Here is a 54,219-nt window from a genome sequence, read left to right as displayed (position 1 = left end):
CGCAGGCTGGTTCCCCCCTCCGGCGCCACCGCCTATATCCAGAGGCATGCAGACGAGATTTCGCGCCCGAGCAGTTGGCCGACCCGGACACCCGGGAGAGCAACACGATCCTGCGGACCTGCGTCCATTGCGGCTTCTGCACCGCGACCTGCCCGACCTTCGTGCTGCTGGGCGACGAGCTGGATAGCCCGCGCGGCCGCATCTACCTGATCAAGGACATGCTCGAGAGCGGCCGGCCGGCGACCGCCGAGGTGGTGAAACACGTGGACCGGTGCCTGTCCTGCCTGTCCTGCATGACGACCTGCCCCTCCGGCGTGAACTACATGCACCTGGTCGACCACGCCCGGAAGTACATCGAGGAGACCTACGACCGGCCCTGGCACGAGAAGGCGCTGCGCCGGGTGCTGTCCGCCGTGCTGCCCTATCCCGCGCGGTTCCGCGCGGCGGTCGCCGGCGCCCGGCTTGGCCGGCCACTGGCCGGGCTGGTGCCGGGCGGGCATGTGCTGGGCCAGCGGCTGCGGGCCATGCTGACCTTGGCGCCGGGCGTGCTGCCGCCGGCCAGCCCGATGCAGGCGCCGCAGGTGCACAAGGCGCAGGGGCCACGCCGCGGCCGCGTCGGGCTGCTGACCGGCTGCGCCCAGCAGGTCCTCGCACCCTCGATCAACGAGGCGACGATCCGCCTGCTGACCCGCATGGGCGTCGAGGTGGTGATCACCCGCGAGCAGGGCTGCTGCGGCGCGCTGAACCACCACATGGGCGACCACGACCCGGCGATGCGCCTGGCCCGCGCCAACATCACGGCCTGGGGCCGCGAGATCGCGGGGGAGGGGCTGGACGGCATCGTCATCAACACCTCGGGCTGCGGCACGACGGTGAAGGATTACGGCTTCATGTTCCGCGAGGAGCCGGATGCCGCGGCGGCGGCGCAGGTCGCGGCGCTGGCGATGGACGTCTCGGAAGCCCTGCAGAAATTCGCCTATGCGCCCAGCCGCGAGAAGCCCGGGCTGACGGTCGCCTACCATTCGGCCTGCAGCCTGCAGCACGGCCAGAAGATCACCACCCTGCCGAAGCAGTTGCTGGCGCGGGCCGGCTTCGCGGTGCGCGACCCGGCCGAGCCGCATCTCTGCTGCGGCAGCGCCAGCACCTACAACCTGCTGCAGCCGGAGATCGCCGGGAAGCTCAAGGCGCGCAAGCTGCACAACCTGAACCGGACGGGGGCCGACCTGATCGCCGCCGGCAATATCGGCTGCCTGACGCAGCTCGGCGGCGACGCGCTGCCGGTGGTGCATACGGTCGAGCTGCTGGACTGGATGGCGGGCGGGCCGGAACCGGCGGCGGTCGGGGCCGCACGGCGGGCGAAGGCGGCGTGATCCCGGCGCGCTTCACGCCGGTGCTGGTGCCGCTGGTGATGACCTTCTTCATGGCCTTCTGCGTCTCCTTCCTGATCACCGCGAACAGCATCGGCTTCCCCGCGGGCTTCGTGCCGCTCTGGCTGAAGAACTGGATGCTGGCCTGGGCCTTCGCCTTTCCCTCGGCGGTCTTCGCCCTGCCGCTGGCGCGCCGCATCGTCGGGCGGCTGACGGCCTGACTCGGGCGCGATAGCCTCCCCGGCAGAGCGGGAGGCGCGCATGGACCAGGACCCGGTGGCCGAGAGCCTCGCGCTTTTCGCCGCCCGCTGCACCGACCCGGCGACAGCCGTCTACGCCCGGCTCTTCGCCCTGCACCCCGAGGCCGAGTCGCTGTTCCTGATGGATCCGGGCGGCCATGTCCGCGGCCAGATGCTGGCCGTGGCGGTGGAGGCGCTGCTCGACGGCGGCGAGCGCCTGGCCGGGCTGGTCGGGATCGAGCGCATGAACCACGTCAACATCGGCGTGCCGCCGGCGCTCTTCGACGGCTTCTTCGGCCTGCTGCAGGGGTGGTCAGCGAGGCGCTGGGTGGCGATTGGACTACCGCGATGGCGGCCGGCTGGCGGCGCGGCTGGACATCCTTGCTGGAGAGGACGTTGCGATATAGGTTTAATTATTAGCGAATAGATTGTTTTTGACTGCAGCCTCCTTGCCCTTTGGTTAACAAATCGGTAGCGTTATCTCAGATTTTGGATGGATCCCGCCGTGCGCCGGCTTTGGAACACTCCGCTCTATGTCTTCGCGCTGGGGGCTACTTCCGGCGTCCTCGGCATGCTGGCCGTGCCGCGGGTAAGCCTGCCCGACCGCATCTTCCCGGTGTGGCGGGCCGAGGCGCCGGCGCCGGCCGCCGACCGTGCCCCGGATGCGCTCGGCGCCTCTCTCGCCCGCAGCGTCGCCGAGGCCGGGCAGCGCGCATTGGGCAATGCCGTCAATCCGGCCGCCCGCGCCGGCTGCGAGGCGGCGATCGCCGAGGCGGACACCGCCGCCTACCGCGCCGCCGAAGATGCCCGCGGCAAGCAGCGCAACACCCAGAACGTCCCGATGGTGCTCTCGGCCGAGGACCTCTACCTCGCCGCCGCCCGGCTCTGCTTGCGGGAGGCGCGGCCGGTCTGCCAGGCCACCCCGCGCCGCACCGATGGCTGCGACAAGGTCCTGGCGGTGAGCGAGGCCGAACTGGCCAGCACCCGCGCACTCCGGGCCAGCCGCGGCAACTGAGGCCGGCCGGCCCATCGCGGCCGGCGGCTACGGTGGACGGTTGTTCTCAGGGCAGATTCAAGCGTCCGGGCGTTCACGCCCCTGTCGCGATCTCCTCTAGCCCGCCACCGTATCCGCCATCATTGCGCCGCGGGTGCCCATCGGCCGCTCCGGCCCCGTGGTGGTGTCGCGCGCCGTCTGGTGCTCCATCTCCGCATCCAGCTCCGCCCCACGAGCACCACGGTGGAGGAGAGCCAGATCCAGGTCATGAAGCCGATCGCCGCGCCGAGCGAGCCGTAGGTCTCGTTGTAGTTGCCGAATTGCGTGACGTACCAGGAGAAGCCGAGCGAGAAGGCGATCCAGGAGACGGAGGCGAAGGCGCTGCCCCAGCTCACCCAGCGCCATTGTGCCCGCTCCCGGCTCGGACCGTAGCGGTAGAGGCAGGCGAGGAAGAGGCCGACCGCCAGCAGCATCACCGGCCAGCGCGCCAGCCGAAGCACCGTGTCCAGCGTGCCGCCGAGGCCGACGAAGTTCAGCACCACCGGGATTGCCACCACGCCGACCATCGCCAGCACGATGAAAAGGATGCCCGCCACGGTGAAGGCCAGGGTCACGGCCAGACGCTTGAAGAAGCCACGCTTCTCCTTCTCGCCGTAAACGATGTTCAGCAGATCGACCATTGCCTTCATCGCCTGGTTGGCGGACCAGAGCGAGGTCGCGAGGCCGATCAGCGCGCCGAAGCCGAGCGTGCCGCTGCCCTTGGCGGTGATGCGCTTCACCTGGTCGGTGATGATCTCCATGCCGCCGCCGGGGATGATGCCGGACAGCGCCGCCAGATGGTCGTTGATCGTCGCGGGGTCGGCGAACAGCCCGTAGATCGAGATCAGCGCGCCGAGCGCCGGGAACAGCGCGAGCAGGGCGTAGAAGGTGATGCCGGCGGCTTCCGACATTACCCGGTCGTCCGAGACCTCGGAGGCGGTACGCTTGGCGATGTCCCACCAGCCCCGGGCGGGGATCTCCGTCGGGCTCGCCGCGCCGCGGCCGCGCGGATCGGCTGCCGGCGACGATCCGGATCGGGCCGCGGGACGCGTGGCGCTTGGACGCGAGCCGGGGCGTGCCCTCGCATGCGCCGGGGGCGCGCCGCCACCGCGTCCGGTCAGCAGCAGGGCGAGCCCGCCGGCGGCGGCGAGGGTGGCGAGGACGGGGTACGGGCTGCGTTCAGTCGGCATCGGCGTCTCCGGAACGCGAGGGGCAACGGCCCGCCAACGCCGCAGGGGCGGCCCGGGTGCCCCGCGCCACTGCGATTTGCCGCAAGGCCGTTTTCGCGTCATGCCGGCGCCGAGAATGTCCGGGGAGATCATCGCATGACGCTGCCGCGCCGCCTGTTGCTGTCAGCCGTGCTCGCCGCGCCCGCCATCCGCCCGGCCCGGGCGCAGGCCTGGCCGGATCGGCCGATCTCCATCGTGGTGCCCTTCCTCGCCGGCGGGTCGACGGATATCGCGGCGCGCATCATGGCGGAGCGGCTGGCGCCGCAGCTCGGGCCCCAGGCGCGGCTGATCGTCGAGAACCGGGCGGGGGCGGGCGGCTCGGTCGGGGCCGAATGGGTGCGGCACCGGCCGGCGGATGGCTACACGCTGCTGCTGGCCTCGGCCTCCGCGCTCGGCACCAACCCGGCGGCCTTCCCGCAGACCACGCCATACGACCCGGTCGAGGACTTCACCCAGATCGCCGTGGTCGGCGGCGGGCCGATCGTCCTCGTCGTGCCCGCCGCGTCCCGTTTCGGGACGGCGCAGGAACTGCTGGCGGCAGTGAAGGCGTCGCCCGGCCGCTATACCTGGGCGACCAGCGGCGCGGGCGGGATCGGCCACCTGACCGGCGAGTACCTGAAGATGCGCGCCGGCGGGCTGAAGGCCGAGCATGTGCCCTATCGGGGCGGCTCGGCGGTCATGGAGGCGCTGGCCAAGGGCGAGGTGGACTACTCGCTCGAGGTGCTGGCCTCGGTGGCCAGCCATGTGCGGGACGGCTTGTCGCGCGGCCTCGCGGTCAGTTCGCTGCAGCGCCACCCGCTCTTCCCGGATATCCCGACCCTCGACGAGGTCGGGCTGAAGGGCTTCGAGATCACCACCTGGAACATCCTGGCGGGGCCGCGTGGCCTGCCGCCGGAGATCGCCGCCACCCTGTCGCGGGCGGTGGGGGCGGCGCTGGCCGAGGGCGACACCGCGCAGCGCCTGGCCCAGGCCGGGGTGGACCCGGCCCGGCCGGGCACGCCGGCCGAGACCCGCGCCTTCCTGGCCGCTGAGGTCGCCAAGTTCCGCGCCATCGTGCAGGATTCGGGCCTGACGCTCGGGCGGGGCTGAGGACGCGGCGGCCTCCGTCCAGGTGCCTTGCCGCCGGATCGCCGCAGGACCCTTGCCAGCCGTGTCGGGGCGCCCGACCTTTCAGGGATGCGCCGGCTCCTCGCCCTGATGCTCCTGCTGCCGCCCGCCGCCCTGGCGCAGGCGCCCATGCCGGCCGGCCCGGTGCCGCAAAGCCCGCTGCGCGCGCGGCGGAGGCGCGGAAGGCCGAGCTCGACCGCGCCTTCGAGGCGCTGCGCACCGCGCCGGACGAGAGCGGCGCCGCCCTGGTCGAGGGGCGCATCCGCACGCTCTGGGCGCAATCCGCCTCGCCCGCCACCACGCTGCTGCTCCGCCGCGGTGCCCGCAACGTGGAGGCCCAGCTGCCGGCCGAGGCGCTGGAGGATTTCGACGCCGCCATCACCCTGCAGCCCGACTTCCCCGATGCCTGGTACCTGCGCGCCCAGGCCTACGCCCGGGCCGGCGACAGCGCCGCCGCCGCGCGCGACCTGCAGGAAGTGCTGCGGCTCGAGCCCCGGCACTGGGCGGCGCTGATGAGCCTGGCCGCGCTGCAGGACGAAGCCGGGAATGCGATGGGTGCGCTGCGCAGCCTGGAAGCGGCGCTGGCGATCAACCCGCGCATGCCGGGCGGGGCGGAGCGGCTGAAGGAGCAACGCCGGAAGGCCGAGGGCGACACCACCTGACGCTGGGCACGATTGCGGGTTGATCCGCGATCATTCGTTCGGTGCATGGCAGCAATCCGGAAACATGATTGGCCTGTAATCTTTCGGCGCTCCAGATAGGGCGGGACGAAGGCAGGCCCATGCGGCCCTGCCGATCAAGGACGATGACCGTGAACGAGTTGATCAACGTGCTTCCCTGGGTGTTCGGCCTGGTGGCCGCCGCCGCGGCGGTGCAGGCCTCCAAGTAGCCCGGTTCGGCCGGGGCGGATCGGGGCGGGGCGTGAACGCCCGGCCGGCCCGATCTGCCTCGGGAACCATGGGCTGCGGTGGTGCGGCATCCGCCTCCGGCCGAGGCCGTCTGGCTGGTGGGCGGCCCCGGCCCGCGCATGCCGGGGCAATGTCCGGATGGCCCCTGCCAGGGGCCGGAGGCAGAGTGGCGCCATGACGCACATGGCCCCCATTCCCGACCCCGAAGCCGCCCGCTGGGATGCCCTGCTGGCGCGCGACCCGTCCCCCGCCTGCGGGGACTTCCTCTATGCGGTGACGACCCAGGGGTTTTTTGCCGCCCCGGCTGCCCGTCCCGCCCGCCGCTCCGGCGCAACGTCCGCTTCTACGCCGATGCCGCCGCGGCCGAGGCGGCGGGCTTCCGCGCCTGCAAGCGCTGCGACCCCCGCGGCGAGCGCGCCGCCATCCATGCCGCCGCCATCCGCGCCGCCTGCGACCTGGTCGAGGCCAGCGAGACCATTCCGAGCCTGGCGACCTTGGCCGACCGCGCCGGCTATGCGCGGCACCATTTCCTGCGGCTGTTCAAGGAGATCACCGGGGTGACGCCGCGCAGCTATGCCGGATCGGTCCGGGCCCGCAGGCTGCAGGCCGCGCTTGCCGCCGGCGACCGGGTGGCGGAAGCCGTTGCCGGCGCCGGCTACGGCTCCGAGAGCCGGGTCTATGAGGCGCCGGGACGTGTCCTTGGCATGACTCCCGGCACCGCCCGCCGGGGCGGGGAGGGCGAGACGATCCGCACCGCCACCGCGATGAGCGCGCTGGGGCCCCTGATGGTCGGCGCGACGGAGAGCGGCGTTCGCTTCATCGGCTTCGCCGAGGATTACGCGGCGCTGGAAGGCGACCTGCGGCACCGCTTCCCCAAGGCGCGGGTCGAGCCAGCGCCCGAGGCCCTGGCGGCCACGGTGCGGGACGTCGTGGAGTTCCTCGAAGAGCCGAAGGCGGCGCTCGCCCTGCCGCTGGATCTTCGCGGCACCGCCTTCCAGCGGCGGGTCTGGGAGGCGCTGGTGGCAATTCCCTTCGGCGAGACCCGGACCTATGGCCAGATGGCCGAGGCGATCGGCGCGCCAAGGGCGATCCGCGCCGTGGCCCGGGCCTGCGCGCAGAACCATGTCTCGCTGGCGGTGCCCTGCCACCGCGTGGTCGGCAAGGATGGCGACCTGACCGGCTATCGCTGGGGCGTGCCGCGCAAGCGCGCGCTGTTGGCGAAGGAGCGTGCCGGCAAGTAAAAGACCGGGAGAGAAGGTATTCTCCACCGGGCCCCCTCATCTGTTTTTCTGCGTCCGGCAGCCGTAGCGCGGCGAGTGCCGAGCCCACAGAAAGGAAGGGCGGGGTTCGGGGAGGGCATACTTTTCCTCCCCGACCTTCCTTGTCGTCAGCGGTTGCCGGCCGGCCCGCCACCTTCCGGCGCCGCGGCCGGGATCGCCTGGCCGCCTCCGCCCGCTCCCGCGCCAGCCGGGCGGTGACGTCGGCCAGGTCGCGCCGCTGCGCCTCCAGCCTGGCCTGGGCGGTGGCGATCTCGCCGTTCAGCGCCTCGCGCCGGCGCTCCAGCCCGCCCACCTCGCCACGCAGCGCTTCGAGGTCGCGGCGCAGCGCCGCCTGTTCCTGACGCGCCGCATCCGAGGCCGAGCTGGCCTGCCGCGTCTCGGCTTCCAGGCTGCGGGCGCGGGTGTCGAGCTCGGCCAGCGCGTTGCGCCGCTGCGCCAGCGCCTGGTCGGCGGCGGCGGCCTCGGCGCGGGCGGTCTGCAGCCGCCGCTCCTCGGTCGCGGTGCCGTCGCGCAGCTCGGCCAGCCGCTTCTCGGCGGTGCCGATCTCGCCGCGCAGCGCGGCGCTGCGCTCCTCGAGCCCGCGCAGGGTGGCCTGGGCCTGGTCGCGCGCGGTGCCGAGCCGGGCCAGCTCGGCTTCCGCCTGGCCGACCGCGTTGCGACGTTCCGCCAGGGTCGCCTCGGCCGCGGTCACGCCTTCGCGCAGCCCGGCCAGGCGCTGCTCCGCGCTCCGCGCCGCGGGCCTCGAGTCCCTTGACGCGTTGGTCGGCGGCCTCGGCCGCCTGGGTGCTGCGGGTCACCCGGCCATTGGTCTCCGCCAGGCTGCGTTCCGCCGCGGCGGTCTGCTCGCGCAGCGTCGCCAGCCGGCGCTCCGCCTCGGTGCCCGCGGTGCGGCGCTCGGCGACGGTCCGCTCGGCCTCGGCGATGGTGCTGCGGAGCGATTGCAGCCGGGCTTCCTCCTGCGCCACCCGGTCGCGCTGGCCGGCCAGGGTGCGGTCCTCCGCCGTTGCCTGCTGGCGCAGCCCGGCGAGGCGCTGGTCGGTCGCCATGGCCTCGCTGCGCAGGGCGGACAGCCGCCGGTCCTCTGCGGCGATGCGTTCGGTCAGGGCGACGAGGCGGCCATCCTGGCCGGCGACCTGGTCGCGCAATCCCGCCAGCCGCCGCTCTGTCGTCGCGGTCTCCTCGCGCAGCCCGCTGAGCCGGCGGTCCTCGCCGCCGGCCTGCTCCTGCAGCAGGCCGAGCCGCCGCTCGGTCTCGGCCAAGCTGCCGGTGCGCTCGGAGCGGCTCCGCTCGAGCTGGCCGGCCTCGGTCTGCAGGCCACCGAGCCGCGCTTCCTCGGCGGCGAGCTGCGCCCGCTGCCGCTTCACCTCGGCCTCGGCGGCCGAGCGGCCGCGCTGGGCGGCGCCGAGGGCGCCGCGCGCCTGGGCCAGCTTCGCCTCCAGCGCCGCGAGGTCGCCGGCCGCCTGGCGTTCCTGCTCGAGCGTCCGCTCCAGCTCGGCGACGCGCAGGCGCAGCGCGCCGCCCTCGGCCTGGGAGGTGGCGAGGCCGCGCTGCAGGCTGTCGACGCGATCGGCGCGCTCGACCGTCAGGCCGCAGCCGGCGAGCGGCACCAGGAAGGTCGAGCACAGCACGAGCATGGCCGGTCCCGGCCGGCGTGACGCCCCAAGCATACGTATCTCCCCCAAGCCCCCGAGTGTGTCGGGCATGGCGCCTGCTCGGGCTGCCGGGGTCAATCGCCGGCGGGTCGCGGTGGCGCTCCGGGCCGGTCACGATCCTGTTTCCACGCCCGGGTTCCGCGCCCATGCCCGGCCGGCGAACCGCGATGCCGCCGCAGCTTTAGGCCGGCATGGCGGCTCGCAGGCGGCGATGCGCCCGGGAGGAGAGCAGGCGATGGCGCGCAGCCGGCGGCGTGGGACGCAGACCCTGATCGGGCGGATCGAAGCGGCTGAGGCGCTCGACCCGCCGGGCTACGCCATCGGCAATGCCCTGGCCCGCCCGGCCCAGGTCATCGGCCGGCCGGCCCGGCGGCTGGGAAATGCGCTGCACGGCACCGGCTATGGCCATCCGGTTCACCCGATGCTGGTGACGCTGCCGATCGGCAGCTGGACCCTCGCGCTCGGACTCGACCTGCTGGCGGCCTTCGGCCTGGTGCGCGGCCGCCAGGCGGCCGAGGTGGCGGACACCGCACTGCGGGCCGGTGCGCTGGGCGCGGTCGCCGCCGCGGCAACGGGGATGGCCGACTGGCAATACACCGATGGCCGCGACCGCCGACTGGGCCTGGTGCATGCGCTGGCGAATGGCACTGCGCTCGGGCTCAACCTGCTTTCGCTCGTGCTGCGCGGCCGCGGCCGGCGCGGGGAGGAGCGGCTCGCCTCGGCCGCGGCCTTCGGCTGCATGGCGGCGGGCGGGTATCTCGGCGGGCACCTCGTCTATCGCCGCCGCGTCGGGGTGGACCATGCCGATCGCAGCCCGGAGCCGCGCGAATGGCAGGCGGTGCTGCCCCTGGCCGAGCTGGCGGAGGACCGGCCGCGCCGGGTCGAGGTGGCGGATGCCGACACGCGGCAGGCGATCGGCATCGCCCTGGTGCTGCATGGCGGCAAGGTCCATGCAATGGGCGCCCGGTGTTCCCATGCCGGCGGGCCGCTGGACCAGGGCTGGGTGCTGGAGGGGCGGCTGGTCTGCCCTTGGCACGGCTCCCGCTACTGCCTGGAGACCGGCCGGCCGACCGATGGACCCTCCACCACGCCGCAACCGCGCTACGCTCTGCGCATCCGCGACGGCATGGTCGAGCTGCGGCGGGAGCAGGAGCCGGGCGACGAGGTGGTGACCGAGGCAAGGGTGGCCCGCGCCGCGGGTCCGCAAGGCGGGCCGCGCGGCCGCAAGGCGGACGAGGTGCTGGTCGAGCACCACACCCTGTTGCGGCGGATGTTCGCCCGCATCCTGGCAATGCCGCGCGAGGACCCGGAACGGCGGGACCTGATGCGGGCGCTGGCAGAGGAGCTGGAGATCCACGAGATGATCGAGGACCGCTTGTTCTACCCCGCGGTCCAGCCGGTCAGCGAGGATGTTGCGGTGGCCCATGCCGAGCACCGCCAACTCGCCGACCTCCTCGCCATGACGCTGAAGCTCGGCACCGCGAGCCCGGAATTCGAGGAACACCTGCGCGCCCTGCAGGCGGCGGTGGACCACCATGCCGGCTCCGAGGAGCGGTCGATGTTCGTCGAGGCGCAGCGGCTCGGCGAGACGCGGCTGCGCGAGATCGGCCATGCACTGGAGGCGCTGCTGGAGGAAGCCCGGACCTCCCGTGCCCGGCACGCCTTCCGGGCACTGAAGATCCGGCTGTTGGAGAGCGCCCTGACCCGCGCGATGCCACTGGGGCGGCGCCCCGGGGGCGTCAGCGCGGCGCGGTGCCACCCGGCGGAGGGGCGCCGCCGCCGGCGCGCTGCACCTCGGCGTTGCTGATCCCGCCCATGATCCGTCCGGTGCCCGGCACGATCGGCGCCTCCACGCCGGTGCCGGCGGGCATGGTGCGCTGCACCTCGGCATTGCTGATCCCGCCCATGATCCTTCCGGTGCCCGGCACGATCGGCGCCTGGGCGCCGCTGCCCTGCTGCACCCGCTGGATGTCGGCATTGCTCGACCCGCCCATGATCCGGGCTGTGCCGGGGACGACCGGCATGGCGGCGCTGGCGCCCGGCTGCGGCGTAGTAGGCCGGCGTCTGGCTCTGGCAGGCGGCGAGGAGGCCAAGGCCGGCCGCCATCGCGGCGGCCCCGGCAAGTCGGGTGATGCTCATGTCGGTGTTCCCCTGTCTGGCGGCAGGAGGGCGGACCCAGAGGCCCGCCAGCCCTGTCGCCAGCGGCAACGCGCAAGCCGGCGTATCTTTCCATCGTGTAATGCCGCAAGCGGCTTATTTCACCGTTGCGACCCGCAGCGCGCGTTGGTCGTGCCGGGCGTGCCGAAGGGGACGCCGGCGGTGACCACCACTTCCTGGCCCGCATTGGCGAAGCCCTCCTGCTGCGCCGCCCGCAGCGCCTTGGCCACCATGTCGCCCATGCTGTGCGGTTCCTGGGTCAGCAGCGGATGGACGCCCCAGACCACGGCCAGGCGCCGCGCGCTTTCCATGCTGGCGGTCAGGCCTAGGATCGGGCAGTCCGGCCGCTCCCGCGCCACGCGGAGAGTGGTGCTGCCGGTCGAGGTGAAGGTGGCGATCACCTGGGCCTGGATGGTATGCGCCACCTGCCGCGCCGCGGCGGCGATGGCGCCGGCGCTGTTCGGCTCGGGGTCCGGCCGGGCGGTGTCGGTCTGCCGGCGCCAGTCGGGGTCCTGCTCCACCCTGGCGACGATGCGGTCCATCATGTTGACGGCTTCGTAGGGGTATTGGCCGGCGGCGGTCTCGGCCGAGAGCATCACCGCATCGGCCCCGTCGAACACCGCGGTGGCGACGTCCGAGGCCTCGGCCCGGGTCGGGGAGGGCGAGGCGATCATGCTTTCCAGCATCTGCGTCGCCACCACGACGGGCTTGCCCGCCGAGCGGGCGGCGCGGACGATCCGCTTCTGGATCAGCGGCACTTCCTCGGGCGGGCATTCGACGCCGAGGTCGCCGCGGGCGACCATGACGCAATCGGTCAGCGCCATGATGGCGTCGAGGTTCTCGACCGCCTGCGGCTTCTCCATCTTGACCATGATGAGCGCCCGGCCGGCGGCGATCGCCTTGGCCTCGGCCACGTCCTCCGGCCGCTGGACGAAGCTCAGGCCGATATAGTCGATGCCGAGGGGCAGGACGAAGTCGAGGTCCTCGCGATCCTTCTCGGTCAGCGCCGGGATCGGCAGGGCCACGTCGGGGACGTTGACGCCCTTGCGGTCCGACAGCGCGCCGCCGACCACCACCTCGGTCTCTAGGTGGTCGCCGCGGACGCGGGTGACGCGCAGCCGCAGCTTGCCGTCGTCGAGCAGCAGGGAGGTGCCGATCTGCGCCGCCTGGATGATCTCGATGTGCGGCAAGCTGGACGCGGCCGACATTGCCAGGCGTCGGGTTGAGGTCGAGCCGGAAGGGCTGGCCGGTCTGCAGTTGCACCCGGCCGCCCTGGAAGCGGCCGACCCGCAGCTTCGGGCCCTGGACATCGGCCAGGATGCCGATGGGACGGCCGGTCTTCTCCTCAAGCGCGCGGATGGTGGCGATGCGCTCGGCATGGTCGGCATGGGTGCCATGGCTGAAATCCAGCCGGAAGACATCGGCGCCGGTGCGGAACAGCCGCTCGATCACCTCCGGGCTCGTCGAGGCCGGGCCGAGGGTGGCGACGATCTTGGTGCGGCGGCGGCGGCGCAGCGGGATGCGGGGAGCCATGCGGAGCTTGCCTTCCGGCGCGGGGAAGAGGTCGGGCCGGAGCTGCCAGGCGGGCATCTCCAGCAGCCGGGCCAGCTCGGTGACCCGGTCGGCCGGAATGCGCTGCCATTGCGAGACGGCGGCAGGGGTGATGCCGAGCGCGGTGGCGATCTTCGCCCCGGTGCCGCGGCGGTTCAGCAGGTCGTCGAGGATGGCGTCTCTCATGGCGCGAGCTTATGCGGGAGTTAAGCCGGGCCGGGTAGACTTAATATACAGCTTAACACTTAAGCTTAAGCCGGTCGGAGACCGTGTCCTTCAGCTCGGTGTCCGTCAGAGCGCGCTTGCGGCGCCATAACGCAGTGGGCGGGTTAAGGTCTCACGGAAAAATGCGCGGAGCCAGCCCGGCGCAACGCGTCGGCCGATCAGCACCACGCGGACATCGTTGACGTTGGTCAGGGTCGGCCCGGTCACCACCAGGTCGCCCAGCGCGCGGAACAGGCCGGTGCTGTCATGGCCGGCCAAGGCTGCCCGTGGGTCGCGCCCCAGCGCCTGGGCCCGGGCCAGGGTGTCCGGGGTGGCGATCGCCCCGGCGGCGTCGGATTTGCCGTCGATGCCGTCAGTGTCGCAGCAGAGCGCCCAGACCCCGGGCGCTCCGCCGAGGGCCAGGGCGAGGCCGAGCAGCGTCTCGGTGCCTCTGCCGCCCTCGCCGGCCGTACCCTCGATGGTCACCGTGGTCTCGCCGCCCGAGAGCAGCACCGCCGGCCGCCCCACCGGCAGCCCGTGCGTCGCGGCCGAGCGGGCGATGCCGCCGAGCGTCCGGCCGAGCTCGCGCGCCTCTCCCTCCAGCGCGTCGCCAAGGATGAGCGGGGTGAGGCCGAGCGCCCGCGCTTCCTCGGCCATCGCCCGCAGCGCCATCAGCGGCGTGGCGATCATCCGCAGCTCGGTCCCGGCCAGCCGCGGGTCGCCGGGCTTCGGCGTCTCCTCGGCCGCCGCGGCCAGGTGGCGCACCGCCGCCTCGGGCAGCCGCATCCGGTAGTGGGCGACTAGGGCCCGGGCCTCGGCGAAGGTCGTCGGGTCGGCGATGGTGGGGCCGGACGCGATCACCGCCGGGTCGTCGCCCGGCACGTCGGAGATCGCCAGGGTCACCACCCGCGCCGGATGCGCCGCCACCGCCAGCCGCCCACCGGAGAATCCGGACAGGTGCTTGCGGATGCAGTTCATGTGGTCGATCGGCGCGCCGCAGCGCAGCAGCTCGCGGTTGACCGCAACAAGGTCGTCGAGCGTCAGCCCAGGGGCGGGCAGGGTGGAGAGCGAGGAGCCGCCGCCGGAGACGAGGAAGAGCACGAGGTCATCGGGCGCGAGCCCCCGCACCGCCGCCAGGATCTCGGCCGCTGCGGCGGTCCCATGCGCGTCCGGCACCGGGTGGTTGGCGAAGCGGACGGGGATGCGCCGGTTCGGCGGCGGGTCGGGCAGGTCGGCACCGTGGGTGGTGACGACCAGGCCCGACAGCGGCACCGCCGGCCAGGCCTGCTCCACCGCGAGCGCCATCTTCGCCGCCGCCTTGCCGACGCCGACGACCACGACGCGGCCGGAGGTCGGCGGGGCGGGCAGGTGGGGCGCCAGGACCGAGAGCGGGTCGGCGGCGCGCACGCCGGCCTCGAACAGCCGCAGCAGGGCGGCGCGGGCCGTCGCATCGTCCCAGTGCCCGGTTCCGGTTCCGCTCGCCATGCCGTCCTCCCGATCCGGGGCGTTTGTCCCTTCCCGCGGCATGCCGCGCCAGGGGCAGCTTGTAAAGTTTCTCGTGGTATGGAAGAAGCGGCGCATGGGCGGCAGCAAACCAGGCACCATGCGGTCAGCCGAGCGGAAGGGCCCCGAGCACCCGGAGGATTTCCTCGCTGGCGCGGCGCCGATGCGCGGCGACCGCCAGCCGGGCGGCCTCGGGCTGGGCGTCGCGCAGCGCGGCCAGGATCGCCGCGTGCTCGGTGGTCGAGGTGGCCGGGTAGGGCCGCCGCGCGGCCGTGGCGCTGCGGGCGCGTTGCGCCTGGTCCGCCGCGGTCAGCGCCAGCCGGGCCAGCTTGGCATTGCCGCCGCCCTCCAGCAGGGTGCGATGGAAGCGGTCGTCGGCCGCCGCCCAGCCGTGGCGGTCGCCTGCCGCCAGGGCCGCCTCCATGGCCGTGGTTGCCGCCGTCATCCCGTCCAGTGCCGCCGCGCCGGCCGCGCCACGCCCGGCCAGCAGCGCCGCCGCCGCGCCTTCAAGCGCGACCAGCACGTCGTAGGTCTCCCGCAGGTCGGTCGGGTCGATCGGCAGCACGCGCACGCCACGGCGGGGCAGGACCTGCAGGAAGCCCTCGTGCTGCAGGCGCAGCACCGCCTCGTGTACCGGGGTGCGGCTCATGCCGAGCTGGTCGGCGATCGCCTGCTCCACCGCCTCGTGCCCCGGGGGCAGCAGCCCCTCGAGGATGCTGGCCTTCAGCGCCGCATAGGCGGCCTGGGCCAGGCTCTCGTGCGGCCGGCCGGGTCGTGCCGCGGGGCGGACCCGCAGGCCTGTCTCGTCTTCCATGCCAGCTAGCATGCCACCACAACCCCGGAGTCCCAGGAGTCCCCATGCGCACCCACAGGATCGCCGCCATCCCCGCCGACGGCATCGGCAAGGAAGTCATCCCCGCCGGCCTCCGCGTGCTGCATGCGCTCGCCGAGCGGAGCGGCGACTTCCGTCTCGACGTCACCGACTTCCCCTGGGGCACCGACTACTACCGGGAGACGGGGGAGATGATGGCCGAGGACGGGCTCGAGACCCTGAAGGGGTTCGACGCCATCTTCTTCGGCGCGGTCGGCGACCAGCACGTGCCGGACGACATCACGCTCTGGGCCTGCGGCTGCGGATCTGCCAGGGCTTCGACCAGTATGCCAATATCCGCCCGACCCGCGTGCTGCCCGGCCTGACCAGCCCGCTGCGCGCCGTGCAGCCCGGCGACATCGACTGGGTGATCGTGCGGGAGAACTCCGAGGGCGAGTATGCCGGCCATGGCGGCCGCGCGCATCGCGGCCACCCCGAGGAGATCGCCACCGAGACGGCGATCTTCACCCGCGCCGGCGTCACCCGGATCATGCGGACGGCCTTCGAGATCGCCGCGAAGCGGCCGCGGAAGAAGCTGACCGTCGTCACCAAGTCGAACGCGCAGAAGCACGGCATGGTCTTCTGGGACGAGATCGCCGCCGAGGTCGCCCGCGACTTCCCCGGCGTGACCTGGGAGAAGGAGCTTGTCGACGCCATGGCCGCGCGCATGGTGCAGAAGCCGGCCAGCATCGACACCGTGGTCGCCACCAACCTGCATGCCGACATCCTGTCCGACCTGGCGGGCGCGCTGGCGGGGTCGCTCGGCGTGGCGCCGACCGCCAACCTCGACCCTCGCGCCGCTTCCCCTCGATGTTCGAGCCGATCCACGGCTCGGCCTTCGACATCGCGGGGAAGGGCGTGGCCAACCCGGTCGCCACCTTCTGGACCGCGGCGATGATGCTGGAGCACATCGGCGAGGCGCCGGCGGCGGCACGGCTGATGGCGGCGGTGGAACGCGTCTGCGCTGACGGCGTCATGACCGCGGATGTCGGCGGCACCGCGAATACCGAGCAGGTCACCGAGGCGGTGATCGCCGCCATCCGCGGTGCCAACGACTGAGAGAAGGTCAGGGAGGGAAAAGTATTCCCTCCCCGAACCCCTCCCTTCCTTTTGTGAGTCGGGACCCGACTCAGAAAAATAGATGAGGGGTTTGGGGAGAATACCTTCTCCCCAACCTTGCTTTTTCCGGGAAGGAAACGCCCCATGCTCTCCCGTCGCGCCCTGCTTGCCGCGCCGCTCGCCTTCCCCGCCATCGCCCGGGCTGCCTGGGTGCCGGACCGGCCGGTGACCGTCACCGTGCCTTTCAGCGCCGGCGGGCCGACCGACGTCATCGCCCGGCTGGTCGCGGAAGGCATGGGGCGCGAGCTCGGCCAAGCCGTGGTGGTGGAGAACGTCACGGGCGCCGGCGGCACCATCGCCGCCGCCCGGGTCGCCAATGCAAGGCCCGACGGCACCACGCTGATGTTCCACCATATCGGCCATGCCAGCGCGGCGACGCTGTACCGCAAGCTGCCCTACGACGTGCAGGGCAGCTTCGCGCCGCTCGGCCTCGCCTCCGACGCGGCGATGACCGTGGTGGCGCGGCCCGACTTCCCGGCCGCCGACCTCGCCGGCGTCATGGCGGCGATCAAGCGGGAGGGGGACAAGCTGACCCTCGCCCATTCCGGCCTCGGCGCCGCCAACCAACTGTGCGGGATGCTGCTGCAGCATGCGGCGGGCACCGCGCTGACGTCGGTGGTGTTCCGCGGCAGCGCGCCGGCGATCACCGAGCTGATGGCCGGACGGATCGACCTGTTCTGCGACCAGGCGACCAATACCGCGACCTTCCTGCGGGAGAACCGGATCAAGGGCTATGCGGTAACCCTGCCGCAGCGGGTCCCCGGCCTCGACCTGCCGACCACCGCCGAGGCCGGGCAGCCGAGCCTGGCGATGAGCACTTGGCACGGGCTCTATGCCCCGAAGGCGACCCCGGCCGAGATCCGCGCCCGGCTGTCCGAGGCGCTGCGCGCCTCCCTGCGGGAGGAGAAGCTGCTGGCCCGGCTGGCCGACCTGGTGACCGAGCCGGCCAGCCAGGAACACGCCACCGAGGCCTTCCACACCCGCTTCCTGGCCGAGGAGGTGGCCCGTTGGCGGCCGATCATCCAGGCGGCCGGGCAATACGCGGACTGATCAGCCGGGCGAGCAGCTCACCTCGTCCCAGGCCTGGACGGTGAGGTGGCGGGCGATCCGCCCCTCCCGCAGGTCGAGCGTCATCGCCGAGACGACGTTGCAGCCGTCCGGATAGGCGCAATGCTCGACGAAGGCGATGCGCTCGGGCCCGACCACCTCCTCGGCCACCGCATGGGTCATCTCCCGGGCGCAGACATCCTGCCAGAAGCCGGCGATGGCCGGCCGGCCCAGCAGCCGCAGCGGCGCGCTGGGCGGCCGGTTGCGGTCGACGATGGTCATCTCCGCATCCTCGGCATAGAGCGCGGCGAGCGTCGCGGCATCGCCGCGTTCCAGCGCCTGGCGCAGGGCGGCGAAGTCGAATCCGGCGGTCGGCATGGGCATCCTCCCGGGGTCGCGGGCCCGGCCTGCGGCCCGTCCCCATGCAATGCCGCTGGCCCCGCCTTGTCGCACCGCCCCGGCCGGCCCCAAATGACCGCCAGGACCGGAGGACAGAGCCATGGCCGCACCCGAATCTCGACGACGCCACCCGCACCCAGCTGGAAGCCGCCGCCTTTCGCAAGCTGGTCGAGCACCTGCGCACGCGGACCGACGTGCAGAACATCGACATGATGAACCTGGCGGGGTTCTGCCGGAACTGCCTCTCGCGCTGGTACCGCGAGGGCGCCGCCGAGCAGGGGATCACGCTTGCCGACCCCGACGCGCGGGAGATCGTCTACGGCATGCCCTACAAGGAATGGCAGGCGAAGTACCAGAAGGAGGCCAGCGCCGAGCAGAAGGCGAAATCTCGCCGCGGCGAATCCGGGCCACTGACCGCGGGCCCCGCGGGGGCGGCGGATTGCCGTTGCTGCCACGGGCCGCGACCGGTAAACCCGCCCCCTTCGCATAGGGGGCCGCAGGCGATGAGTGACGTGGAAGACGAGGCCCGGGCGAGCCGTGCCCGGCAGGAGGCCGATCCTGATCCGGAAGTCGGCGGCATCGCCGTCGACCGGCTGCGCAGCATCATCGAGCGGGTGGAGCGGCTGGAAGAGGAGCGCAAGGCCCTCGCCAGCGACATCAAGGACATCTTCGCCGAGGCGAAGTCGGCGGGCTTCGACGTGAAGGTCGTCCGCCAGATCATCTCGATCCGCAAGAAGGAGCCGGCCGAGGTGGAGGAGCAGGAGACGCTGCTCGACCTCTACCGCCGCGCGCTCGGCATGTGATGCGCCGGGCGGGGAGGCACGCCTTCCCGCCCGCCATCCGCGTCAGTGCGACATCAGCACCGGCACGGTCATCGCCTGCAGGAGCGTCCGGGTGACGCCGCCCAGCACTATCTCCCGCAGCCGGGAATGGCCATAGGCGCCGATCACCAGCAGGTCCGCCGCTCGCTCGGAGGCCTTGTTCAGCAGCACCTCGGCATCCGGCGTCCCCGGTGCCGTCACCCGCTCGACAGTCGCCGTCACGCCGTGCCGCGCCAGGTGCAAAGCGATGTCTGCGCCGGGCTCCTCGCCCTGCCGGCCCGGCCCGGCATCCGGGTTGGCCGCCAGGACCGTGACGCTCTCCGCCGCGGCGAGGATCGGCAACGCGTCGGCCACCGCCCGCGCCGCCTCCCGGCTCGCGTTCCAACCGACCAGCACGCGCCGCCCGACCTGTTCGAAGCGGCCGGCATAGGGCACCACCAGCACCGGACGGCCGGCGGCGAAGAGCACCTGCTCGACCACCAGGCCGGCATGGGAGGCAGGGTCCGCCGGGTCGCGCTGGCCGAGCACGGCCAGGTCGGCATAGCGGGCGTGCAGCGCCACGACCTCGGGCAGGCCGCCCTCCACCAGGCGCCACTCGCCGCGGATCGCCTCGCGCCGCAGCGTCTCGCGGAACCCGGCCTCGATGGTGGCGGCAGCGCCGAGCGCCTGCGCCCGCATCTGGTCGATGAGGTCGCCGAGCAGGAGGCCGCCGCCGCCGCCATCCGCCAGCGCCATCGCCGGCACCAGGGGTTCGACCACGTGCAGGCCGGTCAGGTGGGCATCGTGCTGCCGCGCCAGCGTGACGGCCAGTTGCAGCCGCGCCGCGCAGCGCGGCGTCGCATCGAGATGGACCAGGATGTCCTTGAGCCGCATCGAACCCTCCCTCGGGGTGGCGAGGTGCCGAGTCCGGCTCGGTGAGGGCGCGGCGCGTTGACCGGGATCAAGCGCCGCGCCCCGCCGCGATCACTCCGGCAGGAAGTCGGGCACCGAGAAATACCGCTCCCCGGTGTCGTAGTTGAAGCCGAGCACCCGGGCGCCGGCCGGCAGCTTCGGCAGCTTCTGCGCAATGGCCGCGAGCGTGGCACCGGAGGAGATGCCGACCAGCAGCCCTTCCCGGCTCGCCGAGCGCCGGGCGAAGTCCTTCGCCGCGTCGGCCGTCACCTGGACGACGCCGTCCAGCAGGTCGGTGTGCAGGTTGCCGGGGATGAAGCCGGCGCCGATGCCCTGGATCGGGTGCGGGGAGGGGGCGCCGCCCGAGATGACCGGGGAGGCCGTGGGCTCTACCGCGAAGACCTTGAGGCCCGGCCACTTCGCCTTCAGCACCTGGGCGCAGCCGGTGATGTGGCCGCCGGTGCCGACGCCGGTGATCAGCGCGTCGAGGCCTTCCGGGAAGTCGGCCAGGATCTCCTGCGCCGTGGTCTTGGCATGGATGGCGATATTGGCCGGGTTGTCGAACTGCATCGGGATCCAGGCGCCGGGCGTGGCCGCCGCCAGCTCCTCGGCCCGGGCGATGGAACCCTTCATGCCCTTCTCGCGCGGGGTCAGGTCGAAGCTGGCGCCATAGGCCTGCATCAGCCGGCGCCGCTCGATCGACATGCTCTCTGGCATCACCAGGACCAGCTTGTAGCCCTTCACCGCGGCGGCCATGGCCAGGCCGATGCCGGTATTGCCCGAGGTCGGCTCGATGATGGTGCCGCCCGGCTTCAGCCGCCCCTCGGCCTCGGCCGCCTCGATCATGGCGATGCCGATGCGGTCCTTGATCGAGCCGCCGGGTTGCTGCGCTCCGACTTGATCCAGACCTCGACGCCAGGGAAAAGGCGGTTCAGGCGGATATGCGGCGTGCCGCCAATCGTCTCGAGAACGCTCTGGGCTTTCATACGACGTCACTCCGTGGATTTTGGTAATGCAACCAATAATCCACCCTGCCGCTTGAGGAAAGTGCTGGCCAGCGGACAGGATCGCGTCACCCGGGGAACCCGGGCGAGGCGCGAAGCCTAACGCCTGTGGGACGGATAGGGGAGAAGACGATGCGACCGATGACCATGCTTGCGGCGGCGATCGCCCTGCTGCTGCCCGCGGCGGCCCGGGCGGCGGGGATGCGGAAGCCGGCAAGACCGCCTTCAACCGCCGCTGCGCCGTGTGCCATGCCGTCGATGCGGGGAAGAACAAGGTGGGCCCCAGCCTGCACGGCGTCGTCGGGCGGCATTCAGGCGCGGTCGACGGCTTCAACTACTCCCCGGCGATGAAAAGCGCCGACAAGACCTGGGACGCGGCCTCGCTCGACACCTACCTGCAGGACCCCAAGGCCTATGTGCCCGGCAATCGGATGATCCTGGCCGGCATCAAGGACGAGGCCGAGCGACAGAACATCATCGCCTACCTGGAGACGCAGAAATGACGGCATGACGCCGTCAGCGCGGGCCCCCGGCCGGCGCGAGCAGCCGGTGGCGCAGCAGCCAGCGCAGCCCGCGCTGCCAGCTTTCATCGGTATTGCCGCGGATCTCGGCGCTGTAGACCGCGCGGCGGGCCTCGGAGGGGGCGGCCTCCAGCACCGAGAGGGTGATGCTGAGGATGAGGTTGCTGACCTTCTGCACCACGGTGACCAAAGCGAGGTCGGCGCCGAGCGTCCGCGCCGCCGCTGCCGCGCAGGGGCCGCAGCCGCGCAACGCCGGGCCTTCCGCCAGCCGGGCGCGCTGTGGCGCGACATCGACCACCACGTAGCGGCCGGAGGCGGCCAGGGCCTGGCGCAACTCGTCCCCGATCATGGCAAGGCGCCGCTGCTGGTCCGGCCGCAGGCCCTCGCCCGAGGTGTCGAGCAATCCCGGGTCGAAGACCGCGATCCGGTCCTCCGCCCGCGCCGGGGCGGCGGCGAGCAGGAGCGCCGCGGGGACGAGCGCCAGGATGGGCGGCCGCCAGGCCGCACGGCGTGTTGAGCGCATGGGTTCTCCGCAGCATCGGGATGTGCCGGCAGACTACGCGCGAAGGGCCGGCAGGATGCCTACCCGTGGAAGGATATGCCAGGGCGATGCCGCTCGCGCGCCGAAGCCTGCTGGCCGCTGCGCTGCTTCCGGGCCTGGCCCGGGCCGCGCCGGCCGCGCTGCAGATCGGCTATCTCGCGCTGCGGCCACCCCGCCCGGTCGCCGCCACCCTGATCGAGCCGCCGCCGGCCGATGAGGGCCTGCAGGGAGCCAGGCTGGGTCTCGGCGACAACGCCACCACCGGCCGCTTCACCAACCAGGCCTTCACCCTTGAGGAACGCCGCGCGGAGGAGCCAGAGGCGGCGCTCGGCGCCATGCGCGGGCTGCTCGCGGCCGGCATCCGCCTCGTGGTCGCCGACCTGCCGGCGGATGTGCTGCTGCAGGCGGCCGCCGAGCCCGGGGCGCTGCTGCTGAACATCGCCGCCCCGGACGATGCGCTGCGCAATGCCGACTGCCGGCGGAACATACTCCACGTGCTGCCGAGCCGCGCCATGCTGGCCGATGCGCTGGCGCAGTACTTGGCCGTGAAGCGCTGGCGCAACCTGTTCCTCGCGGTCGGCCCGGCGCCGGGCGACCTGCTCTACGCCGAAGCGGTGCGGCGCGCGGCGCGGAAATCGGGCTGCGGATCGTGCTCGACAAGCCCTGGATGCATGAGCCGGGGGCCCAGCGCACCGATACCGGCCATGTGTCGATCGCCGCCGAGGCGGCGCGTTTCACCCAGGGGGCGCCATCCTATGACGTGCTGGTGGTGGCGGATGAGGGCGGCGGCTGGGGCGACAGCCTGGCCTGGCGCACCACCGACCCGCGGCCGATCGTGGGCACGCAGGGGCTGGTGCCTACGATCTGGTCGCCGATCCACGAGCAATGGGGCGCCACCCAGTTGCAGCGCCGCTTCCGCGCCCAGGCCGGGCGGCGGATGACGCCGCTGGACCATGCCGCCTGGCTGGCTGTGCGCGCGGTGGGGGAGGGCGCGGTGCGCGCCGGCACCACCGATCCGGCGGGCATTGCGGCCTTCCTGCGGAGCCGAGCCTTCGAGCTCGCCGGCTTCAAGGGCGCCCGGCTGTCCTTCCGCGACTGGGACGGGCAGCTGCGCCAGCCGGTGCTGCTGGCGGCACCCCGGGCGCTGGTCTCGGTCTCGCCGCAGCCGGGCTTCCAGCACCGGTATTCCGAACTCGACACGCTCGGCACCGACCGGCCGGAGACGCAATGCCGCGCCCTCTGATCCTTGCCCTGCTGCTGTGCTGCGCGACCGCGCAGGCCGAGACCATCATGGTCTCGAACGAGAAGGACAACACCATCACGGTGCTGGACAGCGAGACGCTGACGCTGGTCCGCACGGTGAAAGTTGGCGAGAGGCCGCGCGGCATCGTCCTGTCGCGCGACGGGCGGCATCTCTTCGTCTGCGTCGGCGACAGCGACCGCATCGACGTGGTGGACACCAGCAGCTGGCGCGTGGTGCGCCACCTGCCGAGCGGCTCCGACCCCGAGCGCGCCGTGCTGCACCCGGACGGCAAGCGGCTCTTCGTCGCCAATGAGGACGACAACATGGTCACCGTGGTCGATGTCGACCGCGGCCTGGTGCTGCAGGAGATCCCGGTGGGGGTGGAGCCCGAGGGGCTCGGCCTCAGCCCCGACGGGCGCTGGGTGGTCAACACCTCCGAGACCACCAGCATGGCGCATGTCATCGACGTCGAGAGCGGAAAGATCGTCGCCAACGTCCTGGTCGGCGCCCGGCCGCGCTTCGCGCTGTGGGAGCCGGACGGCAAGCGCTTCTGGGTCTCCTCCGAGATCGGCGGCACGCTGACCCTGATCGGCGCCGAGGACTGGCGCGCGCTGGCCGAGGTGCGCTTCGGCATCGCCGGCGTTCCGGCCGAGGCGATCCAGCCGGTCGGCATGGTCTTGTCGCGCGACGGGACGAAGTTGTTCGTGGCGCTCGGTCCCGCCAACCGCGTGGCGGTGGTGGATGTGGCGAGCCGGCAGGTGGAGCGCATGCTGCTGGTCGGTCAGCGGGTCTGGAACTTGGCGCTGTCCACCGACGGCACGCGGGTCTTCACCACCAACGGCGTCAGCAACGACTTGTCGGCGATCGACATCCAGGCGATGCGCGTCCTGCGCAGCGTGCCGGTCGGGCAGGCCCCCTGGGGCGTGGTGGTGAAGCCGTGAGGCCGGCCGCGCTGCTGCTGCTGGCGGCGCTGCTGCCGGCCATGGCGACGGCGCAGCCGCAGCCAGATCCGGACTGGCCATGCGTGCAGAGACTGGTGCCGCGTCTCGCGGCCGGCGTGCTCTGGCCGGGCCTTGCCGAGGGCGACTGGCATGGCGAGCCGTCGGTCGCGGCGCTGGTCGCCCGGATCGCGCCACGCGGGGTGGAGGAGCCGACGGGCCTTGCCGCCATCCACGACTTCGCCGCGCCGCTCGGGGCCGAGGCGCGCCGCCGGTTGCTACCGCTGGCCTTCACCGGCGCGCTGGAAGAGACCAACCGCCAGCGCGACGCGCTCATCGAACAGCTCCGCCGCTTCGCCCGCCGCCAGCGCGACCTGGCAGCGCAGGTACGCGGGCTGGAGGCCGAGCTGCGCGCGGCCCCCGAGCCGGCCCGGGAGGAGTTGACCCAGCGCCACTTCTTCGCCGCCAAATCCTACACCGATGCCGAGCGCACCCTGCGCTACGCCTGCGAGGCGCCGGTGCGGCTGGAGGCCAGGCTCGGCGCCTATGCCCGGGCGCTGCGGGCGGCACTGCCGCCGGATTAGCGCCACGCCATCAGCGCCACCCTGGCGCCGGATGCAACTCCTCGGTCGGCAGCCCGGCGGCTTCCCAGCCATCCATGCCGTCGCGGTACCACAGCACCTGCCGCCAGCCCCAGGCGGCCGCGCGCCTGGCGGCGTTCCAACTCATCCAGCAATCGGCGAGGCAGTAGAAGACCACCGGGCGGTCACGGTTGCCCTGGGTCGCGCGATCCAGTCCGATGCGGAACCAGGCCTCCGTCTCGGGCGACAGGGCACCGCGCCCCACTTCCGGCAGCCAGATACTGCCCGGCACGCCGAACCGCGGGCTCGGCCGCCAGAGCGCCTCGGGCGTCAGTCCCTCCGGCCGGCGCGGCGCGGGGAGCACGTCGATCCAGGCGGCCGCCTGTAGGTCGAAGAGGCGCGCGGCCTCGGCGGTGTCGATGGTCCGGGCGCCCGGCGCGGTGTCCGGCACCGGCGCGCGATAGTCCTCCATCCGGTAGCCATCCGCCGCGGCCAGCAGAGGTGCGGCAAGCAGCAGAGCGCGCCGCCTCACGGGGGCTGCAGGCGCCCCTCGGCATCCAGCAGCGGCACGCCATAGTCGCGCAGGATGCCGTCGATCTCGGCCTGATGGCTGCGGATGACAGCATTGATCCGGCGGCGCCATTCCGGCTCCAGCCCGCGCACGCCCATGGTGATGCGGAAATCCATCCGCGCCGCGCCGGGCTCGCTCGGCAGGGCGCGCAGCGTCAGCGGCAGGCCCTTCACCTTGGCCTGGTAGCCGGCGATCGGACCCCAGACCAGGGCAGCGTCCAGCTCGCCATCGGCCACAGCGCGCAGCAGGTCGGCGCCGGGGCTTTCGTGCCGGGTGTCGACCGCCAGCGGGAAGAAGCGGGTATGCTCGATCAAGCCGTTGCGCAGCAGCAGGTCGATCGGCGGCGTGCGGGCGATGGCACCGAGCCGAAGCGCCTTCATCGCCGGATCGTCCAGCCGTTCGGGCACCGGCCTGTCGCTGCGGAAGGCGATGACATAGCTGGTATGGTAATAGGGGTTGGTGTTCTGCATAAGCTCGTCGCCGGCCACTGTCCCCATCACCAGGTCGCAGCGCCCGGCCCGCAGCGTGTTGCGGACGAACCCCTGCACCTGCGGGAAGAAGACATAGTCCACCCGGCGGTCCAGCGCTTGGCCGAGCAGCGTGGCGATGCGGTTCTCGAACCCCTGGCCGCGATCGTTGGAGAAGGGCAGGTTTGCCGGATCGGCGCAAACCCGCAGCGCATCGGTCGCCACCAGGTCGCCGGTCTGCGCCGCAGCAGGCGCCGCCAGCAGCAGCGCCAGCAGCGCCAGCCATCTCATCGGCCGATGCGTTCCGGCCGGCCGCGGCCGAGCGCGCCGTCGGAACGCGCCTTCAGGTAGCCGTAGATGTCATCAAGATACATGACCACGTCCTCGACATGGCCGAAGGACGGCATGACGTTCTGCTGCGAGGAGCTGATGTTCTGCCGGCCGTTGATGACCGTCTCGGCGAACTGCTCATGCGACAGATGCTTGAGCGATTCAGTCAAGTTCGGCGCGTAGCTGCTGCCGGCGCCGTCTGGCCCATGGCATTGCAGGCAGGAATTGCCGTAGCGGCGGTAGCCGTTGAAGGTGGCCTGGTCCACCTTTCCGTTCTCGACCTTGTAGGGCTTCTCGTCTTCCGCGCGCGCTGCCGGTGAGAAGGCCACGAGCGCCATGGTCAATGCCAAAACTGTCTTCATGCGGAGGCTCCGGGCGGACCGGCGCCGCATGGCGCCGGTCCTGGTACGAGCGTCAGTTCGGCAAAGCGAACACGGTCAGCACGCCGCCGAGCTGGGTGTAGTCAGACAGCGACTTGTAGGCGCCGACCGCGCCGAGGCCTTCGGATTCGCCTTGCAGGCCGGCCGCCATGCCGATGCCGGCCCAGCCGCCGACGCCGGACATCACCGCGACATACTGCTTGCCCTTGTGGGTGAAGGTGTTGACGTTGCCGATGATGCCGGACGGCGTGCGGTAGCTGAACAGCTCCTTGCCGTCCTTGGTGTCGACCGCCTTCAGGTAGCCTTCCAGCGTGCCGTAGAACACGATGTCACCGGCGGTCGCCAGGGCGCCCGACCAGACCGAGAAGCGCTCCGGCTTCGACCAGGCGATCTTGCCGGTGCCAGGGTTCCAGGCAATGAAGTTGCCCATGTTGTCCGAGCCCTGCGGCGGGTACATCGACAGCGTCGCGCCGATGAAGGGCTGCCCCGCGCTGTAGGAAACGCGGAAGGGCTCGTAGTCCATGCAGACATGGTTGGTCGGCACGAACAGCATGTTGGCCTTGGGCGACCAGGCGGAAGGCTGCTGGTCCTTGGTGCCGAGCGCGGCGGGGCAGATGTTCTTGGTGTTGTTGTCCTCGCCCTGGGCGCGGGTGGAGTACTGGCTGACCACCTGCGGCCGGCCGGTCTCCATGTCCACATGCGTCGCCCAGTTGACCGCCGGGTCGAATTTCTGCGCCACCATCAGCTGGCCGTTCTCGCGGTTCAGCGTATAGCCGAAGCCGTTGCGGTCCATATGGACCAGGGCCTTGGCGACGCGCTGGCTGCCAACCTGCAGGTTGTCGACAAGCACCATCTCGTTGACGCCGTCATAGTCCCATTCGTCGTGCGGGGTCATCTGGTAGACCCATTTCGCCACGCCGGTATTCGCATCGCGGGCGAAGATTGTCATCGACCACTTGTTGTCGCCGGGCCGCTGCACCGGGTTCCAGGTGCCCGGGTTGCCGGAGCCGTAGTAGATCAGGTTCAGGTCGGGGTCGTAGCTGAACCAGCCCCAGGTGGAGCCGCCGCCCATCTTCCACTGGTCGCCTTCCCAGGTCTTGATGGAGCTGTTGGCGCCGACCGGCTGGCCCATTGCCATCGTCTTCTGCGGGTCGAACTTGATGTCCTCGTCCGACCCGACCGAATAGGCGCGCCAGACCTGCTTGCCGTCCGCCAGGTTGTAGGCGGTGACATGGCCGCGGATGCCGAACTCGCCGCCGGAGATGCCGATCAGCACCTTGTCGCCGAAGACCATCGGCGCCATCGTCGCGGTCTCGCCTTTTGCCGGGTCGCCGTTCTTCACCTTCCAGACCTCTTTTCCGGTCTTGGCGTCGAGCGCGACGACGGTGGTATCCGCCTGGCTGAGGATGATCTTGCCATCGGCATAGGCCGGGCCGCGGTTCACCGTGTCGCAGCACATCACGCCGATCACGGAGGGATCCTGCGTTGGCTCGTACCGCCAGAGCACGCGGCCGGGGTTGTTGAGGTCGAGCGCGAAGACGCGGTTGGGGAAGGGCGTGTGGATGTACATCACCTCCCCCACCACCAGCGGCCCGCCTTCATGGCCGCGCAGCACGCCGGTCGAGACTCGCCAACTCGGCTTCAGGTTGCCGACATTCTCGCGCGTGATCTGGTTGAGCTCACTGTAGCGCCAGGATGCGTAGTTGCCATTCGGCATGACCCACTGGTTCGGGTCGCGCTGCATGCGCAGCAGCTTCCGGATCCGCGGAAGCGCCCGTGGCCGTCGCGGCCAGTGCGCACGCCAGGGCAGCGCGTCGCAACATCTTGTCGTTCCTCCTGCGTCCGCTTGGAACGGACGCGCGATTGTCTCGCGTGCCGACAGCCTTTGCCGTCGGGTGGATGACGAGGCTGATCACCATCCATGGCGAAAGCTATTGGGTTGGCGTGACACTCCACAAGCGACCAGCGCCACCGGTGCCGCGCACGTGTTCGGCATCGTTCGGCATAGCATCGCGTCTGGACGTGGCACCGCGGAGGCTCGAGCATGAATCGACAACTTGGCCGCCAATTCCAGCAACAAGCGGGAGCGGCAAGATTAGGAGAGACGATGCTTGGCAGACGCGGATTGATCGCGGCGCTGGGCCTGGCGCCGCTGCCGCTTGCGGCGGAGCCGGCGCCGAGATTGTCCGAAGCGCAGCTGCTGCTGTTCGAGACGCCGCACCTTGCCGCACTGCGGCCGCCGCTCCGGCTGGACTATGCCTTCCTGCGCGAGGCGGCCGGTGCGGCACCGCTGCAGGATGCGATCCGGCTTGAGATCCGTGCCGGGGCGGAGGAGGGGCGGCGCGATGTGTCGCCGGAATTCCTGACCGGTCCGCGCGCCATGCACTACCCGCCGGCACGGGGCTTCCGCGGCAACCCGCTGCTGCTCTTCGCGCTCGATCGCATCGCGCGCGAGTTGAGTGCTGCGACCGGCGGCGCGCAGGGCTGGTTCCGCAACCGCATCCGCCGCGCGCTGGCGGATGCGCCGCCGCCGAAGCGCCTGCCGCTGCGCTTCGATGGCGCCGAGGTCGATGCCACCGAGGTTGCGCTGCAGCCATTCGCTGGCGAGCCGCGTGCCGGGCGCTACCAGGATCAGCGCTACCGCTTCGTCCTGGCCGAAGCCGTGCCGGGCTGGATCCACACGATCGCCAGTGACTTGCCGGATGGCGCGGTGCGCGAGGCGATCACCTTTGCCACCGCGGTGCCGCTGTGAAGCGGGTGGTGCTCGCGCTGTTGCTGGCGCCGCTGCCTGCCCTGGCGCATGACTATCCGACGGTCGCGCGGGCCGATTACGTGCTCGGCTGCATGGCGGCGAACGGCAATTCGCGGCTGGCGCTGGAACGCTGCGCCTGCAGCATCGACGCCATCGCCGAGCAGCTGCCCTACGACCGCTACGAGGCGGCGGACACGGTGCTGCGCATGCAGGCCGGCAATCTCGGCGAGCGCGGTGCCGAATTCCGCGACCCGCCACAGACCCGCGCGGCCGTGGAAGCGTTGCGTCGGGCGCAGGCGGAGGCAACACTGCGCTGCTTCCCCTGAGCGGCGCGGGGACATGGCGGGAGGAAATGCCGGAATGGCGGATGGGGAAGTCGCTGCGACGCGGCAGGGACGTCGTGGCCCCAGGACCGGCCCGCGCGGCCGGACGGCCGGCGATGCGGCGCGTGCGACGGTGCTTGATGCGATCGCCGCCCTGCCGCTGCGGCGCGACCTGCTGATCGAGCACCTGCACGCGCTGCAGGACCGGCACGGCTGCCTCCGCGCCAGCCACCTCGTCGCCCTGGCCGAGCTGCTACGGCTGGCGCCGGTCGAAGTCTTCGAGGTTGCCAGCTTCTACCATCATTTCGAAGTGCTGGAAGACGCGGCGCCGGCGCCGCCGCCGGTGACGATCCGGGTCTGCGACAGCCTGCCCTGCGCCATGGCCGGCGCGCGCCGCCTGCTGGATGCGCTGCGCGCCGCGCCGCCCGGCGGCGCCCGCATCCTCGCCGCACCCTGCATGGGCGCCTGCCACCGCGCACCCGCCGTGGCGCTCGGACATGAGCTGGTGGAGCGGGCGACGCCGGAGCGGCTCGCGGCCGCGCTGCGCGACGGGCCGCCGGCGATGCCGGTGCCGCCCGGCCTTGCCGCCTACGAGTCCCGCGGTGGCTATGCCGCGCTGCGCCGGGCACAGACGGAAGGCGCGGCCGGTCACGAGCGGACGCTGGCGAGCTTGGAGGCAGCGGCGCTGCGTGGCCTCGGCGGTGCCGGATCCCCGCCGCGCGGAAGTGGCGGCTGGTCATGGCAGAGCCGGCGCCCCGCCACATGGTGGTCAATGCCGATGAGGGCGAGCCGGGCACCTTCAAGGACCGCTACTGCCTGGAGACCGAGCCGCACCGCGTGCTGGAAGGCATGCTGATCGCCGCCGAGGCGATTGGCGCGGAGGCCTGCTGGATCTACCTGCGCGACGAATACCCGCATCTGCGCCGCATGCTGGAAGCCGAAATCGCGGGGCTCGCCGCGGCCGGCCTGGCGCGCATGCCGGTCCATCTCCGCCGCGGTGCCGGTGCCTATATCTGCGGCGAGGAGACGGCGCTGCTGGAAAGCCTCGAAGGCAGGCGCGGCTATCCCAGGCACAAGCCGCCCTTCCCGGGCGAGCATGGCCTGTTCGGCCGCCCCACCTTGATCCACAACGTCGAGACGCTCTGGCTGCTGCCGGAGCTGCTGGCGCATCCTGAGGCCGCGGCGCGGCATGCCGCCATGGGCCGCCGCGGCCGGCAGGGCCTGCGCTTCTTCAGCGTTTCCGGCCGGGTGCAGGACCCCGGCGAGAAGCTGGCCCCGGCCGGCGTGACCGCGCGCGAGCTGGTCGAGGAATTCGCCGGCGGCATGCTGCCCGGCCACCGCTTCCTCGCCTACCTGCCGGGTGGCGCATCGGGCGGCATATTGCCCGAACGCCTGGCCGACCTGCCGCTCGATTTCGGCACGCTGGATGCGCAGGGCTGCTTCGTCGGCTCAGGCGCGGTGGTGATCCTCTCGGATCAGGACGATCTGGCCGAGGCGGCGCGCAACCTGCTGCGCTTCTTCCGGGAGGAAAGCTGCGGCCAGTGCACGCCCTGCCGCGTCGGCACCGCCAAGGCGGCGGCGCTGCTGGAGGTACCGCGCTGGGACCGCGCGCTGCTGGATGAACTGGCGGCGGCGATGGCCGACGGGTCGATATGTGGTCTTGGCCAGGCGGCGATGAACCCGGTCCGCACGCTGCTGCGGCACATGCCGGAGGCGATCGCATGATCTGCTTCACCCTGGATGGGCGCGGGGTCGCGGCGGCGCCGGGCGAAAGCCTCTGGGATGTCGCCACGCGGGAGGGCGCGGAGATCCCGCATCTCTGCCACCGGCCGCGGCCCGGCTACCGGCCGGACGGCAATTGCCGCGCCTGCCTGGTGGAGATCGAAGGCGAGCGCGTCCTTGCAGCGTCCTGCATCCGCAAGCCACGCGACGGCATGGTGGTGCGCACTGCAACCGAACGCGCGGCGCGCGCGCGACGCATGGTCTTCGAGCTGCTGCTGGCCGACCAACCAAGTGCGGCAGGACGCGACGCCTCCGCCGACTTCGGGCGATGGACGCAGCGGCTCGGCCTCACCGGCTCGCGCTTCCTGCCCGAGCCGCACCGGCCCGCGGCCGATCTCTCGCACCCGGCCATGGCGGTGCAACTCGACGCCTGCATCCAGTGCGGGCTGTGCGAGCGCGCCTGCCGCGAGGTGCAGCATAACGACGTGATCGGCCTGGCGCGGCGCGGCATGGAGGTGACGGTCAGCTTCGACCTGCTCGACCCGATGGGTGCGTCCAGCTGCGTCGCCTGCGGCGAATGCGTGCAGGCCTGCCCGACCGGCGCCCTGCTGCCGAAATCGGTGCTGGACGAGGCCGGCCGCCGGACCGCGGCGCCAGCGGAGGAGGTCGCCAGCGTCTGCCCCTATTGCGGCGTCGGCTGCCAGGTCGGCTTCCGGGTGCGCGACGGCGCGATCGAGGAGGTGGTCGGGCGCGACGGTCCGTCCAACCGGGGCCGGCTCTGCGTCAAGGGCCGCTTCGGCTTCGACTACCTGCGCCATCCTGACCGCCTCACCCGGCCGCTGGTCCGCATCGCGCCGAAGGACCCGGCGGATTGCCTTGACCCGCGCAGGGCGCGGGCGAAGTTCCGCGAGGCGAGCTGGGAGGAAGCGCTCGGGCTCGCCGCCGGTGGCCTCATCCGCATCCGCGACATGCGCGGGCCGAATGCGCTAGCCGGCTTCGGCTCGGCCAAGGGATCGAACGAGGAAGCCTACCTGTTCCAGAAGCTGGTCCGCACCGGCTTCGGCACCAACAACGTGGACCACTGCACCCGGCTCTGCCATGCCGCCTCGGTCGCCGCGCTGCTGGAAGGGATCGGGTCGGGGGCCGTCACCGCACCCTTCATGGCGGCGGCGGAAGCCGAGGTCATATTCGTCATCGGCGCCCGGCCGACCGAGAACCATCCGGTCGCCGCGACCTTCCTGAAGGAGGCCGCGGCGCGCGGCGCGGCCCTGGTCACGCTCGACCCGCGCGGCAGCGCGCTCGACCGCCACGCGCAGGAGGTGGTGCGCTTCGCCCCAGGCCGGGACGTGCCGATGCTGAACGCGATGCTCCACACGGTGATCGAGGAGGGGCTCTACGACCGGCAATATGTCGCCGCGCATACCGAGGATTTCGAGGCGCTGCGCGGCCACGTCGCGGCGCTGACGCCGGACGCGATGGCGCCGCTCTGCGGCGTGCCGGCCGAGCAGCTTCGCCGGGTTGCCCGCCTGTTCGCCGGTGCCCGGACGGCGATGATCCTCTGGGGCATGGGCATCAGCCAGTCGACGCACGGGACAGACAACACCCGCTGCCTGATCGCGCTGGCGCTACTCTGCGGCCAGATCGGCCGGCCGGGCACGGGACTGCACCCGCTCCGCGGCCAGAACAACGTCCAGGGCGCCTCGGATGCCGGGCTGATCCCGATGATGTTCCCGGACTACCGCCACACCGATGACGACCTGGCGAGGGCGCATCTGGAACGGCTCTGGGGTGCCGCGCTCGACCCCACCCCGGGGCTGACGGTGGTTGAGATCATGCAGGCGATGGAACGTGGCGCGATCGCCGGCATGTACATCATGGGCGAGAACCCGGCCATGTCGGACCCCGACGTCGCGCATGCCCGGGCCGGGCTGGCGAAGCTTGAGCACCTCGTGGTGCAAGACCTGTTCCTGACCGAGACCGCGGCGCTGGCCGATGTGGTGCTGCCCGCCTCGGCCTGGCCGGAGAAGGACGGCACCCCGTCACCAACACCAACCGGCAGGTGCAGATGGGCCGCGCCGCGGTGCCGCTGCCGCCAGGCGTACGGCAGGACCTCGACATCATCGTCGACATCGCCCGCCGCCTTGGCCTGCACTGGACCTATCGGCATCCGCGCGACGTCTTCCCGGAGATGGCGGAGGCGACGCCCTCGCTCGCCAACATCACCTGGGCGCGGCTGGAGCGGGAAGGCAGCGTCACCTATCCCTGCCACGGCCCGGACGAGCCAGGCGAGGCAATTGTCTTCGGCGACCGTTTCCCGACCGCCTCTGGCCGCGCCCGGTTCGTCGCCGCCGGGCTGCGCGACCCCGACGAGATGCCGGATGAGCGCTACCCGCTGATTCTCACCACCGGCCGGCTGCTGGAACACTGGCACACCGGCAGCATGACCCGGCGCGCCGGCATGCTGGACGCGCTGGAGCCGGAGCCGACCGCCTCCCTCGCGCCGGCCGAACTGGCGCGGCGCGGCCTCGCTCCCGGCCAGCGGCTGCGTCTGGAAACCCGGCGCGGTGCGATCGAGATGGCCGCGCGCGCCGACCCCGCCCTGCCGGAAGGGCTGGTCTTCGTCCCCTTTGCCTACCGCGAAGCGGCGGCCAACCTGCTGACCAACCCTCAGCTCGACCCTATCGGCAAGATTCCGAGTTCAAATACTGCGCTGTTCGGGTCGAGGCGGTGCCCACGCTGACGTGAGGCCGCCAGCCTTGATCGATGCGCGCCCGCGCCGCCAGTCTCGCGTTCGCGTCACGTCCAGAAGGAGAAGCAGGATGGCCTGGAAGACCCCGATCATCACCGAGATCTGCCTTGGCCTCGAGATCAACGCCTACGCCAGCGCGACGGTCTGAGGCGGTCCGGTGACCGGCATGCCCGATGGCATGGCGGTCTGAACCGGACCGTTTGGCGCCTGCAAGGTCCGCCGCGGCGCCGCGCCGCGGCGTGCTGCTCGGATTTGGCGCGGTCTTGCTGGCCGCTGCTGCTCCTGCGACGCGACCCGTGGAGGTCGCGCCCGGACTCTTCGTTCTTCCCGGCCTCGATGAGGATGCCTCGGCGGAGAATCTCGACGCCTTGGCCAATACGGGCTTCGTCATTGGCCGTGAGGCGGTCGCGGTGATCGACCCTGGTGGCGGCCTTGCGCACGGTCGGTTGCTGCGGCAGGCGATCGAGGCGGTCACGCCCCTGCCGGTCCGCTATCTCGTCCTCACGCATGTCCATCCGGACCATGTCATGGGCGCTGCTGCCTTCGCTGATTGCGGCGCAGAGGTCGTCGCCCATGCCCGGCTACCGGCCGCCCTGGCGCAGCGTGGCGAATTCTACCGCCGCATGCTGGAGCGCGAGATGGGCGAGGCGGCCGCCGGCAGCGCCGCGCTCGCGCCGACGCGGCTGGTGCAGGACCGGCTGGACCTCGATCTCGGCGGCCGGATGCTGGCAGTGCGTGCACATCGCCCGGCCCATACCGACCACGACCTCAGCCTGCTGGACGGCACGACCGGCACGCTCTGGGCCAGCGACCTGCTCTTCCTCGACCGCATCCCGGCGCTTGACGGCAGCCTGACCGGCTGGCTGCGGGAACTCGATGTGCTGCGGGAGGTGAAGGCCACCCGCGCGGTTCCGGGCCATGGACCGGCGGCAGTGGCCTGGCCGGAGGGTGCGGCCGATCTCACCCGCTACCTGCTGGCACTGCGCGATGGCACCCGCGCCGCCATCGCCGCCGGGGTGGGGATCGCCGCGGCGCCCGCCTGGGTGGCGCCCGAGGAGGCTGCCCGCTGGCGCTTGGCCGAGTCCTATCACGGCCGCAACGTGACCGCCGCCTACCGCGAACTGGAATGGGAGTAGCCGCCATGCGTCGCCGTCCCCTGCTGCTTGCCGCCTTTGTCACCCCTGGCATCGCCCGCGCTCAGGGCATCGAGCCGGCGGAGGCACCGCGCCGGGCGGAGCGCTGGCGCGACCTGAGGCAGGCGATCTTCGGCGACCGCCCGGTGCAGCCGGCCGGCGCGGCGCTCGATCTCAGCGTCCCGCCGCGGGCGCTCGACGCGGCACTGGTGCCGGTCGGCTTGGCCCTCTCAGCGGAGCTGGCGCCGCGCGTCACCGCCATCCATTTGGTGATCGACGAGAACCCGCTGCCATTGGCGGCGGTCTTCCGCGCCGGCCAGCCGGGCGCGTTGCGGGCGCTGACCACCCGGGTACGGGTCGATGCCTACACCAACCTGCACGCGGTGGCGGAGACGGAGGACGGCCGGCTGCTGGAGAGCGTCCGCTTCGTCAAGGCAGCCGGCGGTTGCTCTGCCCCCATGGGCGGCGACCTGGAAGCGGCACGGCAACGGATGGGCCGGATGCGCCTGACACTGCCGGAAGGCCTGCCCGGGCCGAACCGGGCCGTGCCGGTTCAGGTGGCGGTCAGCCATCCCAATACCTCCGGGCTGCAGATGGACCAGCTGACCCGGCTGTCGATCCCGGCCGAGTTCATCCGCAGCCTGGCAATGACCTATGCCGGTGCGCCGGTTCTGGACATCGTCACGGATATCTCGATAGCCGAGAACCCGACCTTTGGCTTCGCTCTGACCGGTTTGCCGGGCGGCGCGCTGCGCGTCCTTGCGGTCGACAATCGCGACCGCCGCTTCGAAGGGCTGTGGACACTGGATGCCGCGGGTTGACAGGTCGATATCGTAATCTCTTTTGCGTGAAATATGTCTTGTGCTAAGCAGCATGGAAGAGCGCGCGGAGCCGTGCCCGATCCCGGGGGAATGCGTTGACATCCGGCTATCTGCCGCCCCCTGGATGGAAGCCCACCTTTGATCGAACTCGTCATGCTGGTTTGCCTCGCCGCCTCCCCCACTGAATGCCGGGAGGAGCGGCCGCTCACCGAGATCAACTCCGTCATGGCCTGCGCCACCCAGGGCCAGATGGTCGCGGCGCAATGGCTTTCGCAGCACCCGGCCTTCACCCTCAGCCGCTGGCGCTGCGAGGTGAATGTCCCGCATCAGGCAAAGATCTGACCCACTCTCCGGCCCTGCCTGGCAGGGGGCGGGGTAGGGCGCATTCTGCCGCCGTGCTGCAGCATGAACCCATCCTCCGCCTTGGCGTCTTCCTCGGCGTCCTGCTGACGTTGCTGGCGCTGGAACGGCTGCTGCCCTGGGGCCGTGCGCGGCCACTCGGCCTGCGGCGTTGGCCGGGGAATATCGGGCTGGCCCTTGCCGGGTCGGTGTTTGTGCGGGCGGTGGTTCCGGCCGCGGCGGCCGGCGCGGCGATCTGGGCCGAAGGGCGCGGGCTCGGCCTGGCCCCGGCACTCGGCATCCCGGCCTGGCTAGCGTTCCCGCTGACCATGCTGCTGCTCGACCTGCTGATCTATTGGCAGCACCGGGTGACCCATGCGGTGCCGCTGCTCTGGCGGCTGCACCGGGTGCACCATGCCGATCCGGAACTGGACGCGACCAGCGCGCTGCGCTTCCACCCGGTCGAGATGCTGGCCTCCATGGGGCTGAAGATGCCGGCCGTGGTGGCGCTGGGTGCGCCGCCGATGGCGGTGCTGGCCTTCGAGATCCTGCTGAACGCGACGGCGATGTTCAACCACGCCGCCATCCGCCTGCCGCCGCGGCTGGAAGCCGCCCTGCGCCTGGTTCTGGTGACGCCCGACATGCACCGGACACATCATTCCGAGGTCCCGGCCGAGACCGATAGTTGCTACGGCTTCTGCCTGCCCTGGTGGGACCGGATCTTCGGCAGCTACCGCGCCGCCCCGGCGGCTGGGGAAGCGCTGGTGATCGGCGTCGCGGGCTGGCGGGCGCCGGCGGAGCAGCGACTGGACCGGCTGCTGCTGCAGCCCCTGCTTGGCGCGCCGCAGGCGGCGGCGCCCGCAAAGCTGCCGGCTGGGGCGCGGTAGCCAGTGCCTTCAGGCCGGATCGCGGCCCGGCGCATCCGGCCCTAGCCGCGTCCCCACCAGCGCTTGGGCAGCGGTTCCGCGGCGTAGCGAAGCCTGAAATTCCGTAGCGCCTCCTGGTGCCGGGCCATGTCGACCGGCCGGCGCGGGCCGCGGTTGCGGGTGGACCAATAGATCACGACGAGCAGCAGGGCGAGGCTGCCGAGCATCACGGCGATGCCGGATACGATGCCGCCGCGGAGCAGCGAGCCGTCCATGCACTGACCCTCCCGGTCCTGGCGCTGGGCTTCCCCGGCCGAACCCTTCCTTGGTGCCTTTGCCGCCGGCAGGATTGCCCGGGGCCCGTTGCCACCTTGGCGGAGCCCAGGGCGCCCCGCCAGGGATCGCGCCGATCACTTTAAGTGGGGGTCTTCGTCGCCGTGGCTCAACCCTAGCGCCTCAGCGATAGAGACCGGCGATCTCCCCGTCGAAGCGTTCCAGCACCGCCCGCCGCCGCACTTTCATGGTGGGCGTCAGCAGTCCGTTCTCGACCGAGAAGGCGGCCGGGATTGGGATCCATCGCCGGACGCGCTCGATGGTCGAGAGCCGGGCATTCACCCGCGCCACCGCCTGGCCGAGCGAATCCGCGAAGCCCTCCGCCGGAACCAGCAGGGCGACGATCCCGGGCTGGCCTTCCCCGGCCACGACTGCCTGGGCGATTTCGGGCTCGGCCATGAGCAGGCCTTCCAGCTTGGCCGGGCTGACCATGTCGCCGCCAAGGGTCTTGATGAAGTCCCGCTTGCGGTCGGTGACGGTGATCCGGCCTGCCTCCAATCGCGCCACATCGCCGGTATGCAGCCAGGTCGCGCCGTTGGGGCCGGGGCGGAGCGCCTGCGCCGTCGCCTCCGGGTTGTTCCAGTAGCCGTCCATGACCAGGTCGCCGCGAACCAGCAGTTCGCCATCCGCGGCGATCTGCGCCTCGACACCTTCGAGCGGCGGGCCGACCGTGTGGCGGTGGTTGTCCCAGGGCAGGTTGACGCTGATAACCGGCCCGGCCTCGGACTGGCCATAGCCCTGGATCAGCGGCAGGCCGAGGGCGATGAAGAAGCCCGAGAGGTCGGGGTCGAGCCGTGCCCCGCCGGAGACGAGCGCCTTCAGCCTACCCCCGAACCGCGCTCGCACCTTGTCCCGCACCAGCCGGTCGAGCACGCGGTCAAGCACCCGCTCGCCGAGGCCGAGCGGCGGGCCGTCCATTCGCCGCAGCCCCTGCGCCAGCGCCAGATCGAAGAGCCGCCGCTTGAGCCCGGTCTCCTTCTCGACCTGTGCCAGCATGCGCGCCCGCAGCACCTCGAACAGCCGGGGGACGGCGGTGACGATGGCCGGCCGGATCTCCTGGAATTCGGCGGCCAGCCGCTCGGCGCCGCGGGAATAGACCACCTCCATTCCCATAGAGGGCAGCAGGAAGCAGCCGACCGTGTGCTCGTAGCTGTGCGACAGCGGGAGAAAGGAGAGGTAGGGCTCGCCCTCGACCCCCAGCCGCTCGATCAGGCCGCGGACTCCTTCCCGGTTCGCCAGCATGGCGCGGTGCGGCAGCATGACGCCGCGCGGGGTGCCGCCGGTGCCCGAGGTGTAAATCAGGCAGGCGAGGCGCCCGGCCGGGATCTCCTCCACCTCGGCCATGAGCATGGACAGGTCGCCGACCTCCGCCATGGCTTCGGCCCAGGGGCGGGCCGCCGCCCCCGTGGCACCGTCCAGGCAGACCAGCAGGTCGAGCCCGCCGGTGCCGGCGGCAGCCTCCGCCACCCGGGTGACCAGCGCGGGGGAGGCGACGATGGCGGCACGGGCCCCGGAATCCCTGAGGATGTGAGCGTGGTCGGCGACGGTGTTGGTGGTGTAGGTCGGCACGGTGACGGCGCCGATCGCCATGATGGCGGCATCCGCCACGTTCCATTCCGGCCGGCTTTCCGAGACCAGCATCACCCGGTCGCCCGGCATGATCCCCTGCGCCCGCAGCCAGGCGGCGGCGCGGGCTACCTGCAGGGCGAAGTCACCCCAGGTTAGGCGCTGCCAGCCGCCGTCGCGCCAATACCGCAGCATCGGGCGTTCCGGATGCTTCCGCGCCAGGGCGAAGAGCATGCCCGGCAGGCTGGTCCAGCCCGGGGTCGCGCCCTTCCCCGGCCGCGTGTGCTTGCGTGCTGCGCCTGGCATGGCGAGCGCCTCCGTCCCCGACATTCTCCCCCTCGCACGCCCGTTCCCGGTGCCGCGGCGGCTTGGCCACGCCATCCGGGGCCTTATATGGGGGATGTGATCGCATCCGCCCCCTTCCGACCCCGACCCTTGCCGCGGCTGATGCCGCCGCGGTCGCGGGTTCCCGCCCGGCCCCCAGGGCCGCCTTCTCACCGCTCGATGCCGGGGAGGCCGCCGGCGGCGCCAAGCTGCCGGTCTGGGATCTCTCCGACCTCTATGCCTCGCAGGAGGATTCCCGGCTCACCGCCGATCTCGACCAGGCGGAGGCGGATGGCAAGGCCTTCTCCGCCCGTTTCGCCGGAAGGTTGGCCGGCCTCGGCGGCGACGGGCTGGCCGAGGCGATCCGCGACTACGAGCGGATCGAGGAGGTGCTCGGCCGGGCGATGAGCTTCGGCCAAGCTGGTCTTCGCCGGCGATGCGCAGGACCCGGCGAATGGTCGCTTCTACCAAACCTTGCAGGAGCGAGTGACGGTCATCTCCTCCCACCTACTGTTCTTCACGCTGGAGCTGAACCGGCTGGAGGACGAGGCGCTGGACCGCAAGCTGGCCGGCAGCGCCGCGCTGCGCCGCTGGGCCCCTGGCTGCGCGACCTGCGGGTGTTCCGGCCGCACCAGCTCTCGGACGAGCTCGAGAAGCTGCTGCATGAGAAGGAAGTCACCGGCCGATCCGCCTGGAACCGGCTGTTCGACGAGACCATCGCCGGCATGACGGTCACCGTAGCCGGCGAGGAGGTGACCGTCTCGGCGGCGCTCAACCGGCTCTCGGACAGTGACCGCGCGGTGCGCGCGGCGGCGGCCAAGGGGGTGTCAGAGGCCTTCGGCAGCCGCATGCGGCTGTTCTCGCTGATCACCAATACGCTTGCCAAGGACAAGGAGATCCTCGACAACTGGCGCCACTATCCGCGGCCCGGCTCCTCCCGCAACCGCGCAAACATGGTCGAGGACGCGGTGGTGGACGCGCTGGTGACGGCGGTGCGGGACAGCTTCCCGCGCCTGTCGCACCGCTACTACGCAATGAAGGCGAAGTGGCTGGGCCTCGAGAAGCTGCAGCACTGGGACCGCAACGCGCCGCTGCCCGAAGAGGTGGACCGCAGCATCGCTTGGCCGGAGGCGGTGAAGACCGTGCTCGACAGCTATGCCGCCTTCAGCCCGGAGCTCGCCGCGATCGGTGGCCGCTTCTTCGAGAAGCCCTGGATCGACGCGGCGCTGCGGCCGGGCAAGGCCTCCGGCGCCTTCGCCCATCCAACGGTTCCCTCGGCGCATCCCTACCTGCTGCTGAACTACCACGGCAAGACGCGCGACGTGATGACGCTGGCGCATGAGCTGGGCCATGGCGTGCACCAGGTGCTGGCGGCCAAGCAGGGCTACCTGCTGTCCGGCACGCCGCTGACCCTGGCCGAGACGGCCAGCGTCTTCGGCGAGATGCTGACCTTCCGCGGCCTGCTGGACGCCGAGACCGACCTGAAGCGGCGCCGGCTGATGCTGGCCGGCAAGGTCGAGGACATGCTGAACACGGTGGTGCGGCAGATCGCCTTCTACCGGTTCGAGACGCTGCTGCACGAGGAGCGCCGGAAGGGCGAGCTTTCCGCCGAGCAGATCGCCGGGCTCTGGATGCAGGTGCAGCGGGAGAGCCTCGGCCCGGCCTTCGACTTCTCCGAGGATTACGGGGTCTACTGGGCCTATATCCCGCACTTCGTGCACAGCCCTTTCTACGTCTACGCCTATGCCTTCGGCGACTGCCTGGTGAACGCGCTCTATGGCGTCTACCGGGACAAGGCGGTGCCGGGCTTCGAGCAGAAATACCTCGACCTGCTGAAGGCCGGCGGCACGCTGCGGCACAAGGAACTGCTGGCGCCCTTCGGCCTCGATGCCTCCGACCCTGCGATCTGGCAGCGCGGGCTGGATGTCATCGCCGGCTTCATCGACGAATTGGAATCCGCGGCATGAGCGGCCGGAACCCCGACAGCACCATCTTCGGCGAGGTCCGCCGGATGGTGCAGACCTCGGGCGCCGTGGGCGGCATCGCCGCGCGTGTCGCCGGGCAGCGCTTCCTCGGCCTCAAGACCGACAAGAACGCGCATGCCGAGGACCTGAAGCAGATCCTCGGCGGGCTGAAGGGCCCGCTGATGAAGGTGGCGCAGTTCCTCTCCACCGTGCCGGATGCCCTGCCGGAGGAATATGCCGAGCAGCTGGAGACGCTGCAGGCCAATGCGCCACCGATGGGCTGGCCCTTCGTCCGCCGCCGCATGGCCGGCGAGCTCGGCCCGGCCTGGGAGTCCAAGTTCAAGACCTTCGGGCGGGAGGCCGCGGCTGCCGCCTCGCTTGGGCAGGTCCACCGCGCCACCCTGGCGGACGGCACCGAAGTCGCCTGCAAGCTGCAATACCCGGACATGCCGAGCGTGGTGGAGGCCGATCTCCGCCAGCTCAAGCTGGCGATGAACCTCTACCAGCGCATGGACAGTGCGCTCGACAATGGGGAGGTCTACCAGGAGCTGCGCGACCGGCTGCGCGAGGAGCTGGACTACCTGCGGGAGGCGGCGCACCAGCGGCTCTATGCCCTGATGCTGGCCGACCAGCCGCATGTCGCGGTGCCAACCCCGATCGAGGGCTATTGCACCACCCGCCTGCTGACCATGACCTGGCTGGAAGGCCGGCCGCTGGTCAAGCGGCTGGCGGAGGACCCGCCTCTCGAGGAGCGGCAGGCCTATGCCGAGGGGCTGTTCCGCGCGTGGTACCGGCCCTTCTACCGCTACGGCGTCATCCATGGCGACCCGCACTTGGGCAACTACCAGGTGCGGCCGGACCGGCAGGGCATCAACCTGTTCGACTTCGGCACCATCCGGGTCTTCCCGCCCAGCTTCGTCGGCGGCGTCATTATGCTGTACGAGGCGGTGCGCGACCATGACGACGAGAAGGCGGCCGAGGCCTACCGAATCTGGGGCTTCCGCAACCTGTCGAAGGAGACGATGGAGGTCCTGAACCTCTGGGCCGCCTTCCTCTATGAGCCGCTGGTGCAGGACAAGGTCCGGCCGATCCAGTTCTCCGACGACATGTCCTATGGACGGAAGATCGCCCAGAAGGTGCATGAGGGGCTGAAGCGGACCGGCGGGGTGAAGATCCCGCGCGAATTCCCGCTGATGGACCGTGCGGCCGTGGGCTTGGGCAGCGTCTTCCTGCGGCTGCGCTGCGAGATGAACTGGCACCGGCTCTTCATGGAGATGATCGGCGACCTGACCGAGCAGGGCGTCGCCGAGCGCCAGACCGCGGCGCTGGCCGCGGCCAAGGTGCCGGCGCCGATGGCCTGAGGACCCATCCTCAGTTCTCCAGCGCCCGGTCGCGGCTTTCCGGCAGGGTCCACATGGCGATGGCGGTGACCAGGCTGGTCAGCGCCACGTACCAAGCGGGCGAGGTCGGGTTGCCCGTCGCCTCGATCAGCCAGGTGATGACGAACTGGGTCGTCCCGCCGAACAGCGAGACGCCGACCGCATAGGCCACCGCCAGCCCGGTCGCGCGGATCGCCCGCGGCAGCAGCTCCGGGATCACCGCCAGGGCGGCGCTACTGCTGGTCGCGGTCAGCGCGGTGATGGTGCCGGTGGCGAGGAAGAGCGTCGCGGTGCTGGGATAGCTGGTCAGCAGCAGGAAGAGTGGCCAAGCCAGCAGCGCCAGCAGGATGCGCGGCACCAGCATCACCGGGCGCCGGCCGACCCGGTCGCTCAGCCAGCCGCCGAAGAGCGAGAAGACCAGGGTGCCGAGCCCGCCCACCACCGTCGCGGCGAGGGCGATGGTGGAGGGGAAGTGCAGCGTGGCGATCGCATAGGTCGTCATGTAGTTGCCGACATAGGTCGCCACCGTCCCGCCCAGGATCAGCAGCACGCCGAGCCCGATCAGCCCCGCATGCTCCCGCAGACGGCGGGCGGGCGCGCCGGCCGGGCCGTGCTCCAGCGTCTCCGGCATGGTCCGCCGCAGGATGACGGCGACCGGGATCAGCGCCAGGCAGAGCAGGAAGGGCACCCGCCAGCCCCAGGCGACCAAATCGTCATGCGACAGGACCAGCGACAGGCCGGTGCCGATCAGCCCGGCCATCAGCGCGGCGATCCCCTGGCTGGCGAGCTGCCAGCTGGAATAGAGGCCGCGCTTCCCCGGCGGGGCGATCTCGATCAGGAAGGCGCTGGCCGGCCCGACCTCCCCGCCCAACGCCAAGCCCTGCACCAGCCGGCAGAACACCACGATCAGCGGCGCGGCGATGCCGATGCTGGCATAGGAGGGCGTCAGGGCGAGCCCGATGGTGCCGACGGTGATCATCAGGATGGTCAGCAGCATCGCCGGCTTGCGTCCGGCCCGGTCGGCATAGGCGCCGATCAGCACCCCGCCGAGCGGGCGGAAGACGAAGCCGACGCCGAAGACCCCGACCGAGAGCAACAGGCTCATGAAGGGTGTCTGGGCCGGGAAGAAGGCCTGGCCGATATAGACCGCGAAGAAGGCGTAGGTCACGAAATCGTAGAATCCAGCGCGTTGCCGGCGACGGTCGCGGCGACCACCCGCTTCGGGACCTGTGGCCGGGCCGTGTCCTGCGCCGCGGTCGAGATGGTCCCTGCTGCGTCTGACGCCATCCTGGCTTCCCTTCCGGCCCTGCCCGGGCCACCCGGGAAGAACACGGCGCGACGCCGGGCGATCGCCCGCGGGCGCGAAACAAGCCGGCCCGGGCCGGGATTGCCCGACCCCCATGGTCAAGCTTTCGCGTGCCATGTATCAGGCGAGGACGCGCCGGCGGCCCCTGCGGACTTGCCGGCTTTCACGCGTCGCCGCATCTATCGAGGCGGAAGAGGGGGACCCCGTATGCGTCTGGCTGTCCTGAAGGAGCGCCGGCCCGCCGAGACTCGCGTCGCGGCCACGCCGGAAACCGTCAAGAAATTCATTGCGCTCGGCTGCACCGTGGCGGTCGAGGCCGGGGCCGGCCTGGCCTCCGGCATCCCGGATGCCGAATACGCCGCTGCCGGGGCCGAGGTCGCCCCGGATGCCGCCAGCGCGCTGAACGGTGCCGGCATCGTGCTGAAGATCCGTGCCCCGCTCGGCACCGGCGAAGGCGAGGTCGACGAGCTGTCGCTGATCCCGCGCGGGGCGCTGATGCTCGGCCAGCTGCAGGCCTCGCCGGAGATGGCGGCGACCTACGCCCAGCTCGGCATCGAGGCCGGGGCGATGGAGCTGCTGCCGCGCATCACCCGGGCGCAGAGCATGGACATCCTCTCCTCCCAGGCGAACCTCGCGGGCTATCGCGCGGTGATCGAGGCGGCGGCGGCCTTCGACCGCGGCTTCCCCATGCTGATGACCGCGGCCGGCACGATCTCGGCCGCCAATGTCTTCGTCATGGGCGCCGGCGTCGCCGGGCTGCAGGCGATCGCCACGGCGCGGCGGCTCGGCGGCCGCGTGTCCGCCACTGATGTGCGGCCGGCGGCCAAGGAGGAGATCAAGTCGCTCGGCGCCGCCTATGTCGGCTACGAGTCCGAGGAGAGCAAGCAGGCGCAGACCGCCGGCGGCTACGCCAAGCAAGCTCTCGGCCGAGTTCTATGCCGAGCAGGCCAAGGTCGTCGCGGCGCATATCGCCAAGCAGGACATCGTCATCACGACAGCGCTGGTGCAGGGCGCAAGGCGCCGACCCTGGTGACGGCCGAGATGGTCGCCTCGATGAAGCCCGGCTCGGTGATCGTCGACATCGCGTCCGATGCCGGCGGCAACGTGGCGCTGACCCAGCCCGGGCAGTTCATCACCACCGAGAACGGGGTGAAGGTCATCGGCTTCAACAACTGGCCGGGCCGGATCGCCGGCGCCTCCTCGGCGCTCTTCGCGCGCAACCTGCTGACCTTCCTGACCACCTTCTGGGACAAGGAGGCCAAGGCGCCGAAGCTGCCGCCCGAGGACGAGATCGTGAAGGGCGTCATGCTGACCCACGGCGGCGCCGTCGTGCACCCGAGCCTCGCCCCCGCCAAGGCCGCCTGAGGAATCGTGAACCGGATGCCGTCCGATGACCGGAGGGCCGCAGGGCCCGGAGGTCTGAATCGGCCGGCGCCTCCGAAGGAGACACAGACATGAACCCGACCGAACTGGCCAACCAGGCCGCGGCCCAGGCCCAGCGCGCGCTGGACCTGGCGCAGCAGGCCCGCATGATGGCGGAGGCGCATGTCGCGCCGGCCATCGCCCAGGGCGCCGCCGCCGCCGACCCCTTCCTGTTCCTGCTGACGATCTTCCTGCTGGCCTGCTTCGTCGGCTACTACGTCGTGTGGAACGTCACGCCGGCGCTGCACAGCCCGCTGATGGGCGTGACCAACGCCATCTCCTCCGTCATCGTGGTCGGCGCCATCCTGGCCGCCGGCACCGCCGACAATTGGGGCGCGCGGATCTTCGGCTTCCTCGCCGTGACCCTCGCCTCGGTCAACATCTTCGGCGGCTTCCTGGTGACGCGCCGGATGCTGGCGATGTTCCAGACCAAGAAGAAGGCCTGACGCCATGGCGACGATCTCGACGCTCGCCTACCTGGTCGCGGCGGTCCTCTTCATCCTGGCGCTGCGCGGGCTGTCCCACCCGACCACCTCGCGGCAGGGCAACCAGTTCGGCATGATCGGCATGGCGATCGCCATCGTGGCGACGCTGTTCCGGCCCGGCATGGCGCCCGGCGGCATCATCCTGATCCTGGCCGGCATCGCCATCGGCGGCAGCATCGGCGCGGTGGTGGCCAAGCGCATCCAGATGACCTCGCTGCCGCAACTGGTCGCCGCCTTCCACTCGCTGGTCGGCATGGCCGCGGTCTTCGTCGCCGCGGCCGCCTTCTACAGCCCGGAAAGCTTCGGCATCGGCACGCATGGCCATATTCACGGCGCCTCGCTGGTCGAGATGTCGCTGGGCCTCGCCATCGGCGCCATCACCTTCTCCGGCTCGGTGATCGCCTTCGCCAAGCTGGATGGCCGCATGTCCGGCGCGCCGATCATCTTCAAGGGCCAGCACATGCTGAACGCCGGGCTCGGCGTGCTGCTGCTGGTGCTGGTGATCGCCTTCGTCATGAGCGGCAACCCGGTGCTGTTCTGGCTGATCGCGCTGCTGTCCTTCGCGCTCGGCTTCCTGCTGATCATTCCGATCGGCGGCGCCGACATGCCGGTCGTTGTCTCGATGCTGAACAGCTATTCCGGCTGGGCCGCGGCGGGCATCGGCTTCACCATCGGCAACCTGCTGCTGATCGTCACCGGCGCGCTGGTCGGCGCCTCGGGTGCCATCCTGTCCTACATCATGTGCAAGGGCATGAACCGCAGCATTATCAACGTGCTGCTGGGCGGCTTCGGCACGGATACCTCGGCGGCGGGCGCGGCGGCCGGGGCTGGCGGCGACAAGGGCCCGGTCAAGGCCGGCAGCCCGGAGGACGCAGCCTTCATCATGAAGAATGCCTCCAAGATCATCATCGTGCCGGGCTACGGCATGGCGGTGGCGCAGGCCCAGCAGGTGCTGCGCGAGATGGGCGACCTGCTGAAGAAGGAAGGCGCCACCGTGGAATACGCCATCCACCCGGTCGCCGGCCGCATGCCGGGCCACATGAACGTGCTGCTGGCCGAGGCCAACGTCCCGTATGAGGATGTAAAGGAGCTCGAGGAGATCAACCCCGAGTTCGCCGAGGCCGATGTGGCTTTCGTGATCGGCGCCAATGACGTGACCAACCCGGCCGCCAAGACCGACAAGTCCAGCGCCATCTACGGCATGCCGATCCTCGACGTGGAGAAGGCCAAGACGGTGTTCTTCATCAAGCGCGGCATGGCCAGCGGCTATGCCGGCGTGGACAATGAGCTGTTCTTCCGCCCTAACACCATGATGCTGTTCGGCGACGCGAAAAAGGTTACGCAGGAAGTCGTCCAGGCCCTGCAGAAGTAGCCTGCAATCTTGCAGAAATAGATGCGAGGGCCGGGGAGAAGATACTCTCCGCGGCCTTTCTTTTATGCGTTGCTGCCCAGCGCCGCCCTGAGTTCGGCCCCCGAGGTCACCCAGCCGAAAACGCCCGCACGTTGAACTCGGTCGCTTCCTGCGACCCCGGCCCGGCCCCGAGCGTCGCGTCCGAGACCATCACCGGGAAGAATTCCCGGTGGTAGGCATCTCGGATGGTGCTTTCGACGCAGACATTGGTGGCGACGCCGACCACCAGCACCGTGCGGATGCGGCGCGCGTGCAGGATCTGCTCCAGCGCCGTCCCGGCGAAGCCGCTGTAGCGCGACTTGCCGACCACCACGTCACCCGGGCGCGGCGCCACCTCCGGCACGATCTCATGGTCCCAGGTGCCGTGGGTGATGAGCTTGCCGGCATAGGCCTCGTTGGCCCGCATGAATCTAAGCGCGTTCGACTTGTGCCAGACCGGCGCTGCGGGCCCCGGCGCCTCCCGCAGGTCGGGAGAGAAGCCGTTCTGCAGGTAGATGACGGGGATGTTGGCATCGCGGCAGGCGGCGATGACGCGGGCGCATTCCTCGATCACCGGCGGGGAGCCGCTGATGTCGAAGCCGCAGAGGTCGAGGTAGCCGCCCTTCGAGAGATAGGCGTGCTGCATGTCGACCACGATCAGCGCGGTCTCCTCCGGCACCACGGCGATGGGCTCGGGGCGGGCGGCGATCTGGACGGTGCGGGGCATCGGCGGTCTCCTCGGCGGCTCCGGCCGAGGACGAAGCAGCGCGCGTGCCAGTCAGCGGCCGGCCAGCAGCCGTCCCACCATCCCGGCCAGTCGGTCGATCTGGGCGTCCTCCAGCCCGGTCCGCCGCAGCGTTTCCTGCGCCGACAGCAGGTATTCGGCATTCGGCCCCGGGGTCCTACCGCCTCGGCCAGCACCCGGGCCTGGGCGGCTTCCGGCAGCGGCCCGGTATGCAGGGCGTGCGCGGCATCGGCGATGAAGGTCAGCGCCCGCACCGGCCGGCCCTCCGGCAGCGGAACCACGGTGACCCATTCGCCGCGGTAGAAGCCCGGCAGCATCTCGTGCCGCCACACCGGCCAGAGCGCCGCGTCGTCGGCCAGGGTGAAGAGCAGCCCCTCGCAGCAGCCGCCCGGCGCGGGCTCAAGCCCGAGGGTCAGCCCCGGGGTCTCCGGCACGCCGCGATTGTGGATGTCGCGCAGGCTCCAGCGCCGGGCGAAGCCGCCGAGCCGGGCGGGCTCCGCCACCGCGCCGGGCAATGTCTCGCGTTCCCACATCAGCGAGCCATAGGCGAAGATGCGGGGCAGGTCGCCTGCACCGCGGCTGCACAGGGCTCCCGCCAGGCCGGCCTGCAGCAGGGGTTCGGGGACGGTCCGGGGTGGTCGTGCGGGGGGCGGCGTGCCGGCAGGCGTTGCGCGATCTGCGCCCGAGTCAGGGTCATGCCGGCCCAACGATGGGTGACCGACGGCGTTCCTGGTCGATTCGTTGCGCCCTGTGCTGGATCAAGGCGCGTTGGGCCTTGGCGTTCCATCCTGCCGCCATGCTGCACCCATCCGCCGCGCCCGGGCATGACCATCGCGCGACCACGCCCTTTGGACCGAGCCGCCGGAGGCGTTGCTCGCACGGCTTGGCAGCGGGCGGCAGGGGCTTGCCGTCGCCGAGGCGGCGCGGCGGCTGGCCGCCGATGGCCGCAACGCCGTCGCCGAGCACGTCCCGGCGGCGATCGGCCGCAAGATCCTCCGCCGCATGGCGGAACCGCTGATCGCCATCCTGATCGTCGCCGGGCTGGTCTCCGGCCTGACCGGCGACTGGCCAGGCTTCGGCATTATCCTCGGCATCGTCGCCGTCTCGGTCGCCATGGACGTGATGCAGGAGCACCGGGCGGAGCAGGCCGCGGCAGCGCTGCGCGAGAGCGTCGCGGTCCGCGCCACCGTGCGGCAGGGCGACCGCGTCGAAGGGGTGCCGGTGGAATCGCTGGTCGTCGGCGACGTCGTGGAACTGGCCGCCGGCGCGCTGGTCCCGGCCGACGGCGTCCTGCTCGAAAGCCAAGGGCTGCAGGTGAACGAGTCGCTGCTGACCGGCGAGCCCTATCCGGTCGCCAAGCGCCCCGGTACCTCTGGCGGCGCGACGCCGGCCGAGGCGACGAATGCCGTCTTCTCCGGCACCGCTGTGGTCGCGGGTGCTGCGACCATGCTGGTGGTGGCGACCGGGCCGGCGACCCGGCTCGGCGGCGTCGCCGCGGCACTGGCGGCACGGCGGCCGGCGACCGCCTTCGAGCGCGGGTTGCGCGGCCTCGGCCTGCTGATCCTGCGGCTGACGGTCTTCCTGGTGCTCTTCGTGCTGCTGGCGCACCTGGCCTTCCACCGGCCGCCGCTCGAGAGCTTCCTGTTCGCCGTGGCGCTGGCGGTCGGGCTGACGCCCGAACTGCTGCCGATGGTCACCACCGTCACGCTCTCCCGCGGCGCGATGCGGATGGCGGCGAAGCAGGTCGTGGTGAAGCGGCTGGCGGCGATCCACGACCTCGGCGCGATGGACGTGCTCTGCACCGACAAGACGGGCACGCTGACCGAGGCACGGATCGCACTGGCCGATGCGACCTCCCCCAGGGTGCTGCGGATGGCGGCGCTGAATGCCGGGCTGGCGAGCGGCGTGCCGACCGCGCTCGATGCAGCCATCCTCGCGGCGCAGCCGGTGCCGGCGGGCTGGCGCCTGCTGGCCGAGGCTCCCTTCGGCTTCGAGCGGCGGCGCTCCTCCGTTCTGGCCGAGGGCGAAGGCCAGCGCCTGCTGGTGGTGAAGGGCGCGCCGGAAGCTGTGCTGGCCGCCTGCACCGCTGCCGAGGCCGGCCCTTTCGACCGCGCCGCGCTGCTCGGGGCGGCCGAGGCGCGCGGGGCCGAGGGACTGCGGCTGCTCGGCGTGGCGGTGCGCGCGATGCCGGAGGGCGAGACGGTGGACGGTCCCGAAGCGGAGCGGGACCTTACCTTCCTCGGCTTCTGCGCTTTCCTCGACCCGCCGAAGCGCTCGGCCGCCGCGGCGGTGGCGCGGCTGGCCGGCCTCGGCATCCGCACCAAGGTCGTCTCAGGCGACGCGGCGCCGGTGGTGCGGCATCTGGTGCAGGCGCTCGGCATTCCGGCGGAGGGGTTGCTGACCGGCGAGGAGATCGCCGCGATGGACGATCACGCACTGGCGGCGCGGGTCGGGGCCGTCGACCTGTATGCCCGCGTCTCGCCCGACCAGAAGCGGCAGATCCTGCTGGCCTTGAAGGCGCGCGCCACACGGTCGGCTTCATCGGCGACAGGAATCAACGACGCGCCGGCGATCCATGCGGCCGATGCCGGGATCTCGGTGCAGGAGGCAACCGACGTGGCGCGCGCCGCGGCCGACCTGATCCTGTTGGCGCCCGATCTCGGCGTGCTGGCGGAGGGGTGGAGGAAGGGCGGCGCACCTATGCCAACGTCATGAAATATGTCCGCATGGGGACATCGTCGAATTTCGGCAACATGCTGTCGATGGCGGTGGCCTCCCTGGTCATTCCCTTCCTGCCGCTGCTGCCGGCGCAGATCCTGCTGAACAACCTGCTCTACGACGTCTCCAAGCTCGGCATCCCTTTCGACGCGGTGGATCGCGACGACCTGGCGGCGCCGCATGGCTCGGGACATGCGGCAGGTGCTGCGCTTCACCCTGGTGATGGGGCCGCTGTCATCGGTCTTCGACCTGGCGACCTTCGGCATCCTGCTCGGGGTCTATGGCGCTACGCCGGAGGAGTTCCGCACCGCCTGGTTCGTCGAGAGCATGGTCACGCAGGTCCTGGTAATCTTCCTGATCCGCACCGCCGGACCGGCCTGGCGCGCCACGCGGCCGCATCCGGTGCTGGTGGCGACCTCGCTCGGGGCGCTGGCCGTGGCACTCGTTTTGGCGGTCGGCCCCTTCGCCGCGGTGCTGGGCTTCGCGCCATTGCCGGGGGCGTTGCTGCTGGCCATCCTGGTGCTGGTGCTGCTGTACCTGATGGCGGCGGAGGCGCTGAAACGGATCGCGGTGCCGCGCGGGAATGGCGCCCCGCGCGGTTAGGCCGCCCGCCGCCTACAGGTGCTTGCCGCCGTCCACCAGGATGGCGACCCCGGTGGTCAGCCGCAGATGCGTCACCACCGACATCACCGCCAGGGCCACGTCGTCGGCTTCCGTCAGCGTGCGCAGCGGTGAGGCGAGCGCCGCCTTCTCCACCGTTTCCCGGCTGCGGCCGGGGACGAAGTCGGTCAACACCGCGGAAGGCGAGACCGACACGACGCGGATCCCCGACGATCCCAGCACCCGCGCCAGGGACAGGCCAATCGTGTCAATTGCGGCTTTTGATGCGCCGTAGATGATGCTGCTGCCGGTGCCGGTGACGGCAGCCAGCGACGAGATGTTGATGATGATCGCGTCGCCGCTGGCCTTCAGCATTGGCAGGAAGGCGCGGATCGTGGCGATCGGGCCGCGCACGTTGATCGTCAGCACCCGGTCGATCAGGTCGTCGTCCAGCGCTTCCAGGTCGGCATGCGGCACCGCGCGCGTGGTGCCGGCCGAGTTCACCAGCACGTCGCAGCGGCCGAGCTTCGCGGCGACCTCCGTCGCGGCGGCCTTCAGTGCGGCGCTGTCGGCCATCGGCAGGCGTAGCGCCAGGTGGCCGCTGCCGTGCAGTTCCGCCACCAGCGTCGCGGCCCGCCCGGCGCCCTCGTTGTAGCCGACCACGACCGTGGCGCCGGCCTCGGCCAGGCGCCGCGCGGTGGCGGCGCCGATGCCGTTGCTGCCGCCGGTGACGACCGCGACGCGGCCTTTCAGGTCATAGGGGCCGAGATTGCCCCCGCGCAGTTCGGCCATGGCCATCTTCCCTCCATCCCGATCGCCGAGTATCGGCGATCGGGGAAGTGCGGACAGCCCGGGGAGGTCAGCGCTCCGTCACGTGCGGCAGGGCAGGGACATCCGGCCCGCCATGCCGGCGCAGCTCGGCCAGTGTAAGGCCGAGGTCCGGTCGCGCCGATGAGCGCGGCGAGGAAGAGGGCCGGGGCCGGCAGGATAGCCATCCCGGTCAACAGGACCGCTGCCCCGATCATCGGCAGGGCGGAATGCGGCAGGGAGGCTTCGGTCGGAACGCCGGGAACATGCAGGTTGATCTTCATGATGCACCTCGCCATTGCGATGTTGCAGTGCAGCATGATGCCGCATTGCAGCATAATGCCAGCTTAAAATTTGCGGCCCCACGCCTTTCAGCAGTTAGCCGCCGTATGGATAAACCACCTAAGGGTTGCCCAAGGGTGGATGTGCCGCCGAACTCCGTCCGGCTATGACAGCGCAGTGGCATTCGGCCCGACGACCTCGTTAGGCTGGGCCCTACGCGCGGTGCCCGGGCCCCACCCGGCGGCGCCGGGATGCCCGCGGCAACCAGGGGTCGTCAACGACCCGGGCTGGCCCGCCTGCGGTGCCAGGCTGACGCGCCGCGAGGGCCCGCCCCAAGAGGGAGGGCAGTTCACCATGCCTGATGCCAGCGGCAGACAGCCCGGCGGGGCGAGGCCCCGATCCGTCGCGCTCATCGGCCCGCAGGGCAGCGGGAAATCCACCCTGTTCGATGCCCTGCTCGCGGCGGCCGGCGGCGCGGCCCGGCGCGGCGGCCCGCGCGGGATGGGGACCAGATGCGGCTCGGCCATGCCAGCCTCACGGGCGATGCCTGGTCGCTGCTGGACTGTCCCGGCTCGATCGAGTTCGCGCATGACGCGGCCTGTGCGCTGGCGGTCTGCGACCTGGCCGTGGTGGTGGCCGAGGCCGCGCCCGGCCGCGCCGCCGGGCTCGGCCCGGTCTTCCGGATGCTGGAGGAGCAGGGCGTCCCGGCCCTGGTCTTCATCAACAAGATCGACCAGCTTGATGGCCGCGTGCGCGACACCCTGGCGGCGCTGCAGGGGCAGACCCGGCGCAAGCTGGTGCTGCGCCAGGTGCCGATCCGCGAGGGCGAGACGGTGACCGGCTATGTCGATGTCGTCTCCGAGCGCGCCTATCGCTATCGCCGCGGCGCCGCTTCCGAGCGGATCGAGCTGCCGCCCGCCATGCGCGAGCGCGAGGCGGAGGCCCGGGCCGAGCTGCTGGAGGCGTTGGCCGACCACGATGACGCGCTGCTGGAGAAGGTGCTGGAGGACCTGACCCCCGAGCCGGAGGAGATCTACCGCCCGCTCCACGCGAGCGAGGCGAGCGGCGCCGTCGTCTCCGTCCTGCTCGGCGCGGCCGAGCACAACAATGGCGTCCAGCGGCTGTGGAAGGCGCTGCGACACGACGTGCCGGACCCGCAAGAGACCGCCGCCGGCCGCGGCATCGCGCCGGAGGGCCCACCGCTGGCGCAGGTCTTCCGCACCTTGCATGCCGGCCACGCCGGGCGGCTGTCCTGGGCGCGGATCTGGCGCGGCCCGGTGAAGGACGGCGCGCAGCTCGACGGTCATCGGGTCGGGGGCATTCATCGCTTCCCGAATGGCGAGGCGCAGAAGGTGCCGGAAGCCGCCACCGGCGAGATCGTGGCGCTCGGCCGGCTGGAAGGCGTGACGACGGGGGCGACGCTCGGTGCCGACGCGCCGCTGGACTTCCCGCAGCCCGCCGCACCGGTGCATGCGCTGGCCGTGGTGCTGGAGGACCGCAAGGACGAGGTTCGGCTTTCGGGCGCGCTGCAGCGCCTGGCGGAGGAGGACCCTGCGCTCGGCGTGGTGCTTGATCCGGAAAGCGCCCAGACCATTCTGCACGGCCAGGGTGAGATCCACCTGCGGGCGGCGGTGGAGCGGCTGTCCACTGCGCTGGGCGTCAAGCTGCGCACGGTGCGCCCGCAGATCGCCTACCGCGAGACCATCCGCCAGCCGGTCACCCAGCATGCCAGGCTGAAGCGGCAGACCTGGCGGTCACGGCCAGTTTGCCGACGTGAAGCTGCATATCGAGCCGCGCCCGCGCGGCCGGCTTCGCCTTCGAGGAGAAGGTGGTCGGCGGCGCGGTGCCGCGCCGCTTCATCCCCGCGGTGGGGGAGGCGGCCGAGGAGGCGACGAAGAAGGGGCCGCTCGGCCATCCCGTGGTCGATGTCGCCGTGACCTTGCTGGATGGCAGCTTCCACTCGGTCGACAGCAGCGACATGGCTTTCGCGACGGCGACGCGCCAGGCGATGCAGGACGGGCTCGCCAAGGCCGATCCGGTGCTGCTCGAGCCGATCGAGGCGGTGACGATCACGGTCCCGGCCGAATACACGCCGAACGCCCAGCGCCTCCTGGCCGGACGCCGTGGCCAGATCCTCGGTTACGCCGCGAAGGAGGGCTGGGACGGCTGGGATGCGGTGGAGGCGCTGGTGCCGGCGGCCGAACTGCAGGACTTCATCATCGAGCTGCGCAGCCTGACC

The 54,219-nt window shown here is 71.6% G+C and carries 56 protein-coding genes and 3 pseudogenes (1 of these 59 cut by a window edge); 36 read left to right on the top strand and 23 right to left on the bottom strand.

Annotated features, from left to right (window positions below):
* The first annotated feature begins 74 nt into the window (after positions 1-74).
* From glcF to ACQ86J_RS07480, 4 genes are all read left to right on the top strand, one after another.
* Positions 75-1,370: a glycolate oxidase subunit GlcF gene (glcF, locus tag ACQ86J_RS07495; protein ID WP_431270638.1), complete on the top strand. Its 1,296-nt coding sequence runs from the start codon at positions 75-77 to the stop codon at positions 1,368-1,370.
* Positions 1,367-1,588 (top strand): DUF2798 domain-containing protein, encoded by a 222-nt coding sequence (locus ACQ86J_RS07490; protein WP_431270637.1) that lies wholly within the window; start codon positions 1,367-1,369, stop codon positions 1,586-1,588. Before glcF ends, ACQ86J_RS07490 begins: the two co-directional genes overlap by 4 nt.
* Before the next feature lie 40 nt (positions 1,589-1,628).
* Complete coding sequence (locus tag ACQ86J_RS07485) at positions 1,629-2,033, top strand: hypothetical protein (protein ID WP_431270636.1); 405 nt, start codon at positions 1,629-1,631, stop codon at positions 2,031-2,033.
* A 78-nt stretch (positions 2,034-2,111) separates the two neighbouring features.
* Positions 2,112-2,621: a hypothetical protein gene (locus ACQ86J_RS07480; protein ID WP_431270635.1), complete on the top strand. Its 510-nt coding sequence runs from the start codon at positions 2,112-2,114 to the stop codon at positions 2,619-2,621.
* A gap of 119 nt (positions 2,622-2,740) precedes the next feature.
* Here the strand turns inward: ACQ86J_RS07480 and ACQ86J_RS07475 are convergent, their stop codons facing one another.
* Positions 2,741-3,829, bottom strand: coding sequence for a YihY/virulence factor BrkB family protein (locus ACQ86J_RS07475; RefSeq protein WP_431270634.1), 1,089 nt, complete (start codon positions 3,827-3,829; stop codon positions 2,741-2,743).
* A 135-nt stretch (positions 3,830-3,964) separates the two neighbouring features.
* Between ACQ86J_RS07475 and ACQ86J_RS07470 the strand changes: the two genes are divergently transcribed.
* From ACQ86J_RS07470 to ACQ86J_RS07460, 3 genes are all read left to right on the top strand, one after another.
* On the top strand, positions 3,965-4,957 hold the full coding sequence (locus ACQ86J_RS07470; protein ID WP_431270633.1) for a Bug family tripartite tricarboxylate transporter substrate binding protein: 993 nt from the start codon (positions 3,965-3,967) through the stop codon (positions 4,955-4,957).
* 347 nt (positions 4,958-5,304) lie between these two features.
* Complete coding sequence (locus ACQ86J_RS07465) at positions 5,305-5,637, top strand: tetratricopeptide repeat protein (protein WP_431270632.1); 333 nt, start codon at positions 5,305-5,307, stop codon at positions 5,635-5,637.
* Positions 5,638-5,945: 308 nt separating this feature from the next.
* Complete coding sequence (locus tag ACQ86J_RS07460) at positions 5,946-7,124, top strand: methylated-DNA--[protein]-cysteine S-methyltransferase (protein ID WP_431270631.1); 1,179 nt, start codon at positions 5,946-5,948, stop codon at positions 7,122-7,124.
* A 146-nt stretch (positions 7,125-7,270) separates the two neighbouring features.
* Here the strand turns inward: ACQ86J_RS07460 and ACQ86J_RS07455 are convergent, their stop codons facing one another.
* A complete protein-coding gene (locus tag ACQ86J_RS07455; protein ID WP_431270630.1) occupies positions 7,271-8,797 on the bottom strand; it encodes a hypothetical protein in 1,527 nt (508 codons plus the stop codon).
* A 253-nt stretch (positions 8,798-9,050) separates the two neighbouring features.
* Here ACQ86J_RS07455 and ACQ86J_RS07450 point away from each other — a divergent pair, with 253 nt between their 5' ends.
* Entirely contained in the window at positions 9,051-10,622 is a 1,572-nt protein-coding gene (locus ACQ86J_RS07450; protein WP_431270629.1) for a DUF2231 domain-containing protein, read from the top strand.
* Here the strand turns inward: ACQ86J_RS07450 and ACQ86J_RS07445 are convergent.
* The 4 genes and pseudogenes from ACQ86J_RS07445 to ACQ86J_RS07430 all read right to left on the bottom strand — a co-directional run bounded on the left by ACQ86J_RS07445 (position 10,555) and on the right by ACQ86J_RS07430 (position 15,044).
* Positions 10,555-10,839 carry a hypothetical protein gene (locus ACQ86J_RS07445; RefSeq protein ID WP_431270628.1) on the bottom strand — a complete coding sequence of 95 codons (285 nt, stop codon included), beginning with the start codon at positions 10,837-10,839 and terminating at the stop codon, positions 10,555-10,557. The two genes, ACQ86J_RS07450 and ACQ86J_RS07445, sit on opposite strands and share 68 nt — an antisense overlap.
* 229 nt (positions 10,840-11,068) lie before the next feature.
* Positions 11,069-12,505, bottom strand: a pseudogene (gene pyk, locus ACQ86J_RS07440) (pyruvate kinase).
* A gap of 309 nt (positions 12,506-12,814) precedes the next feature.
* The gene (locus tag ACQ86J_RS07435) at positions 12,815-14,212 is read right to left on the bottom strand and encodes a glycerate kinase type-2 family protein (protein WP_431270627.1); all 1,398 of its coding nucleotides are present in this window, start codon (positions 14,210-14,212) and stop codon (positions 12,815-12,817) included.
* A 124-nt stretch (positions 14,213-14,336) separates the two neighbouring features.
* A complete protein-coding gene (locus ACQ86J_RS07430) occupies positions 14,337-15,044 on the bottom strand; it encodes a GntR family transcriptional regulator (protein WP_431270626.1) in 708 nt (235 codons plus the stop codon).
* 44 nt (positions 15,045-15,088) lie between these two features.
* Between ACQ86J_RS07430 and ACQ86J_RS07425 the strand changes: the two are divergent.
* Positions 15,089-16,160 (top strand): annotated as a pseudogene (locus tag ACQ86J_RS07425) (tartrate dehydrogenase).
* 144 nt (positions 16,161-16,304) lie between these two features.
* Complete coding sequence (locus tag ACQ86J_RS07420) at positions 16,305-17,270, top strand: tripartite tricarboxylate transporter substrate-binding protein (RefSeq protein WP_431270625.1); 966 nt, start codon at positions 16,305-16,307, stop codon at positions 17,268-17,270.
* Here ACQ86J_RS07420 and ACQ86J_RS07415 read toward each other — a convergent pair whose 3' ends face one another.
* Positions 17,271-17,645, bottom strand: coding sequence for a nuclear transport factor 2 family protein (locus ACQ86J_RS07415; RefSeq protein WP_431270624.1), 375 nt, complete (start codon positions 17,643-17,645; stop codon positions 17,271-17,273).
* 44 nt (positions 17,646-17,689) lie between these two features.
* Here ACQ86J_RS07415 and ACQ86J_RS07410 point away from each other — a divergent pair.
* Positions 17,690-17,992 (top strand): annotated as a pseudogene (locus ACQ86J_RS07410) (DUF1244 domain-containing protein); the annotation flags it as partial.
* 177 nt (positions 17,993-18,169) lie between these two features.
* Positions 18,170-18,469 (top strand): DUF2312 domain-containing protein, encoded by a 300-nt coding sequence (locus ACQ86J_RS07405; protein ID WP_241671129.1) that lies wholly within the window; start codon positions 18,170-18,172, stop codon positions 18,467-18,469.
* A 42-nt stretch (positions 18,470-18,511) separates the two neighbouring features.
* Here the strand turns inward: ACQ86J_RS07405 and ACQ86J_RS07400 are convergent, their stop codons facing one another.
* The 3 genes from ACQ86J_RS07400 to ACQ86J_RS07390 form a co-directional block, all read right to left on the bottom strand.
* On the bottom strand, positions 18,512-19,360 hold the full coding sequence (locus ACQ86J_RS07400; protein ID WP_431270623.1) for a universal stress protein: 849 nt from the start codon (positions 19,358-19,360) through the stop codon (positions 18,512-18,514).
* Between the two features lie 90 nt (positions 19,361-19,450).
* Positions 19,451-20,224, bottom strand: coding sequence for a PLP-dependent cysteine synthase family protein (locus ACQ86J_RS07395; RefSeq protein ID WP_431270622.1), 774 nt, complete (start codon positions 20,222-20,224; stop codon positions 19,451-19,453).
* Positions 20,221-20,364, bottom strand: a complete 144-nt coding sequence (locus tag ACQ86J_RS07390) for a hypothetical protein (protein WP_431270621.1) — start codon at positions 20,362-20,364, stop codon at positions 20,221-20,223. Before ACQ86J_RS07390 ends, ACQ86J_RS07395 begins: the two co-directional genes overlap by 4 nt.
* A gap of 260 nt (positions 20,365-20,624) precedes the next feature.
* Here ACQ86J_RS07390 and ACQ86J_RS07385 point away from each other — a divergent pair, with 260 nt between their 5' ends.
* The gene (locus ACQ86J_RS07385; protein WP_431270620.1) at positions 20,625-20,885 is read left to right on the top strand and encodes a c-type cytochrome; all 261 of its coding nucleotides are present in this window, start codon (positions 20,625-20,627) and stop codon (positions 20,883-20,885) included.
* A 13-nt stretch (positions 20,886-20,898) separates the two neighbouring features.
* Here ACQ86J_RS07385 and ACQ86J_RS07380 read toward each other — a convergent pair whose 3' ends face one another.
* Both ACQ86J_RS07380 and ACQ86J_RS07375 read right to left on the bottom strand, forming a co-directional pair.
* Positions 20,899-21,426: a DUF3280 domain-containing protein gene (locus tag ACQ86J_RS07380; RefSeq protein ID WP_431270619.1), complete on the bottom strand. Its 528-nt coding sequence runs from the start codon at positions 21,424-21,426 to the stop codon at positions 20,899-20,901.
* Positions 21,427-21,485: 59 nt separating this feature from the next.
* Positions 21,486-21,938 carry a hypothetical protein gene (locus tag ACQ86J_RS07375; protein WP_431270618.1) on the bottom strand — a complete coding sequence of 151 codons (453 nt, stop codon included), beginning with the start codon at positions 21,936-21,938 and terminating at the stop codon, positions 21,486-21,488.
* Between the two features lie 155 nt (positions 21,939-22,093).
* On the opposite strand from ACQ86J_RS07375, the gene ACQ86J_RS07370 reads away from it, so the two are divergent.
* Genes ACQ86J_RS07370 through ACQ86J_RS07360 form a run of 3 tightly spaced genes read left to right on the top strand, consistent with a single transcriptional unit; the run spans position 22,094 to position 24,209 of the window.
* Positions 22,094-22,687: a hypothetical protein gene (locus ACQ86J_RS07370; RefSeq protein WP_431270617.1), complete on the top strand. Its 594-nt coding sequence runs from the start codon at positions 22,094-22,096 to the stop codon at positions 22,685-22,687.
* The gene (locus ACQ86J_RS07365; protein WP_431270616.1) at positions 22,672-23,628 is read left to right on the top strand and encodes a PQQ-dependent catabolism-associated beta-propeller protein; all 957 of its coding nucleotides are present in this window, start codon (positions 22,672-22,674) and stop codon (positions 23,626-23,628) included. The genes ACQ86J_RS07370 and ACQ86J_RS07365 overlap by 16 nt, the downstream gene beginning before the upstream one ends.
* Positions 23,625-24,209 (top strand): hypothetical protein, encoded by a 585-nt coding sequence (locus tag ACQ86J_RS07360; RefSeq protein ID WP_431270615.1) that lies wholly within the window; start codon positions 23,625-23,627, stop codon positions 24,207-24,209. The genes ACQ86J_RS07365 and ACQ86J_RS07360 overlap by 4 nt, the downstream gene beginning before the upstream one ends.
* A gap of 10 nt (positions 24,210-24,219) precedes the next feature.
* On the opposite strand, the gene ACQ86J_RS07355 is transcribed toward ACQ86J_RS07360, so the two are convergent.
* Genes ACQ86J_RS07355 through ACQ86J_RS07340 form a run of 4 tightly spaced genes read right to left on the bottom strand, consistent with a single transcriptional unit; the run spans position 24,220 to position 27,698 of the window.
* Entirely contained in the window at positions 24,220-24,738 is a 519-nt protein-coding gene (locus ACQ86J_RS07355; RefSeq protein WP_431270614.1) for a rhodanese-like domain-containing protein, read from the bottom strand.
* Positions 24,735-25,535: a substrate-binding domain-containing protein gene (locus ACQ86J_RS07350; RefSeq protein ID WP_431270613.1), complete on the bottom strand. Its 801-nt coding sequence runs from the start codon at positions 25,533-25,535 to the stop codon at positions 24,735-24,737. The genes ACQ86J_RS07355 and ACQ86J_RS07350 overlap by 4 nt, the downstream gene beginning before the upstream one ends.
* Positions 25,532-25,966 (bottom strand): c-type cytochrome, encoded by a 435-nt coding sequence (locus tag ACQ86J_RS07345; protein ID WP_431270612.1) that lies wholly within the window; start codon positions 25,964-25,966, stop codon positions 25,532-25,534. The genes ACQ86J_RS07350 and ACQ86J_RS07345 overlap by 4 nt, the downstream gene beginning before the upstream one ends.
* Positions 25,967-25,988: 22 nt before the next feature.
* Complete coding sequence (locus tag ACQ86J_RS07340) at positions 25,989-27,698, bottom strand: methanol/ethanol family PQQ-dependent dehydrogenase (RefSeq protein WP_431270611.1); 1,710 nt, start codon at positions 27,696-27,698, stop codon at positions 25,989-25,991.
* A 363-nt stretch (positions 27,699-28,061) separates the two neighbouring features.
* Between ACQ86J_RS07340 and ACQ86J_RS07335 the strand changes: the two genes are divergently transcribed.
* The 11 genes from ACQ86J_RS07335 to ACQ86J_RS07285 all read left to right on the top strand — a co-directional run bounded on the left by ACQ86J_RS07335 (position 28,062) and on the right by ACQ86J_RS07285 (position 36,680).
* Entirely contained in the window at positions 28,062-28,706 is a 645-nt protein-coding gene (locus tag ACQ86J_RS07335; RefSeq protein ID WP_431270610.1) for a hypothetical protein, read from the top strand.
* Complete coding sequence (locus tag ACQ86J_RS07330; RefSeq protein ID WP_431270609.1) at positions 28,703-29,032, top strand: hypothetical protein; 330 nt, start codon at positions 28,703-28,705, stop codon at positions 29,030-29,032. Before ACQ86J_RS07335 ends, ACQ86J_RS07330 begins: the two co-directional genes overlap by 4 nt.
* Positions 29,033-29,162: 130 nt before the next feature.
* Positions 29,163-29,885, top strand: coding sequence for an NAD(P)H-dependent oxidoreductase subunit E (locus ACQ86J_RS07325; protein WP_431270608.1), 723 nt, complete (start codon positions 29,163-29,165; stop codon positions 29,883-29,885).
* Positions 29,792-30,754, top strand: a complete 963-nt coding sequence (locus tag ACQ86J_RS07320) for an NADH-ubiquinone oxidoreductase-F iron-sulfur binding region domain-containing protein (RefSeq protein WP_431270607.1) — start codon at positions 29,792-29,794, stop codon at positions 30,752-30,754. The genes ACQ86J_RS07325 and ACQ86J_RS07320 overlap by 94 nt, the downstream gene beginning before the upstream one ends.
* Positions 30,751-33,147, top strand: coding sequence for a molybdopterin-dependent oxidoreductase (locus ACQ86J_RS07315; RefSeq protein ID WP_431270606.1), 2,397 nt, complete (start codon positions 30,751-30,753; stop codon positions 33,145-33,147). The genes ACQ86J_RS07320 and ACQ86J_RS07315 overlap by 4 nt, the downstream gene beginning before the upstream one ends.
* On the top strand, positions 33,123-33,491 hold the full coding sequence (locus ACQ86J_RS07310) for a molybdopterin dinucleotide binding domain-containing protein (protein WP_431270605.1): 369 nt from the start codon (positions 33,123-33,125) through the stop codon (positions 33,489-33,491). The genes ACQ86J_RS07315 and ACQ86J_RS07310 overlap by 25 nt, the downstream gene beginning before the upstream one ends.
* A 16-nt stretch (positions 33,492-33,507) precedes the next feature.
* A complete protein-coding gene (pqqA, locus tag ACQ86J_RS07305; RefSeq protein WP_431270604.1) occupies positions 33,508-33,648 on the top strand; it encodes a pyrroloquinoline quinone precursor peptide PqqA in 141 nt (46 codons plus the stop codon).
* A 148-nt stretch (positions 33,649-33,796) separates the two neighbouring features.
* A complete protein-coding gene (locus ACQ86J_RS07300) occupies positions 33,797-34,636 on the top strand; it encodes a quinoprotein relay system zinc metallohydrolase 2 (protein WP_431270603.1) in 840 nt (279 codons plus the stop codon).
* A gap of 5 nt (positions 34,637-34,641) precedes the next feature.
* Positions 34,642-35,454, top strand: coding sequence for a quinoprotein dehydrogenase-associated SoxYZ-like carrier (locus tag ACQ86J_RS07295; protein ID WP_431270602.1), 813 nt, complete (start codon positions 34,642-34,644; stop codon positions 35,452-35,454).
* 138 nt (positions 35,455-35,592) lie between these two features.
* On the top strand, positions 35,593-35,796 hold the full coding sequence (locus ACQ86J_RS07290) for a hypothetical protein (RefSeq protein ID WP_431270601.1): 204 nt from the start codon (positions 35,593-35,595) through the stop codon (positions 35,794-35,796).
* Positions 35,797-35,849: 53 nt separating this feature from the next.
* The gene (locus tag ACQ86J_RS07285) at positions 35,850-36,680 is read left to right on the top strand and encodes a sterol desaturase family protein (protein ID WP_431270600.1); all 831 of its coding nucleotides are present in this window, start codon (positions 35,850-35,852) and stop codon (positions 36,678-36,680) included.
* Positions 36,681-36,721: 41 nt separating this feature from the next.
* On the opposite strand, the gene ACQ86J_RS07280 is transcribed toward ACQ86J_RS07285, so the two are convergent.
* Both ACQ86J_RS07280 and ACQ86J_RS07275 read right to left on the bottom strand, forming a co-directional pair.
* Positions 36,722-36,934 (bottom strand): hypothetical protein, encoded by a 213-nt coding sequence (locus ACQ86J_RS07280; protein WP_431270599.1) that lies wholly within the window; start codon positions 36,932-36,934, stop codon positions 36,722-36,724.
* Positions 36,935-37,115: 181 nt separating this feature from the next.
* Positions 37,116-38,864 (bottom strand): AMP-dependent synthetase/ligase, encoded by a 1,749-nt coding sequence (locus ACQ86J_RS07275; RefSeq protein ID WP_431270598.1) that lies wholly within the window; start codon positions 38,862-38,864, stop codon positions 37,116-37,118.
* A gap of 62 nt (positions 38,865-38,926) precedes the next feature.
* Between ACQ86J_RS07275 and ACQ86J_RS07270 the strand changes: the two genes are divergently transcribed.
* Positions 38,927-40,849, top strand: a complete 1,923-nt coding sequence (locus tag ACQ86J_RS07270) for a M3 family oligoendopeptidase (RefSeq protein ID WP_431270597.1) — start codon at positions 38,927-38,929, stop codon at positions 40,847-40,849.
* A complete protein-coding gene (locus ACQ86J_RS07265) occupies positions 40,846-42,207 on the top strand; it encodes an ABC1 kinase family protein (RefSeq protein ID WP_431270596.1) in 1,362 nt (453 codons plus the stop codon). Before ACQ86J_RS07270 ends, ACQ86J_RS07265 begins: the two co-directional genes overlap by 4 nt.
* A 10-nt stretch (positions 42,208-42,217) precedes the next feature.
* On the opposite strand, the gene ACQ86J_RS07260 is transcribed toward ACQ86J_RS07265, so the two are convergent.
* The gene (locus ACQ86J_RS07260) at positions 42,218-43,393 is read right to left on the bottom strand and encodes an MFS transporter (RefSeq protein ID WP_431270595.1); all 1,176 of its coding nucleotides are present in this window, start codon (positions 43,391-43,393) and stop codon (positions 42,218-42,220) included.
* Entirely contained in the window at positions 43,390-43,512 is a 123-nt protein-coding gene (locus tag ACQ86J_RS07255) for a hypothetical protein (protein WP_431270594.1), read from the bottom strand. The genes ACQ86J_RS07260 and ACQ86J_RS07255 overlap by 4 nt, the downstream gene beginning before the upstream one ends.
* Positions 43,513-43,738: 226 nt before the next feature.
* Here ACQ86J_RS07255 and ACQ86J_RS07250 point away from each other — a divergent pair, with 226 nt between their 5' ends.
* The 3 genes from ACQ86J_RS07250 to ACQ86J_RS07240 all read left to right on the top strand — a co-directional run bounded on the left by ACQ86J_RS07250 (position 43,739) and on the right by ACQ86J_RS07240 (position 46,810).
* Positions 43,739-44,896, top strand: a complete 1,158-nt coding sequence (locus ACQ86J_RS07250) for an NAD(P) transhydrogenase subunit alpha (RefSeq protein WP_431270593.1) — start codon at positions 43,739-43,741, stop codon at positions 44,894-44,896.
* An 89-nt stretch (positions 44,897-44,985) separates the two neighbouring features.
* Positions 44,986-45,399, top strand: a complete 414-nt coding sequence (locus tag ACQ86J_RS07245) for an NAD(P) transhydrogenase subunit alpha (RefSeq protein ID WP_431270592.1) — start codon at positions 44,986-44,988, stop codon at positions 45,397-45,399.
* Positions 45,400-45,403: 4 nt separating this feature from the next.
* Positions 45,404-46,810, top strand: a complete 1,407-nt coding sequence (locus tag ACQ86J_RS07240) for an NAD(P)(+) transhydrogenase (Re/Si-specific) subunit beta (RefSeq protein WP_431270591.1) — start codon at positions 45,404-45,406, stop codon at positions 46,808-46,810.
* 106 nt (positions 46,811-46,916) lie between these two features.
* Here ACQ86J_RS07240 and ACQ86J_RS07235 read toward each other — a convergent pair whose 3' ends face one another.
* Positions 46,917-47,555: an isochorismatase family protein gene (locus ACQ86J_RS07235; protein ID WP_431270590.1), complete on the bottom strand. Its 639-nt coding sequence runs from the start codon at positions 47,553-47,555 to the stop codon at positions 46,917-46,919.
* Positions 47,486-48,106 (bottom strand): gamma-glutamylcyclotransferase, encoded by a 621-nt coding sequence (locus ACQ86J_RS07230; RefSeq protein ID WP_431270589.1) that lies wholly within the window; start codon positions 48,104-48,106, stop codon positions 47,486-47,488. The genes ACQ86J_RS07235 and ACQ86J_RS07230 overlap by 70 nt, the downstream gene beginning before the upstream one ends.
* Before the next feature lie 337 nt (positions 48,107-48,443).
* Between ACQ86J_RS07230 and ACQ86J_RS07225 the strand changes: the two genes are divergently transcribed.
* On the top strand, positions 48,444-50,288 hold the full coding sequence (locus ACQ86J_RS07225) for a cation-translocating P-type ATPase (RefSeq protein WP_431270588.1): 1,845 nt from the start codon (positions 48,444-48,446) through the stop codon (positions 50,286-50,288).
* Positions 50,289-50,483: 195 nt separating this feature from the next.
* A complete protein-coding gene (locus ACQ86J_RS07220; protein ID WP_431270587.1) occupies positions 50,484-50,894 on the top strand; it encodes a cation transporting ATPase C-terminal domain-containing protein in 411 nt (136 codons plus the stop codon).
* 12 nt (positions 50,895-50,906) lie between these two features.
* Here ACQ86J_RS07220 and ACQ86J_RS07215 read toward each other — a convergent pair whose 3' ends face one another.
* Complete coding sequence (locus ACQ86J_RS07215; RefSeq protein WP_431270586.1) at positions 50,907-51,683, bottom strand: SDR family NAD(P)-dependent oxidoreductase; 777 nt, start codon at positions 51,681-51,683, stop codon at positions 50,907-50,909.
* Positions 51,684-52,492: 809 nt separating this feature from the next.
* Between ACQ86J_RS07215 and ACQ86J_RS07210 the strand changes: the two genes are divergently transcribed.
* Together ACQ86J_RS07210 and ACQ86J_RS07205 are read left to right on the top strand one after the other, a co-directional pair.
* Complete coding sequence (locus ACQ86J_RS07210) at positions 52,493-53,917, top strand: elongation factor G (protein ID WP_431270585.1); 1,425 nt, start codon at positions 52,493-52,495, stop codon at positions 53,915-53,917.
* Positions 53,824-54,219: the 5' portion of a hypothetical protein gene (locus ACQ86J_RS07205; protein ID WP_431270584.1), read on the top strand. The gene runs 60 nt beyond the window's last position; 396 of the gene's 456 nt are visible here — the first part of the coding sequence; the start codon lies at positions 53,824-53,826; its stop codon lies off the right edge, out of view. Before ACQ86J_RS07210 ends, ACQ86J_RS07205 begins: the two co-directional genes overlap by 94 nt.

Origin of the sequence: Dankookia sp. P2, assembly GCF_050632255.1 — a bacterium.
Classification (GTDB): domain Bacteria; phylum Pseudomonadota; class Alphaproteobacteria; order Acetobacterales; family Acetobacteraceae; genus Paracraurococcus.
This window is presented reverse-complemented; position numbering and strand designations above follow the sequence as displayed.

Bases quoted from the DNA above. Each gene is read 5' to 3' on its own strand.
- ACQ86J_RS07485 (WP_431270636.1), top strand. From the start codon at position 1,629: ATGGACCAGGACCCGGTGGCCGAGAGCCTCGCGCTTTTCGCCGCCCGC.
- ACQ86J_RS07475 (WP_431270634.1), bottom strand. From the start codon at position 3,829: ATGCCGACTGAACGCAGCCCGTACCCCGTCCTCGCCACCCTCGCCGCC.
- ACQ86J_RS07470 (WP_431270633.1), top strand. From the start codon at position 3,965: ATGACGCTGCCGCGCCGCCTGTTGCTGTCAGCCGTGCTCGCCGCGCCC.
- ACQ86J_RS07455 (WP_431270630.1), bottom strand. From the start codon at position 8,797: ATGCTCGTGCTGTGCTCGACCTTCCTGGTGCCGCTCGCCGGCTGCGGC.
- ACQ86J_RS07450 (WP_431270629.1), top strand. From the start codon at position 9,051: ATGGCGCGCAGCCGGCGGCGTGGGACGCAGACCCTGATCGGGCGGATC.
- ACQ86J_RS07445 (WP_431270628.1), bottom strand. From the start codon at position 10,839: ATGCCGGTCGTCCCCGGCACAGCCCGGATCATGGGCGGGTCGAGCAAT.
- ACQ86J_RS07435 (WP_431270627.1), bottom strand. From the start codon at position 14,212: ATGGCGAGCGGAACCGGAACCGGGCACTGGGACGATGCGACGGCCCGC.
- ACQ86J_RS07430 (WP_431270626.1), bottom strand. From the start codon at position 15,044: ATGGAAGACGAGACAGGCCTGCGGGTCCGCCCCGCGGCACGACCCGGC.
- ACQ86J_RS07420 (WP_431270625.1), top strand. From the start codon at position 16,305: ATGCTCTCCCGTCGCGCCCTGCTTGCCGCGCCGCTCGCCTTCCCCGCC.
- ACQ86J_RS07415 (WP_431270624.1), bottom strand. From the start codon at position 17,645: ATGCCGACCGCCGGATTCGACTTCGCCGCCCTGCGCCAGGCGCTGGAA.
- ACQ86J_RS07405 (WP_241671129.1), top strand. From the start codon at position 18,170: ATGAGTGACGTGGAAGACGAGGCCCGGGCGAGCCGTGCCCGGCAGGAG.
- ACQ86J_RS07400 (WP_431270623.1), bottom strand. From the start codon at position 19,360: ATGCGGCTCAAGGACATCCTGGTCCATCTCGATGCGACGCCGCGCTGC.
- ACQ86J_RS07395 (WP_431270622.1), bottom strand. From the start codon at position 20,224: ATGATCGAGGCGGCCGAGGCCGAGGGGCGGCTGAAGCCGGGCGGCACC.
- ACQ86J_RS07390 (WP_431270621.1), bottom strand. From the start codon at position 20,364: ATGAAAGCCCAGAGCGTTCTCGAGACGATTGGCGGCACGCCGCATATC.
- ACQ86J_RS07380 (WP_431270619.1), bottom strand. From the start codon at position 21,426: ATGCGCTCAACACGCCGTGCGGCCTGGCGGCCGCCCATCCTGGCGCTC.
- ACQ86J_RS07365 (WP_431270616.1), top strand. From the start codon at position 22,672: ATGCCGCGCCCTCTGATCCTTGCCCTGCTGCTGTGCTGCGCGACCGCG.
- ACQ86J_RS07350 (WP_431270613.1), bottom strand. From the start codon at position 25,535: ATGAGATGGCTGGCGCTGCTGGCGCTGCTGCTGGCGGCGCCTGCTGCG.
- ACQ86J_RS07345 (WP_431270612.1), bottom strand. From the start codon at position 25,966: ATGCGGCGCCGGTCCGCCCGGAGCCTCCGCATGAAGACAGTTTTGGCA.
- ACQ86J_RS07340 (WP_431270611.1), bottom strand. From the start codon at position 27,698: ATGCAGCGCGACCCGAACCAGTGGGTCATGCCGAATGGCAACTACGCA.
- ACQ86J_RS07335 (WP_431270610.1), top strand. From the start codon at position 28,062: ATGCTTGGCAGACGCGGATTGATCGCGGCGCTGGGCCTGGCGCCGCTG.
- ACQ86J_RS07320 (WP_431270607.1), top strand. From the start codon at position 29,792: ATGGTGGTCAATGCCGATGAGGGCGAGCCGGGCACCTTCAAGGACCGC.
- ACQ86J_RS07315 (WP_431270606.1), top strand. From the start codon at position 30,751: ATGATCTGCTTCACCCTGGATGGGCGCGGGGTCGCGGCGGCGCCGGGC.
- ACQ86J_RS07310 (WP_431270605.1), top strand. From the start codon at position 33,123: ATGCCGGATGAGCGCTACCCGCTGATTCTCACCACCGGCCGGCTGCTG.
- ACQ86J_RS07295 (WP_431270602.1), top strand. From the start codon at position 34,642: ATGCGTCGCCGTCCCCTGCTGCTTGCCGCCTTTGTCACCCCTGGCATC.
- ACQ86J_RS07280 (WP_431270599.1), bottom strand. From the start codon at position 36,934: ATGGACGGCTCGCTGCTCCGCGGCGGCATCGTATCCGGCATCGCCGTG.
- ACQ86J_RS07275 (WP_431270598.1), bottom strand. From the start codon at position 38,864: ATGCCAGGCGCAGCACGCAAGCACACGCGGCCGGGGAAGGGCGCGACC.
- ACQ86J_RS07265 (WP_431270596.1), top strand. From the start codon at position 40,846: ATGAGCGGCCGGAACCCCGACAGCACCATCTTCGGCGAGGTCCGCCGG.
- ACQ86J_RS07255 (WP_431270594.1), bottom strand. From the start codon at position 43,512: ATGGCGTCAGACGCAGCAGGGACCATCTCGACCGCGGCGCAGGACACG.
- ACQ86J_RS07250 (WP_431270593.1), top strand. From the start codon at position 43,739: ATGCGTCTGGCTGTCCTGAAGGAGCGCCGGCCCGCCGAGACTCGCGTC.
- ACQ86J_RS07245 (WP_431270592.1), top strand. From the start codon at position 44,986: ATGAACCCGACCGAACTGGCCAACCAGGCCGCGGCCCAGGCCCAGCGC.
- ACQ86J_RS07240 (WP_431270591.1), top strand. From the start codon at position 45,404: ATGGCGACGATCTCGACGCTCGCCTACCTGGTCGCGGCGGTCCTCTTC.
- ACQ86J_RS07235 (WP_431270590.1), bottom strand. From the start codon at position 47,555: ATGCCCCGCACCGTCCAGATCGCCGCCCGCCCCGAGCCCATCGCCGTG.
- ACQ86J_RS07230 (WP_431270589.1), bottom strand. From the start codon at position 48,106: ATGTGGGAACGCGAGACATTGCCCGGCGCGGTGGCGGAGCCCGCCCGG.
- ACQ86J_RS07220 (WP_431270587.1), top strand. From the start codon at position 50,484: ATGCGGCAGGTGCTGCGCTTCACCCTGGTGATGGGGCCGCTGTCATCG.
- ACQ86J_RS07215 (WP_431270586.1), bottom strand. From the start codon at position 51,683: ATGGCCGAACTGCGCGGGGGCAATCTCGGCCCCTATGACCTGAAAGGC.
- ACQ86J_RS07210 (WP_431270585.1), top strand. From the start codon at position 52,493: ATGCGGCTCGGCCATGCCAGCCTCACGGGCGATGCCTGGTCGCTGCTG.